Genomic DNA, 55,602 nt, shown 5'->3' on the forward strand with positions numbered 1-55,602 from the left:
CTGCCGGCCCTGATGTCGCCGGTGTACGGGTTCAGCCCCAATGCCCTGCGGTATCTGGAGCACTGTCTGACGTGCCTGGACTCCTTCGAGGGCACGTACGGCACGAAGTTCGAGCTGATCGCGATGCTCAACGGGGTGGTGACCACGTACGTGGGGAACGAGCTGGCCACGGTTGAGCGGGTGCGGGCGTTGCCGTGGTCGGAGGAGCGGGAGCACGCTGTGCGTGGGGCTTATTTGGGTGCGCAGGTTGCCACCGGGGCTTATCCGCGGATGGCGGCGGCGTTCATGGAGGATGCGGGGCCGATTGATCTGGGGGCAGTGTTTCAGCGGGCGTTGGAGCGGGTGCTTGACGGGTTTGACCCGTCTCGCTGAGTGGGGCTGGGCGGGGTCTGACTGGGGTTGTGTTGGAGCTGCGGGCCGGTGGGGGCTGGTCGCGCAGTTCCCCGCGCCCCTGAAAGCCAAAAGATTGCGCCGTTCCCCGCGCCCCCAGACACAAGGACCGCTCCGTCCCCCGCGCCCCTGGAAGCTGCGCCGCTCTCCGTGCCCCCAGAAAAAGGGCCGCTCCGTTCCGCCGTGTTCTCAGATCAGTGCGACCTGGCCCTCTGGGCCCTCCTCGTGGTGGTCCAGGACTGATGCCGGTTTGCGGGACGGGGGTGGGGCCGGGAGTACGCCGGCCTCGTGGAGGGCGGTTGCCGTGATGGGGGTGTGCACCGTCAACTCGGCCTGCTGGGGGCGTAGTTCCGCCAGGAGGGACAGGATCGTGATGACTTCCAGGAGGTCGGAGGTCCAGGGCTGGGGCCAGGTGGTGGGGCGGATGGACTCCAGGGTGCCGGGGGCCGGCTGGGTGGTCCGGGTGGTGAACCACTGGTCCAGGACGCGGACGCCGCCGACCTCGAAGTCCCAGGCGGCCGGCGGCACGGGGGAGATACGGCCCTCGTCGAGGTGGAGGGTCTCCTCGTCGCGGTCGTAGCGGAGTTCGAGCGGACGGGACGGCAGTGGGGCCCGTACGTACGGGCGGCGGCCGCCGGGGAGCTTGGGGCGTTCGCCGTCGCGGCGCATCAGCCAGAGCATGCGATGGCCCAACTCGGTTCCTCGCGCCCAGAGTTCGGGGTCGGAGGTGAGTGGGACCGTGCATCCGCCGGGGCCCGGGCGGGCTACCGCGATCGTCCAGGCGAGGACGTCCAGGGGTGTGGGGGAGTGGCCCAGGCGCTCGGTCAGAAGGTCCAACAGGCCCGGCGCCAGGTTGGGTTCGTTGCCTCCGGGGCGCCGGTACAGGGGGCGGATCCGGCCCGGCCGTGCGGTGGGCACGGTCTTCGACTGCGGGAGGACCACTGGAAGCGTCGACGTGACCAGGAGGGGCGGCCCGTCGGGTGCCGGGGTCTGCTCGACGGCGAAGATCTGTCGCTCGTCGGTCACGCGCCACAACTCCGGCCGCGCCGCGTCGATCAGCCGGTGGTCGGGGATCAGCCACTGTTCGTCGAACGGCCCGTGGAGGACCCGTACCGGCTCCGCGCAGGGGCCCGACGCGCGGGCCAGTCGGACCGTTCCGGAGGACTGGCCCGGCAGTTGACCCACCGCCGAGTGAAGGGTCCGTGCGCGTGTGACGCCGAACAACGCCTCGCGGTCGGGCCCTTCGGCCTTCACGAAGGCGTCCCACCGTGCTTTGAGGGACGCCGCGTCGGGCGCCGTCGGCCACCCGCGGCCCAGCCGGGGCGGTGCGACGGCCCACGGCATGAGGTCCGCGAGCAGCGGAGCGTCGTCGTGCGTCACGCTCGGCATCGTACGACGTGGGCCGTCGAAGGCGACTTGGTCCCGCATGCTCAGTGGGCGTCGAGGGTGACGGTGAAGGAGAAGCGGTCGCCGCGGTACTGGATGCGGGCCACGTCGAGCGCCCGGCCGTCCTCGCCGTGCACGACGCCCGTGTAGTGCAGGATCGGGCTCAGCAGCGGGACCTGCAGCAGCCGCGCGGTCTCCGGGTCCGCGAGCCGCGCCTCCACGGTGTCGGTGATCTGGCTGATCCTCGCCCCCGCGACATCCCGCAGCACCTTGGTCATGGGCCAGCGGACCAGGTCCTCGGGGTCGATCAGGGCCGCCAGTTCGGGCCGTACGTAGTTGCGGGCGTGGTTGGTCGGCTCCCCGGTCTTCTCGTCGCTGCGCAGCCGGTGGTAGGTCGCGATCTCCGTCAGGTCCGGGAAGTACTCGGAGAGCTCCGCGGACACGGGCTCGGTGCCGTGGTCAAGGAGCCGGGTCGTCATGCCCGACTGCTGGGCCACGATCGCGTCCACCGAGCCGAGCAGCCGGACCGGGGCGCCCCGTGCGGCGCTCGGCTCGATGAACGTGCCGCGCCTGCGATGGCGGGTGATCAGCCCCTCGTCCTCCAACTCCTTGAGCGCCTGCCGCATGGTCAGCACGCTCACCCCGTAGTGCTCCGCCAGCTGTTCCTCGGTGGGCAGCCGCAGCGGATCCTGCGCGGACCGCCCGAGTATCGAGGCGCGCAGGGACTGCGACACCTGATACCAGAGCGGCAGCTTGCGGTTCAGGACGATCGAGTCCGGGGCGAAGGAGGTCACGAGGGTATCCGTACCGGTCGCGGGCGCTGGGTGCAACGGGCGGTCACGATCGGTCCCGGCCGGTCATGGGCGCCGCTCCGGCCGGAAGTGCCGCTGGAGGCCCCGCCACACGTCGTCGTACGCGCGTTGCAGATGGTCGGCCTCGGCGGCCTGCGCGGTGGCGGTGACCGGCCAGCGCGTCTCGAACATGAAGGCCAGACCGTCGTCGATCTTCTGTGGCCGCAGCTCGGCGGCGCTCGCCCGGTCGAACGTCTCCCGGTCGGGACCGTGCGCCGACATCATGTTGTGCAGCGAGCCGCCCCCCGGCACGAACCCCTCCGCCTTGGCGTCGTACGCGCCCTCGATGAGCCCCATGTACTCGCTCATCACGTTCCGGTGGAAGTACGGCGGCCGGAACGTGTCCTCGCCCACCAGCCAGCGCGGCGCGAAGACGACGAAGTCGACGCCCGCAAGGCCCGGGGTGTCGCTCGGGGAGGTGAGCACCGTGAAGATCGACGGGTCCGGGTGGTCGTAGCTGATGGTGCCGATCACATTGAACGCGCGCAGATCATAGGCGTACGGCACATGGTTGCCGTGCCAGGCGACGACATCCAGCGGGGAGTGGTCGTAGACGGCCGTCCAGAGGTTGCCGCAGAACTTGTTCACCACCTCCACCGGGCCCTCGACGTCCTCGTACGCGGCCACGGGCGCCCGGAAGTCGCGGGCGTTCGCCAGACCGTTGGCGCCGATCGGGCCGAGGTCGGGGAGCTGGAAGGGCGCCCCGTAGTTCTCGCACACATAGCCCCGGGCGGTTGGGTTCGTGCCGTCGTCGGACGCGGTGTCGAGCAGCTCCACACGGAAGCGCACCCCACGAGGAATCAGCGCCACATGTCCCGGCTCCACATGCAGCAGCCCGAACTCGGTGCGCAGCAGCAGCCCGCCGCGCTCCGGCACGATCAGCAGCTCCCCGTCGGCGTCGCTGAACACCCGCTCCATCGAGGCATTGGCGTGGTAGAGGTGCACGGCCATGCCGGTGCGCTGTGTCGCGTCGCCGTTGCCGCCGAGCGTCCACAGGCCCGCCAGGAAGTCGGTGCCCGGGGAGGGCTTGGGCAGCGGGTTCCAGCGCAGCCGGTTCGGGTCGGGCACCGTCTCCGTGAAGGGCGCCGTGCGGATGGCGCCGTTTCCGGTGCGGGTGAAGGCCGGGTGCGCGGCCGACGGGTGGATCCGGTACAGCCACGACCTGCGGTTCTGCGCTCTCGGCTCGGTGAACGCCGTACCGCTCAGCTGCTCCGCGTAGAGCCCGAGCGGGGCCCGCTGCGGAGAGTTGCGGCCGTGCGGCAGGGCACCCGGCACCGCCTCCGAACTGTGCTCGTTGCCGAACCCGGTGAGATACGTCAGCGCCTCGACGGTCTTCCGCAGTGTCTCGGCGGTGATCCGCCCGTCCCCGCTCATGATCGCTCCCTCGTTCCTGATTCCTATGCATCACCGTAGGATTCGCGAAATCCGTGCGCAAGAGGGAGATGCCCGTGCCTGCGGGGGCGACCGCGCGATCGCGCCAAGACCGCTGGAGTACCCGAGAACCAGACTTCAGAGGGATCCGCTTGTCAGAGCGGTGCTCTAATCTCCCCGGCATGTCGTGGACGCGCGTATTCCTCACCGCGCTCGCGGCCTGTGCCCTGTTCGGCGCTCTGCTCGTCGGAGCGACGGGCTGCGGGTCCGACGAAGCGCGCGAGGGCGATGGCGTGAAGCCGTCGCCGGTGGGCAAGGTGCTGGAGGACACGGACGAGGAAGGGCGGCACTACCGTGAGATCGACAAGAAGGACGCACCGAAGGTCGCGATCGAGATACAGCCCGACGGCGACAGCGACGGCTGGGACGTGCGCCTGACCGTCCACGACTTCCGCTTCTCGCCGGCCGGTGCCGGGAAGACGGCCGAACCCGGCCGCGGGCACGCCCTCCTCCGCCTCGACGGCCGCCCCCTGTCCTTCCTGCGCGGCCCCACCCACCACATCGCCGGCAGTCTCGTTCCGCGCGGCACCCACCAGGTCTCCGTGCGCCTGCACGCCGACGACGACACGGTGTGGGCCGTGGACGGCGAGCCCGTCGGCAGCACGGCGGACATCACCGTGTCCGATCCCGGGCCGACGGACACGGACACGGAGTCCGCGTCGGCGCCGGCGACGAGTGACCGGGGCGCGCACAAATGAGTGGCATGAGCACCGACATTCGTACCGAAGGGCAAGGTTCACCGGACCCCGGCGGAAAGGCATCATGAAGCCCGTGCCCCCTGCGACCTCGCTGCGCCGCGCGCCCGTTCAAAGGCGTAGCGCCGAAAGACTCACCCGAATCCTCGACGCCTGCGCCGATCTCCTCGACGAGGTCGGCTACGACGCCCTCAGCACCCGCGCGGTCGCCCTGCGCGCCGGCGTGCCCATAGGGTCCGTCTACCGCTTCTTCGGCAACAAGCGCGCCATGGCCGACGCGCTCGCCCAGCGCAACCTCGACGTCTTCACCGAGCGCGTGGCCCTCCGCCTCCAGGAGACCGCGGGCGTGGGCGGCTGGCGCGCGGCCATGGACGCGGTCCTCGACGAGTACCTCGCGATGAAACGCACCGCGCCCGGCTTCTCCCTCGTGGACTTCGGCAACCAGATACCCGTCGGCACCCGTGACGCCGAACCCAACACGCGCGTCGCCGACCGCCTCACCGACATGCTCTCCTCCGTCCTGAACCGCGAACCCGACCAGGACCTGCGCCGCACCTTCCTCATCGCCGTCGAGGCCGCCGACACCCTCGTCCAGCTCGCCTTCCGCCTCGACCCGGCCGGCGACGAACGGGTCATAGAGGAGACCCGGGAACTGCTGAGGGCGTATCTGGCACGGTCGCTCGACTGACGGAGAGGCCGGGCGACAACGTTGCCCGGCCCCACCCGGCCGGACTCCACCCCACTCGGCCCGTCCCCGCCCGGCGCGGACACCCGAACGGCGCGCGAATTTCCGACGTGACCCCCGCGACCCCTCCCCAGCGTCCATACCGGTCGGTATGCTCGGCCGGGTAAGCGCGTCACCGTTGCCGCCACCCCTCCGGGAGGACCCGTGTCCACCACCGCCGACTCCCGAACAGCTCTGCGTATCTGTCCCCTCTGCGAGGCGACCTGCGGGCTCACCCTCACCATCGAGGGGACCCGGGTGACGAGCGCGCGCGGGGACCGCGACGACGTGTTCAGTCAGGGGTTCATCTGCCCGAAGGGCGCCTCGTTCGGGGCGGCCGACGGCGACCCCGACCGGCTGCGGACCCCGCTGGTGCGCAAGGACGGCGAACTGCGCGAAGCCACCTGGGAAGAGGCCTTCGACGCCGTCGCGGCCGGACTGCGCCCGGTCGTCGAGCGGTACGGGCCGCACGCCGTGGGAGCCGTCCTCGGCAACCCGAACGTGCACACCATGGCCGGTGCCCTCTACCCGACCGTGCTGCTCGGGGGCCTCGGCACCCACAGTCTCTTCACCGCGTCCACGCTCGACCAGATGCCCAAGCACGTCTCCAGCGGACTGCTCTACGGCGACGCCAACGCGATCCCCGTGCCCGACCTCGACCGTACCGACCACCTGCTGCTCATCGGCGCCAACCCCCTCGAATCCAACGGCAGCCTGTGCACCGCCCCCGACTTCCCCGGCAAGCTCAAGGCCCTCAAGGCGCGCGGCGGCACCCTCACCGTCATCGACCCGCGCCGCACCCGCACCGCCAAGCTCGCCGACCGGCACGTGGCCATCCGCCCCGGCACCGACGCGCTGCTGCTCGCGGCCATGGCGTACGTCCTCTTCGAGGAGCGGCTCACCGACCTCGGCGAGCTCACCGAGCTGGTGCGGGGGACCGACGAACTCCGCGAGGCCATGAGGGACTTCACCCCGGAAGCCGCCGCCGAGGCCTGTGACGTCGACGCCGACACGATCCGCGCGCTCGCCCGTGAACTGGCCGCCGCGCCCACCGCCGCCGTATACGGCCGCATCGGCAGCTGCACCGTCCCGCACGGCACCCTGGCCAGCTGGCTGGTCGACATCCTGAACATCCTCACCGGCAACCTCGACCGACCCGGCGGCGCCCTCTTCCCGCAGGCCGCCACCGACCGGACACCCCGCCCCGCCGGGCCCGGCCACGGCTTCGCGCTCGGCCGCTGGCACAGCCGCGTGAGCCGTCACCCCGAGGCCAAGGGCGAACTGCCGATGGCCGCGCTCGCCGAGGAGATCGACACCGCGACCGCCGAGGGCGAGCCGATCCGTGCCCTCGTCGTCATCGCCGCCAACCCCGTCCTGTCCGCGCCCGACGGCGACCGCCTCGACAAGGCCCTCGGCTCGCTCGACTTCATGGTCAGCGTCGACCCCTACCTCAACGAGACCTCACGGCACGCCCACGTCGTACTGCCGCCGCCCCCGCCCTCCCAGAGCCCGCACCACGACTTCGCCTTCAACACCCTCGCCGTACGCAACCAGGTCCGCTACACCCGCGCCGCCGTCCCCCTGGAGCCCGGCCGAATGGCCGAGACGGAGATCCTCGCCCGGCTCGTCCTCGCCGCCACCGGCATGCACGGCGCCGACCCCTCAGCCGTCGACGACCTGGTCATCAGCCAGACCCTCGGCAAGGCCGTCAAGGAAACCCACTCCCCGGCGCACGGCCGCGACCCGCGTGAACTCGCCGCACGGCTCACCGGCGAGACCGGCCCAGAGCGACGCCTCGACATGATGCTGCGCCTCGGCCCGTACGGCGACGGATTCGGCGTACGCCCCGAAGGGCTGACCCTGGAGAAGCTGCTCGACCAGCCCCACGGCATCGACCTCGGACCGCTCCAGTCGCGCCTCCCGCAGCCCCTCAAGACCCGCAGCGGACTCGTGGAACTCCTCCCGGGGCCGCTCGCCGACGACCTCCCGCGTCTGCGGGACGCACTGCGCCGGCGCCCCGAGGGCCTCGTCCTCGTCGGCCGCCGTCACCTGCGCTCAAACAACAGCTGGATGCACAACATCCCCGCCCTCACCGGCGGCACCAACCGCTGCACCCTGCACATCCACCCCGACGACGCCGAACGCCTCGGCGTCACCGACGGGGCGCCGGTACGGGTGAAGGGCGCCGGGGGAGAGGTCGTCGCCCCCGCCGAGATCACCGACGCCGTACGACGCGGAGTCGTGAGCCTGCCGCACGGCTGGGGACACGACCGCCCCGGCACCCGGACGAACCACGCCGCCGAGGACCCCGGCGTCAACGTCAACCAGCTCCTCGACGGCAGCCTCCTCGACCCGCTGTCCGGCACAGCGGTGCTCAATGGCGTACCCATCGATATCGCGCCAACAGGCACAACGCCCTGACCTGGAGTTTTGCGCTTATTGCTCGCGTGTCAACATCTTGTTAAGCCTTGTGTGGCCGCCCTAACGTCACTCGAACCGCCGGCCCTGGTGGGAGTTCAAGGGCGAACGTTAGGTATCCACTCATGCTGACCATCCTCGGCTTCACCATGATCGCGACCTTCCTGGTCCTGATCATGATGAAGAAGATGTCGCCGATCGCGGCGCTCGTACTGATCCCGGCACTCTTCTGCGTGTTCGTCGGAAAGGGCGCGCATCTCGGCGACTACGTCATCGAAGGGGTGGGCACCCTCGCGCCCACCGCCGCGATGCTGATGTTCGCCATCGTGTACTTCGGCGTCATGATCGACGTCGGCCTCTTCGACCCGATCGTCCGAGGCATCCTCAAGTTCTGCAAGGCCGACCCGCTGCGCATCGTCGTCGGCACGGCCCTGCTCGCCGCGATCGTCTCCCTCGACGGCGACGGCTCGACGACCTTCATGATCACGGTCTCGGCGATGTACCCGCTCTACAAACGCCTCAAGATGAGCCTCGTCGTGATGACCGGCGTCGCCGCCACCGCCAACGGCGTCATGAACACGCTGCCCTGGGGCGGCCCCACCGCCCGCGCCGCCACCGCGCTCAAGCTCGACGCCGGCGACATCTTCGTCCCGATGATCCCGGCGCTCGCCGTCGGCCTGGTCGCCGTGATCGCCCTCTCGTACGTCCTCGGCCTCCGCGAGCGCAAGCGCCTCGGCGTGCTGAGCCTGGCCGACGTGCTGACGGACGAGAAGCAGCTGGTCGAGGAGCCCGAGACCGAGACCGTGCTCGTCGGCGCCGGTGCCACCGCCGCCGGCGGCCCGGGCGACGGCAAGGTGCGCATGACCAAGACCACCGGCGGCGCGGGCTCCGGCACCGACGCCACCGACGACGACAGCGACGGCGAGGAGGACGACGTCCGCCTCCAGGGCCTCGACCCGAACCGCCCGACGCTGCGTCCCAAGCTGTACTGGTTCAACGCACTGCTCACGGCGACGCTCCTGACCGCCATGATCATGGAACTGCTGCCGATCCCGGTCCTGTTCGTGCTCGCCGCCGCGCTCGCCCTCACGGTCAACTTCCCGCACATCCCCGACCAGAAGGCCCGCCTCGCCGCCCACGCCGACAACGTCCTCAACGTCTCCGGCATGGTCTTCGCCGCCGCCGTCTTCACCGGCGTCCTCCAGGGCACCGGCATGGTCGACTCCATGGCCAACTGGCTCGTCGACGGCATCCCCGACGGCATGGGCCCGCACATGGCCCTCGTCACCGGCGTCCTCAGCCTCCCGCTCACCTACTTCATGTCGAACGACGGCTTCTACTTCGGCGTCCTGCCGGTCCTCGCCGAGGCGGGCGCGGCCCACGGGGTCTCCCCGCTGGAGATCGCCCGCGCCTCGCTCGTCGGCCAGCCGCTCCACATGTCGAGCCCGCTCGTCCCGGCCGTGTACGTCCTGGTCGGCATGGCCAAGGTCGAGTTCGGCGACCACACCAAGTTCGTCGTCAAGTGGGCCGCCCTCACCTCCCTCGTGGTCCTCGGCGCCGGAATCCTGTTCGGCATCATCTGAGCCCCGGCTCCCGGGAGTCCGGCCCCGGCCGGACCCACCCCGTTCGTCCGATCCCGTTCGTCCGATCCGTCCAACGGAGGGTGTCACTGTGAGGCCCGGTGGGAACCGCGGCTGGCTGCTCCGCCTCGTCATCGCCTTCAGCTTCGCGCAGGGGGCGGTGTCGATGGCACGGCCCGCCGTCTCCTACCGGGCCCTCGCACTGGGCGCCGACGAGCGGGCGATCGGCGTGATCGCGGGCGTCTACGCACTGCTGCCCCTGTTCGCCGCCGTACCGCTCGGACGCAGGACCGACCACGGCCGGTGCGCCCCGCTGCTCCCGGTCGGCGTCGTCCTCATAGCCGGGGGCTGCGCCCTCAGCGGTACGGCGAACTCCCTTGCCGCGATGGCGGCCTGGAGCGGGGTGATGGGCCTCGGACACCTCTCCTTCGTGATCGGCGCCCAGTCGATCGTGGCCCGCCAGTCCGCACCGCGGGACCAGGACCGCAACTTCGGCCACTTCACCATCGGCGCCTCGCTCGGCCAGCTGGTCGGACCGATCGCCGCGGGCGCCCTGATCGGCGGCCCCGACATGGCGGGCACCAGCGCCCTCGCCCTGCTGGTCGCGGGCGCCGTCGCCGCGGTCTCGTTCGTCTCGCTGTGGCGCATAGAGCACCGCGACCGGCCCAAGTCCCGTACCGGACGCGGCGATCGGGTCCCCGTGCACCGCATACTGCGCACCCGGGGCGTACCCGCGGGCATCTTCATCAGCCTCGCCGTGCTGTCCGCGACGGACATCCTCACCGCGTATCTGCCGGTGGTCGGCGAACACCGGGGTATCGCGCCCTCCGTGATCGGCCTGCTGCTCAGCCTGCGCGCGGCGGCGACCATAGCCTGCCGCCTGGTCATGACGCCCATGCTGCGGCTCCTCGGCAGGGCCGCGCTGCTCAGCACGACCTGTCTGCTGGGGGCCCTCCTGTGCGCCGGGATCGCGCTGCCCGTGCCGGTCTGGGGCCTCGCCGTGATCCTCGCCCTGCTCGGCTTCTGCCTGGGCGTCGGCCAGCCCCTGTCCATGACCACGGTCGTCCAGGCCGCCCCGGACGACGCCCGCTCCACCGCCCTCGCCCTGCGCCTGACCGGCAACCGGCTCGGCCAGGTCGCCGCGCCCGCCACCGCGGGCCTGGTCGCCGGAGTCGCCGGTGTGGCAGCGCCGTTCGTGATGCTCGGAGCGCTGCTGCTGATCGCCTCGGGGCTCGGGCTGCGACAGGGACGTACGGGAGCCGCCGGTCCCGAGCCCGCGGAACGTAGGGGACGTACGCCATCCGCACCGGAGCCCGAGAGACACTGAACAGACCTCATTCGCACCGGAGTTGGCCCCGACGCCCCTGTTTCACGAGAGGGCCCTCCACAAGGCCCGCCCGATTCCGCCGCAAGTCTTCCCCGGGATGTGTGCGGTCCGTTAGCTTCCGTGACTCATAGGTCTCGTACGACCCGCGAGACCTCCGATCGCGGAGCAACAGCGCCCTGTGAGCCCCCGGGGGTCACGTCCCATGTCACGCGCCATCTCCCTTCGACAGGTCAGCAAGTCCTACACCCGTGGTGTCTCTGTGGTGGAGAGGTTGTCGCTCGACGTCGCACCCGGAGAGTTCCTGGTGCTCCTCGGGCCGTCCGGCTGCGGCAAGTCGACCGTGCTGAGGATGATCGCCGGACTCACGGACCCCACCGAGGGACAGATACGGCTCGACGGCGTGTACGCCAACCATCTGGAGCCCGCCGACCGGGACATGGCGATGATCTTCCAGAACTTCGCGCTCTACCCGACCATGAACGGCCGCGAGAACATCGGCTTCCCACTGCGCATCGAGAGCCCCGGCCAGGACCCGCGCTCGCGCGTCGACGCCACGGCCAAGATGCTCGGCATCGAGGACCTCCTCGACCGCTTCCCCCACCAGCTCTCCGGCGGCGAACGCCAGCGCGTCGCGATGGGCCGGGCGATCGCACGACACCCCTCCGCCTTCCTGATGGACGAACCCCTCGCCAACCTGGACGCCAAGCTCCGCAACCGGCTGCGCGCCGAAATCGCCCGCCTCACCAGGGGGTTGGGCGTCACCACGGTGTACGTCACCCACGACCAGGCGGAGGCGATGTCCCTCGGCGACCGGGTCGCCGTCCTGCGCGGCGGAGTCCTCCAGCAGGTCGGCACCCCGCGCACGGTCTACGCGCTGCCCGAGAACGTCTTCGTCGCCGCCTTCATCGGCACCCCGCGCATCAGCCTCCTGCGAGGCATCGTCCTCGCCCCCCTCGACGGCGCCATGTCGATCGGCCTCGGCCGCCAGGCCCTCGTCCTGCCCGAACCCCTGTGCCTGGACCACCGGTTGCTCCGGGTCCACCAGGGCCACGAGGTCATCGTGGGCCTGCGCTCCGAGGCCGTACGCATCGCCAAGCCGGCGGAGGCCAGGCCCGGCGAGGTGGCGATCAGCGGGCTCGTCGAGCACGTGGAGTTCCAGGGGCACGAGGTCCTCGTCCACTTCAACACCGGCTCCCAGCCGGCCTTCGTACCCGACCTGGAGGCACCACGCCCCGTGCCCCGGCCGCCGCGCCGCCGCCGTCCCGTGGGAGGCGTCCTCGGCCGCCTGAGGGACCGGGCGGGCGCGCTGCGGGCCGGACCCGTCGTCGTCCTGGAGGACCCCGGGGACGCCGGGCAGGACGGGACCGAACTGCCGCCTCCCGACGGCCGGTTGCCCGGAGACCTCATCGTCCGTACGACACCCGACCACGAACTCCACCACGGCATGCAGGTCCCCCTCCTCGTGGACCTCGCCCATCTGTTCGTCTTCGACCACGAAGGCGTACGGATCTCCCCGGCCCCGGCGCGCCTGCCCGACCTGGAGGACTGAGGCCCGCTAGGTATGCGTTCATGATCATGAATGCCACGCGTACCCGCCTCGCCGTCGCGACGGCCTCCGCCCTCCTCTTCGCCGGCGCCCCGGCCGCGTACGCCACACTCGCCGACGCCGAGACCCGGCCGACGACTCCGACGGCTCCGACGATCAGAGGCGCCGCGTACGTCGAGACCCGTCTCTTCTTCGGCACCGAGCGGCCCGACGGAGGCCCGGCCGTCACCGACGGGCAGTTCATGGACTTCGTCGACCGGCAGGTCACCCCCGCCTTCCCGGACGGGCTCACCGTGCAGGACGGCCGCGGGCAGTGGCGCGACAGGAACGGCGTCATCGAGCGTGAGCGGTCCTACGAGCTGATCCTGCTGTATCCCGTGGGGCGGGCGAAGGCGGCCGACCCCGGGATCGAGCGGATCCGGGACGTGTACGAGAGGGAGTTCGGCCAGGAGTCCGTGGCCCGGCTGGACGAACCGACACGCGCGGACTTCTGAGGCTCCAGGGCCCGAGCTCCCGTGGGGCCCTCGAAGTGCTCCCCCGCGAGCCTTGTGATCGTCCTGGGACCCTCTGGTACGTCCTGGGACCCCTGGTGCCCAAAAACTAACACCGCTAGTTTGGGGTCTCGGACGACGGCTAGGTTGGGCGGCGGAGACGACGCCCCTCCCGGGAGGAACGCATGAAGGCACACGACGGCATGTACATCGACGGCGAGTGGCGCCCGGCCGCCGGGACGGACACGATCGCCGTCGTGAACCCGGCCGACGAGCAGGTCATCGCCCATGTCCCGGCGGGCACCGCCGACGACGTGGACGCCGCCGTACGAGCCGCGCGCGGAGCTCTGCCGGCCTGGGCCGCCACGCCGCCCGCCGAGCGAGCCGCGCGGATCGGAGCCCTCCGGGACGTCCTCGTCGCCCGCAAGGAGGAGATCGCCGGGACGGTGACCGCCGAACTCGGCTCCCCGCTGAAGCTCTCGCAGGCCGTGCACGTCGGAGCGCCCATCGCGGTCGCCGGTTCGTACGCCGAACTGGCCGCCTCGTACGCCTTCGAGGAGAAGGTCGGCAACTCGACCGTCCACCTGGAACCCGTCGGCGTGGTCGGCGCGATCACCCCCTGGAACTACCCGCTGCACCAGATCGTCGCCAAGGTCGCCCCGGCCCTCGCGGCCGGCTGCACGGTCGTGCTGAAGCCCGCCGAGGACACCCCGCTGACCGCGCAGCTCTTCGCGGAGGCCGTCCACGAAGCGGGCCTCCCGGCCGGGGTCTTCAACCTCGTCACCGGGCTCGGCCCGGTCGCGGGCCAGGCCCTCGCCGGGCACGAGGGCGTGGACCTGGTCTCCTTCACCGGCTCGACGGCCGTCGGCAGGCAGATCGGTGCGACCGCGGGCGCGGCCGTCAAGCGGGTCGCCCTGGAACTCGGCGGCAAGTCCGCCAACGTCATCCTGCCGAGCGCCGACCTCGCCAAGGCGGTCAACGTCGGCGTGGCCAACGTGATGTCCAACTCCGGCCAGACGTGCAGCGCCTGGACCCGCATGCTGGTCCACGACTCCCAGTACGAGGAGGCGGTCGAGCTGGCGGCGGAGGCGGCCGCGAAGTACGGAGAGCGCATGGGCCCCGTGGTCAACGCCAAGCAGCAGCAGCGCGTGCTGGGTTACATCGAGAAGGGCGTCGCCGAGGGTGCGCGACTGGTGGCAGGCGGACCCGAAGCCCCGCGCGATCAGGGCTACTTCGTCAGCCCGACCGTCTTCGCGGACGTGACCCCGGAGATGGCGATCGCCCAGGAGGAGATCTTCGGCCCGGTCCTCTCGATCCTCCGGTACGAGGACGAGGCCGACGCGCTGCGGATCGCGAACGGCACGGTGTACGGGCTGGCGGGGGCCGTGTGGGCCGGCGAGGTGACGGAGGCCGTGGCCTTCGCTCGACAACTCGACACCGGACAGGTGGACATCAACGGCGGACGCTTCAACCCCCTTGCCCCCTTCGGCGGTTACAAGCAGTCGGGGGTCGGCCGGGAGCTGGGCTCGCACGGTCTGTCCGAGTACCTCCAGACCAAGTCCCTGCAGTTCTAGCTCCAGGAGAGGTGTACGACATGGCTAGTGCGACGCACACGGTTCGCGCCGCGGTCCTGCCCGCCGTCGGTTCTCCCTTGGAGATCACCGAGATCGACCTGCCGGAGCTGCCGGGGCCCGGGCAGGTCAGGGTCCGGCTGGCCGCGGCCGGGGTCTGCCACTCCGACCTCTCCCTGTCCGACGGCACCATGCGGGTGCCGGTGCCCGCCGTGCTCGGCCATGAGGGGGCGGGGACCGTCGTCTCCGTCGGACCCGGGGTCACGCACGTCGCGCCCGGAGACGGAGTGGTCCTCAACTGGGCTCCCTCCTGCGGAAGTTGCCACGCCTGCTCGCTGGGCGAGGTGTGGCTGTGCGCCAACGCTCTGGCGGGGGCCGGGGAGGTGTACGCGCGGCGTTCCTCCGACGGGGCCGAGCTGTATCCCGGGCTGAACGTCGCCGCGTTCGCCGAGGAGACGGTGGTGGCGGGCGCCTGCGTGCTCCCGGCGCCGGCCGGGATTCCCCTGACGGACGCGGCGCTGCTCGGCTGCGCCGTGCTCACCGGGTACGGGGCCGTCCACTACTCGGCGCGGGTCCGGTCCGGGGAGACCGTCGCGGTGTTCGGGGTCGGCGGGGTCGGTCTCGCGGCGATCCAGGCCGCGCGGATCGCGGGCGCGTCGGTGATCGTGGCGGTGGATGTGTCGCCCGAGAAGGAGTCCCTGGCGCGGGCCGCCGGGGCGACGGAGTACGTCGTCGCGTCCGACACCACCGCGCGGGAGATCCGTGGGCTCACGGGCAAGCAGGGGGTTGATGTGGCGGTGGAGTGCGTTGGGCGTGCCGTCACGATTCGGGCGGCGTGGGAGTCCACTCGGCGTGGCGGCCGTACGACTGTCGTCGGCATCGGGGGCAAGGACCAGCAGGTGTCCTTCAACGCCCTTGAACTCTTCCACTGGGGTCGTACGCTGTCCGGCTGCGTCTACGGCAACTCGGATCCGGCCCGTGACCTGCCGCTCCTGGCCGAGCATGTCCGTGCGGGGCGCTTGGACCTGGGCTCCCTGGTGACCGAACGGATCGCCCTGGAGGGCATCCCGTCGGCCTTCGAGAACATGCTGGCGGGGAAGGGGGGTCGGGCGGTGGTGGTGTTCTAGGGGCCGCAACCTTTCCTCGCCCCCGCCGCCCCTGCCCATTCCCGTCCCTTTCGGGGGCCAGCCCCCGAACCCCCGCTCCTCAAACGCCGGAGAGGCTGAAATGCCCAGGGGCGCGGGGAACTGCGCGACCAGCCACAGCCGGGCCCGCACCCGAAATCGCACCTGCCGGGGTCTGGGGCGGAGCCCCAGGGGACGGGAATGGGCAGGGGCGGCGGGGGCGAGAGAAAACCAATCCCGGCGCACCCGTTGACCTACATACCGTCCGGTCAGTACGTTGCCGCGAACGTCCCCGCACCCACCGGAGTGTGCACCGCATGGACACCGCTCCTCCCACCCTCCCCACCACAACCACCCCCGCACAAGACACCAGAAACCGCCGCAAGGTGGCAACGGCCGCAGCCCTCGCCTCAGCAGTCGAGTGGTACGACTACTTCGTCTTCGGCATAGCGGCAGCCCTCGTCCTCGGAGACCTGTACTTCCCCGCAGGCAGCTCCTCCGCAGGAGTCCTCGCCTCGTTCGCGACGTTCGCGGTCGGCTTCCTCGCCCGCCCCTTCGGCGGAGTGATCGCGGGCCAACTCGGCGACAAACGAGGCCGCAAGCCCATGCTGGTCCTGGCCCTGACCCTGATGGGCGTGGCCACGACGGGCATCGGCCTCCTCCCCACGTACGAGACGATCGGCATAGCCGCCCCGGTCCTCCTTGTCACGCTCCGCGTCATGCAGGGCATCGCCGTCGGCGCACAGTGGGGCGGCGCGATGCTCCTCGCCACCGAGTACGCCCCGGAGGGCAAGCGGGGCATCTACGGCAGCTTCGTCCAACTCGGCGTCCCCATCGGCGTGGTGACCGCCAACTCGGTCTTCCTCCTCGCCGGTGCGTTCACCAGCGAGTCGGCGTTCGCCGCGTGGGGATGGCGGCTCCCGTTCCTGGTCGGCCTGCTGGTCCTCGTACTCGCCTGGTACATCCACAAGCACGTCGAGGAGACCCCGGAGTTCCGGGCGGCCGAACGGGCCCTGGCGGAGAAGGAGAAGGAAGAGAAGGGGCAGACAGCGGACAAGGGAGCGGGAACAGGCGACGGAAAGCGAGGCGACGGCGCGCGGAACTCCCCACTGCGTACCATCCTCCGCGGCCACCTCGGCACGGTCTTCCTCGCGGGCGGCTCCTTCGCCGTGAACACCGCGACCTTCTACATCCTGATCACCGGCGTCCTCGACTACACGACCCGCGAACTCGACATGGACCGCGGTGCCGTCCTCACGGTCTCCCTCTGTGTGAGCCTCACCCAGCTCGTCCTGATCCCCGCGTCCGCAGCGCTCTCCGACCGCATCGGCCGCATTCGGATCTACGGCCTCGGCGCGGCCGGCATCGCCCTGTGGGCCGTACCGATGTTCCTGCTGATCGACACGGGCTCGCTGCTGTGGCTGGCGGTCGGCACATTCGTCGGCAGCTGTTTCCTCAGCATCATGTACGGACCCCAAGCCGCCCTGTTCGCCGAGCTGTTCACCCCCGAGATGCGGTACACGGGCGCCTCGCTCGGCTATCAGATCGCGGCAGTTCTCGGCGGCGGACTCGCGCCCTTCGTGATGGTGCTCCTGCTGGAGACGACGGGTACGTCGATGTCGGTGGCCGCGTACATCATCGGGCTCGCCGTGATCGCGCTCGGATCGATCAAGGTCCTTGCGGACAGGGCCGGTTCACGGTGAGAGGCCGGGCCGCCTAGGCCTGCTCGCGCTGCGGCTCCGGACTCGTCTCCGGGGCCGCGGCGACCGGCCCGCCGACAGCGGCGGCATCCCCAACCTCCGCTGCGGCGACGGCCGTTCGCGGGCGCGACCGCGACACCGCCACCCCCGCCAGACACACCAGTCCGCCGACGAGCGTGATCCAGCCCGGCACCTCGTCGAGCGCCACCCAGGACATCAGCACCACCAGCGCGGGCACCGCGTAGGTCGTGGCGCCCATCTTCCCGGCCGTAGTACGGGCCAGCGCGAACGCCCAGGTGGTGAACGCGAGGGCGGTCGGGAAGACGCCCAGATACAGCATGTTGAGAGTCGCGGACAGCGGGGCGTCGGCGGCATCGGACACCAGCTGCCCCGCGAACGGCAGACAGGCGACCGCCCCGATCGCACAGCCGAACGTCGTCACCTGGAGCGCGGAACCGTGCCGCAGGGCCGGCTTCTGGGCGACCACACCGCCCGCGTACGCCACCGCGGCGAGCAGACAGAGCAGCACGCCGAGCACGGAGGCGCTGCCCTCGCCCGACATCGACAGACCGACGACCGCCGCTCCCGCGAACGACACGGCCATCCCGGCGAGCAGCCGCGGCGGCAGCCCTTCCTTGAGCAGCCACCCCGCGAGCAGCGCCATGATCAGCGGGCCGACGTTCACCACGAGGGCGGCGGTGCCCGCGTCGACCTTCTGCTCACCCCAGTTGAGCACCACCATGTAGAGCCCGAACCAGAGCAGCCCGGACACCACGATCCCCGGCCAGGCGGCGCGCGGCGGGAACCCCTCCCGGCGTATCAGACAGATCACGCCGAGGACGAGCACCCCGGCGAGCAGCCGGCCGAGCGCCAGCGCACCGGGTGCGTACGCCTCGCCCGCACTCCGGATGGACACGAACGCGGAGGCCCACAACAGCACGGTGATCGTCGCGGCTCCGGCCGCGAGCAGTTCTGTGCGGCGGGCGGACAGGAGAGGCTTCATCACTTTCCAGAGGCTAGGTGGGGTTGGAGGAAAGGGCTCGCGGTTTTTGGACGGGGCGTTGTGCTCCGCTGGTGGCGTTGTCCGTCTGCGGGGCGGTGGGGGCTGGGCGCGCAGTTCCCCGCGCCCCTTGTGGGGCGCCTTGAGGGGCGGGTCAGCGGAGAGTCTCGGGTTGGATTCCCAGTAGTTCCGCCAGGGCCCGTTCGCCCTCGGTCGTGACCTTTACCGCTCGCTCCGAGCCGATGCGTACGCACCAGCCCGTGTCCAGGGCGTGTCGGCAGAGGGCGGCTCCCGCGACGCCGGCGAGGTGGGGGCGTCGTTCCGTCCAGTCCAGGCAGGCCCGAGCGAGGGGACGCCGCCCGGTGTGTACGAGGGGGACGCCGAGACCGTCGAACCAGCGCACCCCTTCGTCGGTGAGCGCGAACCCCGTGTCCTGCCGGAGCAGTCCGAGCCGGGTCAGCCCGTCGGTGACGGCGATGCCGAGACGGCCGGCCAGGTGGTCGTAGCAGGTGCGCCCCCGGGCCATCGCGCTGCCCGCGCCGGCCTCACGCAGGGTGCGCGGTCGTACGGCGGCCGTCGGCGAGACCTGGGCGGCGAGGTCCTCGACGAGCTGGGCTACCCGGGCGTCCGCCAGCCGTACGTACCGGTGCCGCCCCTGCCGCTCCTCGGCGAGCAGCCCGCCCGCGACGAGCTTGCCCAGATGCTCGCTGGCCGTCGAAGCGGCGACCCCCGCATGCCGGGCCAGCTCCCCGGCGGTCCACGCCCGCCCGTCGAGCAGCGCCAGCAGAAATCCGGCCCGCGTCTCGTCGGCCACCAGAGAGGCGAGGGCGGCGAGCCCGGCGGCCCCGGCGCGCGCACTGCTCGTACGGCCGGTACGTGAGGAGGTCATGCACTCAGGATGCGCGACGCATGGTTCGGCGACCGCCGAAGGGTGGGGAGCTGGGGCGCAGCCCCGCTCTAGGGGCGCGGGGAACTGCGCGACCAGCCCCCACCGGCCCGCAGAAACACAAAGGCCTACCCACGCAGCCCCTCGAACTGCAGCGCCAACCCGTCCAGCAACGCCCTGAGCCCCGTCTCGAAGGCCCGCTCGTCGATCTTCTCCTGCTGTTCGGCGAGGAGATGCGCCTGCCCGAGATGCGGATAGTCGGCGGGATCGTACGCGGTCTCGTCGTCCACGAAACCCCCGGCGAACGACCCCAGCGCGGAGCCCATCACGAAGTACCGCATCAGCGCGCCGATGGACGTGGCCTGCGCCGGCGGCCACCCCGCCTCGACCATCGCGCCGAAGACGGCGTCGGCGAGCCGCAGTCCGGCCGGGCGGCGGCCGGGGCCGCGGGCCAGGACCGGGACGATGTTCGGGTGGTCGCGCAGGGCGGCCCGGTAGGAGACGGCCCAGTCGTGCAGCGCGGTGCGCCAGTCGCGCCCGTCCTCGAACATCGACAGGTCGACCTGCGCGCTCACGGAGTCCGCGACCGCCTCCAGGATCTGGTCCTTGGTCCGGAAGTGGTTGTAGAGGGACGGGCCGCTGACACCCAGTTCGGCGGCGAGCCGGCGCGTCGAGACGGCGGCCAGGCCCTCGGCGTCCACCAGCGTCCGGGCCGCCCCGACGATCCGGTCGGTGCTGAGGAGGGGCTTGCGCGGTCTGGCCATGGCGCACATAGTAGGGCTGCGAACCAGAAACTAGCAGTGCTAATTTAATGCTGCAGCAGTCACGCCGCGGCCGTCACGTGGCCTTCGACCGGGAGGACTCGTCATGAACCTGGGGCTCAGCGAGGAGCAGACCGCCGTCCGACGGCTCGCCAGGGACTTCGTCGACCGGGAGATCGCCCCGCACGTCGTCGCCTGGGACCGGGCGGAGGAGGTCGACCGCTCGATCGTGAAGAAGCTCGGCGACGTCGGGTTCCTGGGCCTCACCGTCGACGAGGAGTACGGCGGATCCGGCGGTGACCACCTCGCGTACTGCCTGGTGACGGAGGAACTGGGCCGGGGCGACTCCTCGGTCCGCGGCATCGTCTCGGTCTCCCTCGGCCTCGTCGCCAAGACCATCGCGTCCTGGGGGAGCGAGGAGCAGAAGCGGCAGTGGCTGCCGGGGCTCACCTCGGGCGCGTACGTCGGCTGCTTCGGCCTCACCGAACCGGGCACCGGCTCCGACGCGGGCAACCTCTCGACAAGGGCGGTGCGCGACGGCGACGACTACGTGATCAGCGGCAGCAAGATGTTCATCACCAACGGCACCTGGGCGGACGTCGTGCTGCTCTTCGCCCGCTCGACCGACGCCCCCGGCCACAAGGGCGTCTCCGCCTTCCTCGTACCCACCGACACCCCCGGGCTGACCCGCCGTACCGTCCACGGAAAGCTCGGGCTGCGCGGCCAGGCCACCGCCGAGCTGACACTTGAGGACGTCCGCGTGCCCGCCTCGACGATGCTCGGACCCGAGGGCAAGGGCTTCTCCATCGCCATGTCCGCGCTGGCCAAGGGCCGGATGTCCGTCGCGGCCGGCTGCGTCGGCATCGCCCAGGCCGCGCTGGACGCCGCCGTGACGTACGCGACCGAGCGCGAGCAGTTCGGGAAGACCATCGCTCACCACCAGCTCGTCCAGGAACTGCTCAGCGACATCGCCGTGGACGTCGACGCGGCCCGGCTGCTCACCTGGCGGGTCGCCGATCTCGTCGACCGGGGTGAGCCGTTCGCCACCGAGTCCTCCAAGGCCAAGCTCTTCGCCTCGGAGGCCGCCGTGCGCGCCGCGAACAACGCCCTCCAGGTCTTCGGCGGCTATGGCTACATCGACGAGTACCCGGTCGGCAAGCTGCTGCGCGACGCCCGCGTGATGACCCTCTACGAGGGCACCAGTCAGATCCAGAAACTGGTCATCGGCCGTGCGCTGACAGGGATTTCGGCCTTCTGAGTATGCGTCTGAGTACGCGAGCGGATGTGGTTCCGGCCGCGTCGGCCGACCCTGGTGCGCATGAGTGAGACACCGGTCAAGCAGCAGAACACCGCCGCCTTCTACGGCCAGGCGGTCCTATCGTTCGGCGTCGCCGTCGTCGCCACCACCATCGGCATCTTCAAACTGGAGGCCGACACCTGGGTGCGCGCCTTCCTGGGGATCGCCGTCCTCTACCTCGTCACGTCCGCCTTCACCCTCGCCAAGGTGATCCGCGACCGTCAGGAGGCCGGGCAGATCGTCAGCCGGGTCGACCAGGCCCGTCTGGAGAAGCTCCTCGCCGCACACGACCCCTTCGAGAAGCTGTGAAGCGCTGAGCGGGATTTCCACGCCTCTGATCGGGCACTCTAAGCGCCCGCTCAGTATCGGAGGTATGGTGTTCGTTCTGCCAGTGGAAGGGGCGAACCAGCGATGAGTACGGCGGAGGAGACGGCCGGTGCGGAGATGCCGCCGTGGGCCGAGGTCACCCCGGACGCGGCCCGGCGGCTGCTCGTCGCCGCCGTGGAGGCCTTCGCCGAGCGCGGGTACCACGCGACGACGACCCGTGACATCGCGGGCCGGGCGGGGATGAGCCCGGCCGCGCTCTACATCCACTACAAGACCAAGGAAGAACTGCTCCACCGGATCAGCAGGATCGGCCACGAGAAGGCCCTGGAGATCCTGCGGACGGCGGCGCAGGGCGAGGGCAGCGCCGCCGAGCGCCTGGCGGACGCTGTGAGCTCCTTCGTCCGCTGGCACGCCGGGGGGCGCACCACCGCCCGGGTCGTGCAGTACGAACTGGACTCGCTCGGCCCGGACGCCCGGGCCGAGATCATCGCCCTGCGCCGCCAGGTCGACGCCGAGGTCCGCGGCATCATCCAGGACGGCGTGGCGGCGGGCGACTTCGACGTCCCCGACATCCCGGGCACCACCCTCGCGGTCCTCTCCCTCTGCATCGACGTGGCCCGCTGGTTCAACGTCAACGGCACGAGGACCCCGGAAGAGGTGGGCACCCTTTACGCGGACCTGGTCCTGAGGATGGTCGGGGCCGAGCCCCGTTAGGGGCGCGGGGAGCTGCGCGACCAGCTACAACGGACCCGCAGCCAACACGCGACCGGTCAGAAGTAGTACCGAGACACCGACTCAGCCGCACAAACCGGCTTGTCGCCCCCCTCGCGCTCCACGGTGAAGCCCACGGACACCTGCACCCCGCCCGGCACCTCATCCACACCGGTGATCTTCGCCGTCGCGCGCAGCCGCGACCCCACCGGCACGGGAGCGGGAAAACGAACCTTGTTCGTCCCGTAGTTGACGCCCATCTTCACCCCCTCGACCTTGATCAGCTGAGGCCCGAACAGCGGCAGCAGCGACAACGTCAGATACCCGTGGGCAATGGTCGTCCCAAAGGGACCCGCCGCCGCCTTCTCGGGGTCCACGTGAATCCACTGGTGATCCCCAGTCGCGTCGGCGAACAGATCGATCCGCTTCTGGTCGACCTCCAGCCAGTCGCTGTACCCCAACTGCTCACCCACCGCCGCCTTGAGTTCGTCGGCGGACGTGAAGATCCTCGGCTCTGCCATGTCCCTGGCCTCCCGCGTAGCAATGTCTAAGCAACTGCTTAGCATGGTAGGGCGAGGGTCCCCTGTCAACGGACCGGAAGCGTGACGCATGAACGACGAGGAGGGCGGGCGAGCCGGGTCGACGGCATGGGTAGGCTTCGAGGGGTGCCCCAGATTCCCGAGAAGATCCACGAACTCACGGTCGGCCAGCTGTCGGCCCGCAGCGGCGCCGCCGTCTCGGCCCTGCACTTCTACGAGTCCAAGGGCCTGATCAGCAGCCGCCGCACCACAGGCAATCAGCGCCGCTACCATCGCGACGCGCTGCGCCGGGTCGCGTTCGTGCGGGCCGCGCAGCGCGTCGGCATCCCGCTGGCCACCATCCGCGACGCGCTCGCCGAGCTGCCCGAGGAGCGCACCCCGACGCGCGAGGACTGGGCCCGCCTCTCGGAGGCGTGGCGGTCCGAACTCGACGAGCGCATCAAGCAGTTGGGCCGCCTGCGCGACCATCTCACGGACTGCATCGGCTGTGGCTGTCTCTCGCTGGAGACCTGCGTCCTGTCCAACCCCGACGACGTCTTCGGCGAACGGCAGAGCGGCTCGCGCCTGATGGTGGAACGCCAGGGCGCGAGGAAGCAGCGCGAACAGCCGCAGAAGGAGCCCGGGGACTGCGGCTGAGGCAGCCCCCGGGCTCCTGGAACCCGGGCTCCTGGCCCCCTGGCCCCCTGGCACCCTGGCCCCCAGGCCCTCGGGTTCCTGGGCTCCCGGGGTCTGAGGCCCGGGCTCGTCAGACCCCGGGCCCCTCCTCACTCGTACTCCGTGCCGCCCTTGCGCGTCAGGTACGCCGGGCTGACCGCCTTCGCGACGGCCCTGCCGCCCGTCACCGGGCTGTACCGCTCGGTGGCGGGCCTGATCACGACACCCTCACGCAAGTGCAGCCCCCGCCCGGACACCGTCTCTCGCCCGGAGGCGAACTCCAGGACGCGGTCGATGTCGTACGGACCCTCGTAGAGCCGTGGCACGAGCGGCAGTTCACCCGTGAGCAGCTCCGTCGCGTCCAGCCAGCGGACCTCGCCGTCGATCTCGGCCGATACGTCGAACACCGCGTACCCGAGCGTCTCGCGGCGGCCGTCGGCGCCGTAGGTGAGGTCCTGTACGCCCGCTCCGTACACCTCGCCGAAGACGCCGACCCGGCGTGCCCCGAGCCGTTCGGCGAGCCGGGCCGCGGCCGCGGTGATGCCGTGGCCGTGAACCGCGCGCCAGTACAGGTTGCGCGGGTCCTCCGTCAGGGCCAGGTACTTGGCGCCGAAGCCCTTCGAGGAGACCTGGGCGCGGCCGTCCTCCGCGAAGTACGTGAGCAGGCAGGCCGAGCCGTGCAGCTTCTCGGTCAGGACCACGTCCTCGCCCGGGGCGAAGATGTCCGGGTAACGCTGGATGTTCTCGATGTCGACCCAGGGCAGCAGATCGGGGGCCGACTCGACCTCGCCGTCCATCGTGGGCGGTATCGGCGGCACCCACTTGGTGATGCCGAGCCGCTCCGCGAAGTCCGTGCCGTCCGCCGCGGCCCTGGCGAGGTCGACGCCGGCCAGCGCGCTCGGCCGGCAGACGATCCCCTGCGACAACTCGCCGCGCAGCCGCACCGCCTTCACGCGGTCCGACCTGCTTCCCGCGAGGCGTCCGGTCAGCCCCAGCTCCTCGATCAGCTCCTCAGGCAGCACGGACTGCTCGGGGATGTAGACGGCGGTCTCGCCGGTGCGGTACACGCCCTTGGCGACGACTGCTCGGTACAGGCCGACCTGGGCCAGTTCGAGGGCGTCGGCGTTCGGATGTTCGTGGACGGTCAGCACTTCGGCGGTGACGCGCAGCGTCGACATAGTGGGGCTCCTCGGGATTCTCAGACCGGTTTCATCGCCTCCAACTGTCCGTACGGGAAAGGGGTGGAGCGAGGGGTTTTGGGGCTGGTATGCGTTCTGCCCGGCCGGGTGGTGACCTGCGGGCCCGGGTGGGGGCTGGTCGCGCAGTTCCCCGCGCCCCTTATGGGGCTCGGCGCCGCGCTCTCTCGTACTGGGCCAGACCCTCCGTCACCAACTCCGCGTTGGACAGCGCCCGTTGACCGTTCGGCAGGAACAGCGTGTCCTCCAGGCCTATTCGCGTCGCCAGTCCGAGGCGTCCGGCGAGCCGGAGGACCGGCCAGGTGCCGCCCTCCTCGCCGTGGAGCAGGACGGGACGGCCGTGAGGGGTGGCCCGCGGGCCCGGTGGGGGCTGGTCGCGCAGTTCCCCGCGCCCCTCGCGGGGCGGGGTGACGGGGCCCATTCCCAGTGCGGCCAAGAGCTCCCGGGCCGAGTCCTCCGCCGTGTCCGGGTTCGGGTCCGTTACCTCCGCCAGGACTCGCAGGACCCGTGGGGCGAGGGGTGATGCCGCGAACCGTGTGGCCCCGTCCGTGCCGGACCAGATGCCTGCCTCCACGGCCACTCCCCGTTCCAGGAGTGCGGCGGCCACCTGTTCGGCGCCCGGCTCGTGCCAGTTGACCGAGGCGTGGTCGGGCAGGGCGGTCCACTCGTGGACGCGGGCGACCCGGGCCGCGGGGTCGGGCTCGGCCCAGGCGCCGGTGGTCACGCCGACGGGGACGCCGACCCGTGAACGTATTTCCTCCAGCGTCGCCGCAACCGCTTTCGGCGACAGTGTGTCCTCTCCACAGGGGGACTTGGGATGTACATGGATGTCCGACGCCCCGGCCGCGACGGCCTCCGCCGCGGAGTCGGCCATCGCGCCCGGCGACAACGGCACGACAGCGCCGTCACCGGACCCGCGTCCCCCGTTCACACACACCTGCACCATGCCCCCGATGGTGCCAGGCGCCACTGACAACCGGAGAACGAAGGAGGAACGGGCGATGAGCCTGGCCATCTGTTCGCTCAAGTGGGAAGCCGCGCACACGGGGGCGCAGACCATCACGTACGACAGCGACGGGTACCACCTCGTGCGCTTCCCGTACGTCACGGGGGAGGAGCAGTACGACCCCTGGAACATGCACGACCCGGCGAAGGGCGGCGACAGCGCGTCGACGTTCCCCGACGCCCGCTCGGGCCTGATCTGGCCCAGCCACGACGGCTGGGGCGTACTGTGCGCGATGGTCTTCTGGGAGGCGGACGCCAAAGGACTGGAGTACCGGGCGCGCTACGTCCGGGACCCGCTGAACCTCTCGACGGGCTACAACTCCACGGCCACGACCGACATCGCACCCACCCGGGGCGGCCAGTACCGCACCTACATGTGGCAGATGTTCGTCCACCCTCAGACGCCGCTCGGCCTGAAGATCTCCGTGCGCGGCGCGGGGGACGTGAAGGTCTCCACACCGCTGATGCTCGCCGAGTTCAAACTCGCCATCCACACCGACGTCAAGACTCCGTAGCCAATCGCCCGGGGGTGCGGTTCCGCCGACGCACCCCCGGCACGCCTAGCTCGCCACCGACACCAATAGACGCCCTCTTCTGGCTTCTGCCAGGGCCTCGGGCGTGAGAACCGGCCGCGGGACGACGATCCCGCAGGCCGTGCAGACCGGGCCCGTGGACGGCTCGTGGGCCAGGTCGTACTTCCAGGTGAGGCGCTCGCCCGAGCAGACCGGGCAGACGGTGCCCGGCTCGCGCTCCAGGGCGGCGATCAGCCGGCGCAGCACCTCGGCCATCGGCTCATGGGGGTGGACCCGCGGGTCGTCGCACCAGGCGACCCCGAAGCCGCCCCAGGTGAGCCGGTGCCAGTCGTCCACGCTGCCGGGGCTGCGCAGACCGTCGTGCTTCTCCTTCTTGCGGCGCTGTGCGAACTCGACCTCGTAGGCGAGCCATACGGAGCGCGCCTCCTCCAGTTCGTCCAGTGCGGCCACGAGCCGCGCTGGATCGGGGGACCGGTCCTCGGGGCCGAACCCGGCCCGGGAGCACAGATGGTCCCAGGTCGCCCGGTGACCGTAAGGAGCGAACCTCTCAAGGCACTTGCGCAGTGAATAGCGCCGCAGTGCCAGATCGCTCCTCGGGTCGCGCACCTGTCTCGCCAGACTCCGAAAGCCGGCCATCGCCCTGCACCTCCGTCACACCTGCACCTGTACTTCGGTCACTTCGGCGTCGTCGAAAGGACGTCGCCGAATAGACGTATCGACACGCGATTCGGCTCCATCTGTTTTTCGGCGACCGGTAAAAAGCCGCCAATCGGGCGATTTCGGACCGCCCATCAGACGGTTCTCGGCCGTCCACCGTCTGCTTCTCGCCGTCGGCCGCTGCGGCCGACGGTGCGTCGGGGGATCCGTCGACCCCTCCGGCGCCAAAAGTGACGCATGTTCATCTTCAAACGCGGGGATACCGGCGGTAACGTCCGGCTCACCCCCGTCGCGAGGAGCCAGCCATGCCCCGGCGTACCCCACGCACCATCCTCGACAGACAGAGAACTCCCCGCAGATTCACCAAGTTCCTCAAGGGCGCATCCATATGCGCACTCGTTGCCGGTCTTTTGTCACCGCTTTCCCAGACGGCCGCCGCGCAGCCCGTCTCGGCGCCGGCCGCGGCAGCCGCGAACGACTACTGCGGCGGCCGGTGTTCGGACATCCTCCCGGCGGGCCAGAACGGCAACGCGACCCTGGCCCAGATCCTTCTGAACCAGGCCTTCGGCACCCAGCCCGCGCACGCGGACGACCAGCTCGCGCCCTACGGCAACCTCGCGTCGGGCTACACCGGACTCACCGACGCCAAGATCAACGACTTCTTCAGGGACGCCTCCTTCGGGGTCCCCGCCGACCAGGTCGAGTCGACCCTGAAGCCCGCCGGGCGCACCGACGTCACGATCGTCCGCGACAAGAAGACCGGTGTGCCACACATCACAGGCACCACGCGTTACGGCACGGAGTTCGGCGCCGGGTACGCGGCCGCCCAGGACCGGCTGTGGCTGATGGACGTCTTCCGGCACGTCGGACGCGGCAAGCTGACCCCCTTCGCGGGCGGCGCGCCCTCCAACCAGGGCCTTGAGCAGGAATTCTGGCGCCACGCCCCCTACACCGAGGCCGATCTCCAGGCGCAGATCGACAACGCCGTCGCCACGAACGGCGCCCGCGGCCAGCAGGCCCTCGCCGACGTCAAGGCCTACATCGCCGGCATCAACGCCTACATCGACGCCTCCGACAGCGGCCGCTACTTCCCCGGCGAGTACGTCCTCACCGGCCACAAGGACTCGATCACCAACGCCGGGACCATCGAGCACTTCAAGGAGACCGACCTGGTCGCCCTGGCCTCCGTCATCGGCGCGCTCTTCGGCTCCGGAGGCGGCGGCGAGGTCAACAACGCCATCTCGCTCCTCGCCGCCCAGTCCAAGTACGGCGTGGAGGAGGGCACTAAGGTCTGGGAGTCCTTCCGCGAGCGCAACGACCCCGAGGCCGTGCTCACCGTCCACAACGGCGAGAGCTTCCCGTACGCCACCAAGCCGGCCGACCCCCAGGGCGAGGCCCTGCCCGCCGCGGGCTCGGTGGCCCAGGAGCCGCTGGTCTACGACCGTACGGGCAGCGCGGCCACCGCCACGGCGACCGGGACGTCCACCGCGGCGACGGCGAGCGCCCTCGGCTCGGCCAGGCGCGGCATGTCCAACGCTCTCGTGGTGAGCGGCAAGCACACCGCGAGCGGCAACCCGATCGCCGTCTTCGGACCGCAGACCGGCTATTTCGCGCCACAGCTGCTGATGCTCCAGGAGATCCAGGGCCCCGGCCTCAGCGCGCGCGGCGCCTCCTTCGCGGGCCTGAGCATGTACGTCGAACTGGGCCGCGGCCAGGACTACGCGTGGAGCGCCACGACCTCCGGCCAGGACATCATCGACACCTACGCGGTCGAGCTGTGCCAGGACGACACCCACTACCTCTACCGCGGCACCTGCACGGCCATGGACAAGGTCGAGCAGACCAACGCCTGGAAGCCCACCACCGCCGACGGCACCGCGGCCGGCTCGTACCGCATGCAGGTCTGGCGCACCAAGTACGGCCCGGTGACACACCGCGCCACGGTCGACGGCAAACGGGTCGCGTACACCACCCTGCGCTCCTCCTACATGCACGAGGCCGACTCGATCATCGGCTTCCAGATGCTCAACGACCCCGACTACGTGAAGAGTCCCCAGACCTTCCAGTCGGCGGTGCAGCACATCAACTACACGTTCAACTGGTTCTACGCCGACTCGCAGCACACCGCGTACTACAACAGCGGTGACAACCCGGTCCGCGCAGGCGGTGTCGACGCAGAGTTCCCGGTCTGGGCGCAGCCCGCGTACGAGTGGAAGAACTGGACGCCGACGACGAACACCGCCGACTACACCCCGGCGTCCGCCCACCCCAACTCCATCGACCAGGACTACTACATCTCCTGGAACAACAAACAGGCCAAGGACTACACCACGGCTCCCTGGGGCAACGGCTCCGTCCATCGCGGCAACCTCCTGGAGGACCGGGTGAAGAAACTGGTCACCGCGGGCGGGGTGACCAGGGCCTCGCTCACCAAGGCGATGGCCGACGCGGCGCTGGCCGACCTGCGCGCCGAGGACGTACTGCCGAAGCTGCTGAAGGTGGTCAACAGTTCGCCGGTCACCGACTCGGCGGCCGCGGCGGCCGTGACGAAGCTGTCCGACTGGGTGACGGCCGGCGCCAAGCGCAAGGAGACCTCGGCCGGTTCGAAGGCGTACGCCAACGCCGAGGCGATCCGCATCCTGGACGCCTGGTGGCCGCTCCTGGTGAAGGCCGAGTTCGAGCCCGGCCTCGGCAGCGACCTCTACACCGCCATGACGAACAACCTCCCCGTGGACGAACCCCCGTCGGCCGGACACGGGCCCACCGGCTCGCACGCCGGAAGCTCCTTCCAGTACGGCTGGTGGAGCTACGTCCACAAGGACATCCGGGCGGTGCTCGGCGAGACCGTGGAAGGCGGCCTGGCCAAGCCGTACTGCGGCGGCGGCAGCCTCGGCGCCTGCCGGACCATCCTGATCAACACCCTCAAGGAGGCCGCGGCGAAGACCGCCGCCCAGGTCTACCCGGGCGACGACCTCTGCTCGGCCGGCGACCAGTGGTGCGCCGACTCGGTCAACCAGCGCACGCTGGGCGGCATCAAGCACAACAAGATCAGCTGGCAGAACCGGCCCACCTACCAGCAGGTCGTGGAGTTCGCCTCACACCGGTGACGACAGGCACCAGCCGGCGGCGGGTCACTTGACACGGCCCGCCGCCAGCACCACCTGCGCCAACTCCCGGTGACAGATGTCGCTGTGGGCCCCCGCCGGGGCTCCGCCGCGCTTCACCACCGCGGACGCGTCGATGTTCACACACCCCGACACGGGCAGCTTCGCCCGCAGCGCGTCGGCGAGCTTGAACGCCTTCGTGCCCGCCACCGCCTGCACCCCGTCGAACCCCAACGCCCCCCACTTGCTGCCGAGAAGACGCGGAAGCCGCAGGTCGACGGCGGAGTTGCTGTCGCCCGCCATCCGGGAGGCCATCGGGTAGATCGTCCCGAGCGCCGAGTCGAAGCGCGAGAAACAGCAGACCAACGGGCCGTCCACACGGTCCTGTTGACCGTGCAGGACGCCCTTGCCCCGCGCGTCGTGCGGCAGCCGGGCCGCGAACGCGTAGTGGGAGAAGGCCGCTTGGAGCAGCGTCACCGACTTCACGTTCCGCACGCCCCTGGGCAGCCCGCGCAGCGCGAACGACACCAGGCGCCCGCCGAAGCTGTGCCCCACGAGATGCACCCGCAGCCCGGGCGCCACCTGCGCGAGCCGCCCGACCAGCGGACCGAGCCCGCGCTCACCGACCGTGCCCGCGCGCCGCTTCATGGCGAAGTACGTCGCCTGCCGCAGCAGTTCATGCGCGCCGTCCCAGACCCGGGGGAGTCCGAACGACGCCTGGACTCCCTCGGCCCCGGCACCGGCCCCGGTTCCGGCCCCGACTCCGACCGCGAGTTCGCCGTCGGCGCCCGCCCGTTCCTCCGCCAGCGTCCGTGCGAACTCCCGGCACATCTCCGCCGTGTCCCCGAGGAACATCTCCGGGTCGCACTGCGGCCCGGCCTCCGCCACGGTGTCCGCGGCGAACGCGGTCCCGGGCGCCTCGGGATGCAGCTCGACCAGCAGCCGTACGAGCCGCCCGTACTCCTCCAACGCCGCTTCCTCGTCCGGCTGTTGGTCGAGCATCCGGGCGATCTGGTCGACCAGGGTGGCCCGGCCCGGGAAGACCTCCAGCAGACCGCCGCGGGTGCCCTTGTCCAGAGCGGGCCCCACGGTCGCCGCCGTCACCGCCCGCTCGAAGTCGGGGATCGGCTCGTCCGAGAACCGCATCGACGGCCACACCACGCCCACGAACCCGAGCCGGGCGTTCGGCACCAGCCCGGGGAACGGTTCGAAGAACCGGCTGTAGAGCCGTGTGGCCCCCGACCGGTCGCTGTTCCAGCCGTGCGCGAACACGATCAGATCCTTGACGCCCCGCTCCGACGCCTCCTTCAGCAGCCGGTCGCGCTGCCCCGCGTTCACATCCCCGTCCGCGTCGAACGTCAGCTCCCAGTAGGGAGTCACACCCACTTCCGGCTCCGCCATGACGAGCCTCCTTCGGCCCCCGTAACCCGCTCATATGCGGGCATCGTCCCGCCGCGGAGGGGAGTTGGCCATACGTCACGTGCGGTCCGACCGGCCCGAACTCATGTCTCAGCGATAGAGGAGGTACTTTCCGCGCATCCGTCGGAAGGCCGCCAGCTCGCCCTGCCAGGCCGCCACGACCTCGTCGGCACCCGCACCCGCGTCGATCATCGTGCGGACCTGCGTGGACCCCGTCAGCTTGTCGATCCAGTTGTCCGGGCGCCAGGCGAACCCGCTCCACACCTTCTTGGCGGTCACCAGCAGCGCGATCCCGGTGCGTACGGGGTCGTACGCGGCCCGGTCGTGGACATGGATCTGTACGCCCCCGACGGTCTTCCCCTGGAACTTGGAGAAGGTCGGCGCGAAGTACGCCTCCCTGAAGTGCACACCGGGCAGCCCGAGTCGACCCACCTCGGCGGCCCACCGCCGGTCGATGCCCTCCGCACCGAGCAGCTCGAACGGACGGGTCGTGCCGCGCCCCTCCGACAGATTCGTCCCTTCGAAGAGACACGTTCCCGAGTACACGAGCGCGGTGTCCGGCGTCGGCATGTTGGGGCTCGGCGGCACCCAGGGGAGGCCGGAGGCGTCGTAGAAGTCGGACCGCTTCCAGCCCGACATCAGCACGGTGTCCAGCGGAACCGGTGCCGCGAGGAACTCCTTGTTGAACAGCCGCGCCAGCTCCGCCACCGTCATCCCGTGCGCCTGCGCGATCGGCTCCCGGCCCACGAAGGTCGCGAACTCCTTGTGCAGCACGGGCCCCTGTGCGCTCCGGCCGGTCACCGGGTTCGGCCGGTCGAGCACCACGAAACGCTTCCCGGCGAGCCGGGCCGCCTCCATGCAGTCGTACAGCGTCCAGATGTACGTGTAGAAGCGGGCGCCCGCGTCCTGGATGTCGAAGACGACGGTGTCCACGCCGGAGGCCGTGAAGATGTCGGCCAGCGGCTGCCCGCTCTTCAGATACGTGTCGTAGACCGGGAGGCCGGTCGCCGGGTCGTCGTAGCGGCCCTCGGAGCCGCCGGCCTGGGCGGTGCCGCGGAAGCCGTGCTCGGGGCCGAAGACGGCCACCAGGTTCACCCGGTCGTCCGCGTGCATGACGTCGACGATGTGGCGGACGTCCCTGGTGATACCGGTCGGGTTGGTGACGATCCCTACGCGCTCGCCTTCGAGGAGTGCGTAGCCGTCCGCGGCGAGACGCTCGAAGCCGGTTCGTAGGCGGCGGGCACCCCTTTGTTCCCGTGGTTCCTGGGCGGCCGCGGCGGGCGGGTTCGCCGAGAACGCCGCCGCGGCGGTTGTCGCGGCGAGGAGACTTCGTCTGGACAGGCGGCGCATGTGGTGACCTCCGTTGTTCGCGGAAGGCTGGCAGGAGCACGCTAAGCGCTTCCGCCTGTTGTTCGTAAGCTGCGGGTCGAGTGTGGCTTGTCGCGCAGTTCCCAGCGCCCCTCACGGGGCGCGCCCGACCTTCCCTCTTTACATACCGACTGGTTAGTCTGGCGTTGGAGTGAGCCGAATTTCGTCGTGTCGAAGGAGACCGATGGTGGAAGCCGTGCAGGGTGCCGGAGTGGTTGTCACCGGAGCTGGAGGGGGCATCGGGGCCGCGTTGGCGCGGCGGTTCGCTGCCGAAGGGGCCCGGGTCGTCGTCAATGATCTGGATGCCGGGAAGGCGAAGGCCGTCGCCGAGGAGATCGGGGCTGTTGCCGTTCCGGGGGACGCCTCCGCGATCGTGGCCGAGGCGCGGGACGCCCTCGGGGGCACGGTCGACGTCTACTGCGCCAATGCCGGGCTCGGCTCCGGAGGGTCGGAGGCGGCTCCGGAACGGGTGTGGGAGCTCGCCTGGGACGTGAACGTGATGGCCCACGTCCGGGCGGCCAACGAACTGCTCCCCGCCTGGCTGGAGCGCGGCAGCGGCCGTTTCGTCTCCACCGTCTCGGCGGCCGGACTGCTCACCATGGTCGGCGCGGCCCCGTACAGCGTCACCAAGCACGGCGCGTACGCCTTCGCCGAGTGGCTCTCCCTCACGTACCGCCACCGCGGCCTCAAGGTCCACGCGATATGTCCGCAGGGCGTCCGCACCGACATGCTCGCGAGCACCGGCAGCGCGGGCGACCTCGTGCTCAAGCCCACCGCCATCGAGCCCGAGGACGTCGCGGACGCCCTCTTCGCCGGGATCGAGGAGGACCGCTTCCTGATCCTGCCGCACCCCGAGGTCGCCGACTACTACCGGGCGCGGGCCGACGACCCCGACCGCTGGCTGACGAGCATGAACCACATCCAGCAGAAGTGGGAGGCGGACGGCCGGTGACCACCTCCCTGTACGCGGCCCAGCCGTGGCTCGCGCTCCTGAACGACGCCCAGCGCGGGCCCATAAGCCCCGCCGACTCGCCGGTGCACGCCCTGCGACGGGCCGTCGCCGAGGCCCCCGACACCACCTTCCTCGCCTACTTCGACGGACGGCTCACCTACCGCGAGGTCGACGAGCTGAGCGACTCAGTCGCCGGACACCTCGCCGCCCGCGGCCTGGAGCGCGGTGACCGGGTCGCCGTCCTGCTGCAGAACTCCCCGCTCTTCGTTCTCGCCGTCCTCGGCGCCTGGAAGGCCGGCGCGACCGTCCTGCCCGTCAACCCCATGTACAAGTCGGGGGAGGTCACCCACGTCCTGCGGGACGGCGAGGTCGCCGCGCTGATCTGCTCCGACCGCGCCTGGGAGACGTACCTGCGCGAGACGGCCGCCGACTCGCCCGTACGCGTCGTACTGACCGGCTGCGAACTGGATCTCCAGACGCGGGGCGACGCACGCGTGCTGAACTTCGAGCGGCTGCCCCAGGCGCCGGACGCCGACGATCTGGTGACTGTCGCGAAGGCCGGTCACCGGGCCCCCGAGGGCCGCGACCCCCGCCCCTCGGACGTGGCGCTGATCAGCTACACCTCGGGCACCAGTGGCGCCCCCAAGGGAGCCACCAACACCCACGCCAACGTCATGTACAACGCCGAGCGGCAGCGGACCGGCCTCGCGCTGCCCGAGGCGCCCGTGTACTTCGCGATGGCACCGCTGTTCCACATCACCGGGATGGTCTGCCAGTTCGCCGCCTGCCTCAACAGCGCGGGCACGCTCGTCCTCGCGTACCGCTTCGAGGCGGGAGTCGTCCTCGACGCGTTCGCCGAGCACCGGCCCCACTACACGGTCGGCCCCTCGACCGCCTTCATGGCACTGGCCGCGCACCCGTCCGTCACGCCGGACCACTTCTCCTCCTTCGTGAACATCTCCTCCGGCGGAGCGCCCGTGCCGCCCGCGCTCGTCGAGAAGTTCCGGGCGGGCTTCGGGCCGTACATCCGCAACGGCTACGGACTCACCGAGTGCACCGCGCCCTGCGCCTCCGTGCCGCCAGGCCGCGAGGCCCCCGTCGACCCGGTCTCCGGGACGCTGGCCGTCGGTCTGCCGGGGCCCGAGACGGTCGTCCGGATCGTCGACGACCAGGGCGCGGAGGTCCCCTTCGGCGAGCAGGGCGAGATCCTCGTACGAGGTCCGCAGGTCGTGCCCGGCTACTGGCGCCGGCCCGAGGCCACCGCGGAGACCTTCCCGGACGGCGAGCTGCGCACCGGCGACATCGGCTTCATGGACGCGGACGGCTGGCTCTACGTGGTCGACCGCAAGAAGGACATGATCAACGCGTCCGGGTTCAAGGTGTGGCCGCGCGAGGTCGAGGACGTCCTCTACACCCACCCGGCGGTCCGTGAGGCGGCTGTCGTCGGGGTGCCCGACGGATACCGCGGCGAGACCGTCAAGGCCTACATCAGCCTCCGGCCGGGCGCCGAGGAGGACCCCGCCGCACTCGCCGCATACTGCAAGGAGAGACTGGCCGCCTACAAATACCCGCGTCAGGTCGAGATCCTGCCCGACTTGCCGAAGACGGCAAGTGGGAAGATCCTCCGTCGGGAGCTGCGTTCCCGGTCGCAGGACGGTCAGTAGACCGCCGTCGGGCGGCCGGGAGGCGACCGGCGGACCACGCACACAGAACTGCACATAGAACACTGGAAGGCAGGTGGCGGCAGTGCCCAGGACGACGGACGGGGACGGCACGCCCGTCCCGCGGCGGCTCTTGGCGGCCGCCACCCGGCTCTTCGCCGAGCGCGGTTACGACCGCACCTCGGTCCAGGAGATCGTCGAGGCGGCCGGTGTCACCAAGGGGGCGCTGTACCACTACTTCGGCTCCAAGGACGACCTGCTCCACGAGGTGTACGCGCGTGTCCTGCGGGTTCAGCAGGAGCGGCTGGACGCCTTCGCCGACGCGGACGCGCCGGTGGAGGAGCGGTTGCGGGGTGCCGCCGCCGATGTCGTCGTCACGACGATCGACAACCTCGACGACGCGGCGATCTTCTTCCGCTCGATGCACCACCTGAGTCCCGAGAAGAACAAGCAGGTGCGGGCCGAGCGGCGGCGGTACCACGAGCGGTTTCGTGCGCTGATCGAGGAGGGGCAGGAGGCCGGGGTCTTCTCGAAGGCGACTCCGGCCGATCTTGTTGTCGACTATCACTTCGGGTCCGTGCACCACCTGTCCACGTGGTACCGGCCCGACGGTCCGCTCCCTCCGCAGGAGGTCGCCGACCATCTGGCGGACCTGCTGCTGCGGGCGCTCAGACCGTAGCCCGGGGCGGCACCGGCCGACGGGGTGCCTGCGGGTTCGTTGTGGCTGGTCGCGCAGTTCCCCGCGCCCCTTAGGCATTTCAGCCTCTCCGGCGTTTGAGGAGCGGGGGTTCAGGGGCCGGCCCCCCGAGTAGTGACGGGAATGGGTAGGGGCGGCGGGGGCGAGGAAAACCCTCCCCGCCCCCGGCGGGTCAGACGTACCGCTTCAGTTCGCGGCGGGCCAGTGATCGCTGGTGGACCTCGTCCGGGCCGTCGGCCAGCTTCAGGGTGCGGGCGCCGGCCCAGAGCTCGGCCAGCGGGAAGTCCTGGCTGACCCCGCCCGCGCCGTGCAGCTGGACCGCCTTGTCGATGATGTCGACGACCGTCCGAGGCGTGGCGATCTTGATCGCCTGGATCTCGGCGTGGGCGCCCTTGTTGCCGACGGTGTCCATCATCCAGGCCGTCTTGAGGACCAGCAGACGCAGCTGCTCGACCGCCACCCGCGCGTCCGCGATCCAGTTGTGGACGACCCCCTGCTGGGCCAGCGACTTGCCGAACGCGGTACGCGACACCGCCCGTCGGCACATCAGCTCGATCGCCCGCTCGGCCATGCCGATCAGCCGCATGCAGTGGTGGATGCGGCCGGGGCCGAGCCGCGCCTGCGCGATGGCGAAGCCGCCGCCCTCCTCGCCGATGAGGTTCGAGGCCGGGACCCGGGCCCCGTGGAAGACCACCTCGGCGTGACCGCCGTGGGAGTGGTCCTCGTAGCCGTAGACCTGCATCGCACGACGCACCTCCACACCGGGCGTGTCCCGCGGCACCAGCACCATCGACTGCTGGCGGCGGATGTCCGACCCGTCGGGATCCGTCTTGCCCATCACGATGAAGATCTTGCAGTCGGGGTTCATCGCCCCCGAGATGTACCACTTGCGGCCGGAGACGACGTACTCGTCGCCGTCCCGCTCGATCAGCGTCGTGATGTTCGTGGCGTCGGACGACGCCACCTCGGGCTCGGTCATCGCGAACGCCGAACGGATCTCACCGGCGAGCAGCGGCTCCAGCCACTGCTTCTTGTGCTGGTCGTCCCCGAACTGGGCCAGCACCTCCATGTTGCCGGTGTCCGGCGCCGCGCAGTTCAGCGCGGTCGGCGCCAACTGCGGGGAACGGCCCGTGATTTCGGCGAGCGGCGCGTACTGGAGGTTCGTCAGCCCTGCCCCGTACTCGGAGTCCGGGAGGAAGAGGTTCCACAGGCCCTGGCGGCGGGCCTCCGCCTTCAACTCCTCGACCACGGCCGGGGTGTCCCACGGCGAGGCGAGCTGCTCACGCTGCTCGTGCGCGACGGCCTCCGCCGGATAGACGTACTCGTCCATGAAGGCGAGGAGCTTGGTGCGCAGCTCCTCGGTGCGTGCGTCGAATGCGAAGTCCATGGTCGGTCAGCCTTCCTGAAGAGTGGTCAGGCCGTGCTCGATGAAGACGGGGACCAGGTCACCGATGCGGTCGAAGCCCGCGCCGACGGTCTGGCCGAGTGTGTAGCGGTAGTGGATGCCCTCCAGGATCACGGCGAGCTTGAACCACGCGAACGCCGTGTACCAGGCGACGGCGGACACGTCGCGCCCCGAGCGCGCGGCGTACCGCTCGATCAGCTCCGCCGGCTCCGGGTGCCCGGCGGCCCTGGCCGTCGTGGAGACCGGCGAGTCGGGCATTCCGAGCGGGATGCTGTACATCACCAGCAGCCCCAGGTCGGTGAGCGGATCGCCCAGCGTGGACATCTCCCAGTCGAGGATCGCCTTGATCTCGTCGTCCTCGCCGATCAGCACGTTGTCGAGGCGGTAGTCGCCGTGCACGACCGTGGGCGTGGGGGAGTTGGGCAGCTCGCGGCCCAGGGCGGCGTGCAGTTCGTCGATGCCGGTCAGGTCGCGGTTGCGGGACGCGTCCAACTGCTTGCCCCAGCGCCGCAGTTGCCGGTCGAGGAAGCCCTCGGGGCGGCCGAAGTCGGCGAGGCCCACCTCGGCGGGGTCCACCGCGTGCAGCTCGACCAGCGTGTCCACCAGGCCGAGCACCGCGCCGCGCGTGCGCTCCGGGCCGAGCGGGGCGAGCTGCTCGGCGGTCCGGTAGGGCGTGCCCTCCACGAAGTCCATGACGTAGAACGGCGCGCCCAGCACCTCCACGTCCTCGCACAGCAGGCGCGTGCGCGGCACGGGTACGGCTGTCGGGTGCAGTGCGCTGATCACCCGGTGCTCGCGCTTCATGTCGTGCGCGGTCGCCAGGACATGGCCCAGCGGGGGGCGGCGTACGACCCACTTCGAGGTGCCGTCCGTCACCGCGTACGTGAGGTTCGACCGTCCGCCCTCGATCAGCCGGCCGGTCAACGGGCCGTCGACCAGTCCCGGCCGCTCGCTGTCGAGCAGGCCGCGCAGCCGGTCGAGATCGAGACCTGGCGGGTGGTCTGAACTCATCGTGTTTCCTCCGTACGCCGGGAATCAGGACTCCCCCCACATGATGCCGACCGGTCGGTATGCAGTCCAGTGCGGGGACAAAACGTGATCGGCGTCTCGGTCGCGAAGAACCCCCCGAGTCGTCGTCGACGACTCGGGGGGTTCCCTGTTCGTTCGCGCCCGGCGGTCGCCTAGTGGTCGTCCCAGTGCCCGTCGTGGCGGGCGTGGCGATGACCGTCATGAACGTAGTCCACGTGGTCGCCGTGCGTCACGGCCGGGTGTCCGCAGTCCGCGCCGTGCTCGTGGCCGTGCCCCTCGTGGGCGACGTGCCCGCCCGGCTCGCACTCGTCCCAGTGTCCCGAGTGCTGCCGGTGCAGATGCCCGTCGTGCGCGTAGTCGACGTGGTCGCCGTGCGGCACCTCGGCGTGCCCGCAGTCCGGGCCGTGGGCGTGCTCGTGGGCGGTGTGTTCCTGGTGGAGGGTGGTCATGGTGCTCACCTTCGGAGGAGGTGCGGAGTGTGACGCCGGTCAGGGTAGCCACATGAAAGCCAACATATCGCCCTAAAGCGGCGCGTGTGTTGTCCGGTCCCTCGGAGGGTCGAGCAGGTGGCCGTCTCAGAGGATCAGGGCCACCGCGCAGGCCGCCAGTGCGACGGTGCAGAGAGTGGCGGCGCCTGCGTGCCTCGGGGTGAGCGGCGTGGGCTTTCCGCCCTCGGCCAGTACGCGGATCCTTCGGTGTGCCACGGTGAGGAATCCCAGCCACAGTACGCAGCAGAGCGCGGCCACCGTGATGCCCGGTGCGTCCGTCCCGTTGTTCAGCGCTGCCTTCACGGCCAGCACGGTCGCTACTGTTCCCGCCAGGGTCGTACGTCGCCATGCCAGCCGTGTGCGTTCCGGCTGGAGGCCGGGATCCCGGTCGTCTTCCGCGCTCCGGTGGGGCTCCATCACCCCTCCCACCCGAACAGCACGACGACGACCATGGCGAGGGCGACGACGGCCACGCCGATGCTCAGCAGTGCGGGAAACCGCGACACCGGGAGGTCCTCGCCCCGGCGCATCGCCTGTTCGCACCGGACCCAGTGGTTCACGGCCCGCAGTGCGCACAGCACGCCGGCGCCGAGCAGCCCGAGCGCCAGGCCGGCCCGCCAGGCCCATCGCAGATCCGGCAGAAACTGGTCCACGGCGAAGCCGCCGCCGATCAGCGCGAGCGCGGTCCGCAGCCAGGCCAGAAACGTCCGCTCGTTGGCCAGCGAGAAGCGGTAGTCCGGCGTGCGGCCGTCTTCCTTGATCCGCTCAGGTGCGAACCACAACTGGATGTTCCGCCTGAATTCGATCACCTGCAGGACCTTACCCATGGCCGGGGTGTCGCCTGCCGCCGGTGGGTGGGGCGGGGCCGTGCCGGTATGTCACGTTCGCGACGGCGGGGCATACGGCCCTGAGTTTCATTGGTCACCGTCTCCAGCGGGAGCCGTATGTCGCGAACGCTGACACACCGGCACGACCCCGCCCCACGCGCGTCGGCGTCTGCGGCCCGCCCCTCAGGGGCGAACACAAAACCGGCCCAAGCCCCCTCCCCCCAGGGGCGCGAGGAACTGCGCGATCAGCCACAACGAACCCGCAGACACAAAACCGGCCCAGGCCCCCTCGCCCCAGGGGCGCGGGGAACTGCGCGATCGGCCACGACGGACCCGCAGGTGAAACTCAGCCTCGTCCCCGCAAAGCCCGCAGCCGCGAATACGCTGACATGCCGTCCGGGACCCAATCCCACTCCGTCAACCGCCGCCGCACCTCCGCCTCCGGCAGGAACCCGTGCCAGGCGACCTCCTCGACCTGGGGCTCGACCGGCAGCTCGCAGAGCACCTCGTACACGGCCGACCACCAGGACTTCCCGGCGCCGTCGTCGTACAGGAACTTGAAGAGGAAGGTGGGGTGGGGGAGGCCGGAGACGCCCAGCTCTTCCTCGGCCTCCCGGAGCGCCGCTTCGTCGTACGTTTCGCCCGCGCCGACCACTCCGCCCACGAACATGTCGTACAGGGAGGGGAACACCAGCTTGGTCGGTGTGCGGCGGTGGACGAACAGGCGGCCTTGCGCGTCTCTGACCTGGATGAAGGTGCAGCGGTGTCGCATGCCTCGGGTGTATACGTCGCCGCGCCTGGCCTGCCCCACTACCTCGTCGTGTTCGTCGACCACGTCGAGGATCTCGTCGGCGGAGCTCATACCTGGACCCGGACTCGTTCCTTGGGTGTCGCGCCGCTCGGCATCGCGGGGTGCATGCCCAGCAGCACGACTCCGATCACGATCCCGGCGAGACCCAGGACCTCCCAGGTCAGGGCGCCCGCGTCGGTGCGTAGACGGTCCCCGAGGAAGCCCACCCCGCAGGCGATACCGGCGAGCGGCTGCGCGGCGGTGAGTGCCGGCAGTGACATGCGGAGGGGTGCCGTCTCGAACGCGCTCTGGACCAGTACGAGTCCTGTGATTCCGAGTGCCACGACCCCGTAGACCTGCCATCCCGTGGCGAGCGCGATCCATCCGCCGTCGGAGAAGCGTTGGCCGCTCACTCGGGTGAGGGCGTCCTGGACGCCGTAGAGGAGTCCGGCTGCCGCTCCGAGCAGTACGGGGCCCGCGCTCAGGAGGGAGCGTTTTGCGTATGTGGTGAGCAGGAGGGCGAGACCCAGCACCGTGCCGATGATCAGCCACTGGCGGAACGGGTCCGTGCGGGCGTCGCCGCCCTGTGGTTGGCCGGCCACGATGAAGGCCGTCACGCCGCCCGCGAGCAGGAGGAGTCCCGCCCAGCCCTGCCGTCCGAGCGGCTGCCGGGTCTGGCGCCGGGAGAGTACGAGTGCAAATACCAGGTTCGTCGCGAGCAGTGGTTCGACCAGGGAGATCTCGCCGTTCGAGAGGGCGATCGCGCCGAGCACCATGCCGACGACCATCAGCCCGATGCCGCCCAGCCAGCGAGGCACCCGCACCAGGTCGAGGAGCAGGCGGGGGGAGAGGAAGTCGCCGAGTGGTGCGTGCGAGGCGGCGTTCTGCTGGAGGACGAAGCCGAAGCCGAGACAGCAGGCCGCGCCGACGGAGAGGAGGAGAACCAGGACCGACACGCTGCGTACCTCGGGGATTTCGGACGGTGGCGGGGCGGGGTGCGGGTATCGACCGACTGTAGCCCGAGTCCGCGGAACCCGGCAGTTGACTGGGTCACTCCGTTGCCCAAGGATCTGACCGACCAGTAACAAGGCCGAGGAGGCACTGCTCATGGCGTACGACGCAGATGTGATCGTGATCGGGGCGGGCCTCGCCGGGCTCGCGGCGACCGCGGAGCTCGTCGACGCGGGGCGCAAGGTGATCCTTCTCGACCAGGAGCCGGAGCAGTCGATCGGCGGCCAGGCGCACTGGTCGTTCGGCGGGCTCTTCTTCGTGGACTCTCCCGAGCAGCGCCGGATGCGTATCAAGGACAGCCACGCGCTGGCCCTCCAGGACTGGATGGGCACCGCGGGCTTCGACCGCCCGGAGGACCACTGGCCCCGGAAGTGGGCCGAGGCGTACGTCGACTTCGCGGCCGGCGAGAAGCGGTCCTGGCTGCACAAGCAGGGCGTTCGATGGTTTCCTGTGGTCGGGTGGGCCGAGCGCGGTGGTTATGACGCCAATGGGCATGGGAACTCCGTGCCTCGTTTTCATATCACTTGGGGTACGGGGCCCGGGCTTGTCGCGCCCTTCGAGCGGCGGGTGCGGGCGGGGGTCGCCCGTGGGCTCGTACAGCTCAAGTTCCGGCATCGGGTCACCGGGCTGTCGCGGAGCGCGGGTGACGTCGACACCGTGAGCGGTGAGGTGCTCGAGCCGTCGGACATCCTGCGGGGGCAGGCCAGTGGGCGCGCTGTCGCCGGTGCCTTCGAGTTCAGGGCTCAGGCCGTGATCGTCACGTCCGGCGGCATCGGCGGGAACCATGATCTTGTACGAGCCAACTGGCCCGAGCGGCTCGGTACTCCGCCCGAGCGGATGATCTCCGGTGTGCCCGCGCATGTGGACGGTGAGATGCTCGGCATCGCGGAGGGCGCGGGCGCGCGGCTCATCAACCGCGACCGCATGTGGCACTACACCGAGGGCATCCAGAACTGGAACCCCATCTGGGATAAGCACGGCATCCGCATCCTGCCCGGGCCCTCGTCGTTGTGGCTGGACGCGCGGGGCAAGCGGCTGCCGGTCCCGCTCTTCCCCGGCTTCGACACCCTCGGCACGCTCGAGCACATCATGAAGACCGGGTACGACTACACGTGGTTCGTGCTCGACCAGAAGATCATCGGCAAGGAGTTCGCGCTCTCGGGTTCCGAGCAGAACCCCGATCTGACGGGCAAGTCCGTCAAGGGTGTCTTCCAGCGGGCGCGGGCCGATGTGCCGGGGCCGGTGCAGGCGTTCATGGACAAGGGCGTCGATTTCGTGGTGGAGAAGGATCTCGGTGCGCTGGTGCGGGGTATGAACGCCCTCACCAAGGAGTCGCTCATCGACGAGGCGGCGCTGCGGCAGGAGATCACCGCGCGGGACCGGGAGATCGCCAACCCGTTCACCAAGGACCTGCAGGTCACCGCGATCCGCGGGGCCCGTGCCTATCTCGGCGACAAGCTGATCCGGACGGCCACTCCGCACCGCATCCTCGACCCCAAGGCCGGGCCGCTCATCGCCGTACGGCTCAACATCCTGACCCGCAAGACGCTCGGCGGTCTGGAGACCGACCTCTCGTCCCAGGTGCTCACCGAAGGCGGTGACCCGCTGTCCGGGGTGTACGCGGCGGGGGAGGCGGCCGGGTTCGGCGGTGGCGGAGTGCACGGATACCGGTCCTTGGAAGGGACGTTCCTCGGCGGATGCCTGTTCTCGGGGCGTGCGGCGGGGCGTGCGGCGGCGAAGGCCGTCGGCTGACGGTGGGGTGACGGCGGCCTCAACTCGGGGCCGCCGACAGGTCGTTGACGCGTGTAAAGCACTGTCCGGGCTTGACGCGAACCGTTGGCTGGGGGTTGGCTGTCCGTAATTGGCCCCTGACAGAATCCAACCTCCGGTAAATGTCAACCGGTTGCACAAAATGCCCACTGAATTACCGCGTCGTGTGAGGAAGTTCCGCGGTGTCTCCACCCCCGCCACCCCTGGGACGCGGCCGCAAGCGCGCGGCCCAGGCCTTCGACGCCGCGCTCGACGACGCCGAACTCGTCGCCGCCCGCGCCGCGTTGGCGCAGGGCCGGTGGACAGCCGTACGCGGTCTGCTCGTCGAGACCGGCGACGACTGGGACCGTCGCGGTCATCGCGTCACCACCCTCGCGCAGGAGTCCAGCACCCAGGCCTGGGCCCGCGACTGGCTCGTCGCCGAGCCCGAGTCGGGCGACGCCTCCGTGCTGCTCGCCCTCGCCACCGTCCAGCGCGCCCTGAACGGCAAGGACAAGCCCGCCCGGGCGCGCGAGGCCTGTCGCGTCGCTGCCGAGCTGCTGCCCGCGGACCCCACGCCCTGGCTCGGGCTGCTGATGCTGGAGCGCGTGCTCGGCGGCGAGCAGGAGGTGGTCCAGCTCTTCGACGAGGTGCGGCACCGGTACGCCGACCACCACCACGCCCACCATCTGATGGTCGCCCGGCTCGCCGAGCGAAGACCTGAAGCCGGGCAGGACCCGCTGCACGAGGTCTATGACTTCGCGACCTGGTCGGCCGAACAGGCGCCCGCCGACTCGCCGTTGGCCATCCTTCCCGTCGTCGCGCACGCCGAGCGCTATCGCGTCCTGGCCGCCGCCGGGATCGAGCCCGCCGATCCCGTGGCCTCCGGGCACTGGGTCGGGCGCCGGGCCCGTCAGGTGATGAAGGCGGCCTTCGACTGGTGGCTGGAGTGGGAGCGCGACGACCATCCGCGCAGCCAGATCGACCTCAACTTCCTTGCCCACGCCAAGTTCTGCGAGGGCCGGGGCGCCGAGGCGGCCGCCCTCTTCCACCGCATCGGACCGTACGCGACCCCGGTGCCGTGGTCGTACCCCGACCGCGACCCGCACAAAGCCTTCCGCGCCGCACGCGACAGCGTGCTCGGCACGGTCTGAACAAACGCTCCTGTACACCGCAGCCACCGGAACATCCGAAAGGACGACCCCGCCATGACGACGGGCAGTTCGCACACCTCAAGTGCGTCGAGCACGAGCAGACAGACCGCCGCCGACGGCGGCGGCATCAGCACCTTCAAGGGTCAGGACCGCGCCCTGCGTTCCGACCGGCTCGGTACGGGGGGCCTGCTGCTCTCCGTTCTCGCCGCGACCGCCCCGCTCATGGTGGTCGCAGGTGTCATGCCCACCACATTCGCGGTGATGGGCATCGTCGGCCAGCCGCTGCTCTTCGTCCTTCTCGGCATCGTGCTCGTCCTCTTCAGCGTCGGGTACGCCGAGATGAGCCGCCACGTCCACAACGCGGGCGCCTTCTACGCGTACATCTCCCGAGGGCTCGGCGGCACCGCCGGCTCGGGTGCCGCCGCGGTCGCGCTCGTCGCGTACAACGCGCTGCAGATCGGCATCTACGGCATCTTCGGCTTCGAGGTGTCCGGCCTCTTCGCCACCTACCTCGAAGTCGAAGTCGCCTGGTGGATACCGGCGTTGATCGCGGCCCTCGTCGTCGGAGCGCTCGGCTGGCTGAAGATCGACGTGAACGCGCGTGTGCTCGGCGTGCTCCTGGTCATCGAGGTCGCCCTCGTCGTCATCTTCGACATCGCGGCCGTCGCCGACCCCGCCAAGGAGGGCCTGTCGCTGCACGCCTTCAACCCCGACACCCTCTCCGGGGCCGGCCTCGGCACCGCCCTGTGCTTCTGCATCGCCGCGTTCCTCGGCTTCGAGCAGGCCCCCGTGTACGCGGAGGAGACCAGCCGCCCGCACATCCTGGTCCCGCGCGTGATGTTCCTGGCCATCGGCTTCGTCGCCGTCTTCTTCGCCATCAGCTCCTGGGCGCTGACCGTCGCCGCGGGGCCCTCCGCGATCGTGGGCACCTCCCAGAAGCAGAGCGCCGGACTGCTGTTCTTCCTCACCGAGGAACGGCTCGGCGGGACGTTCACCGATGTGCTCCATGTGCTGTTCGTGACGGGCATGTTCGCGGCGATGCTCAGCTTCCACAACGTCGTCGCCCGGTACGCCTTCGCCATGGGCCGCGAGGGCCTGCTGCCCTCCGTCTTCGGCCGGACCACGGGAGCCAGCGGCGCGCCCGGCACCGGATCGCTGCTGCAGACCGTCATCGCCGTGGTCGTCGTCGGGGCGTTCGCCGTCGCCGACGACAAGCCGACCGGTGACCCGACCGCGCCCGTGCTGCACCTCTTCACCTGGATGGGCAACGTCGGCGCCCTCGGCGTGATCGTGCTGATGGCCGCCGCCTCGCTCTCCGTCGTCGTGTTCTTCGCCCGCCGGGGCGCCGCGGGAGCCCAGGCCTGGCGCCTCGTGGCCTCCGTGATCGCCGGTGTCTCGCTGCTCGTCATCGCCGTCTACACCGTCAAGGACTTCGACGTCCTCGTGGGCGCGGGCCCCGACTCCTCGCTGAGCTGGGTGCTGCCCGGCATCATCGTGCTCGCCGCCGTGGCGGGCATCCTCCAGGGCCTCTTCCTGCGGGCCCGCAAGCCCGAGGCGCACGCCAGGATCGGGCTCGGCAACGAGGCGTTCCAGCTGGAGAAGGCGGCCGAGGAGGACGCCTGAGCGGCTCCCGTCGCCCGGGCGTCCCACTGACGCCTCCCGCGGGCGGTGTGCCGCGCTTCTGAGAAAGCCGTAAGAAGTGATTACGGAACTCTGACGGACACCCTTGGCCCCTGGCTTCCGGGGGCCAAGGGTGTTCGAATCAGAAGGTGAACACGGAACAACCGACCGCTTCGGATCCGGAGGAGAGCGGCACCCCGGTGGGGCGGCGGCTCATGCTCGGGATGCTCGGGCTCGGCGCACTCGGCGTGGCCACCGCGCCCACGCTCCAGCGCGGCCTGGAGTCCTTCCTCGGCGGCGCCGCGGACAAGGACCCGACCGGGCTGACCGGCCTGCTCCCCAACGGCGGCGGCTTCCGCTACTACTCGGTCGCCTCGTCCGTACCGCACAAGAACGAGGACAACTACCGCCTCAAGATCGACGGCCTGGTCGACCACCCGGCCACGTACACGCTGGCCGATCTGCGTGCCCTGCCGCAGACCCGGATGGTGCGTGACGTCCAGTGCGTCACGGGGTGGAGAGTGCCCGACACGCCCTTCGAAGGGGTCCGTCTGTCCCAGCTGCTGGATGCCGCGGGGGTGCGGTCCTCGGCCGGGGCCGTGCGGTTCACATGCTTCGACGGTGCGTACTCCGAGAGCCTGACCCTGGCCCAGGCCCGCCGCGCCGATGTCCTCGTGGCTCTGCGCATGCAGGACAAGGATCTGAACCACTCCCACGGTGGTCCGGTGCGTCTCTATGTCGCGCCCATGTACTTCTACAAGTCCGCGAAGTGGCTCTCCGGCATCACCCTCACCTCGGACGTCCGCCCCGGCTACTGGGAGGACCGGGGGTACGACGTCGACGCGTGGGTCGGCCGATCGAACGGACGGGACGATGACGCGACCTGAGGCCGAGGCCCCGGAGACGCCCGACCGGGCGGCGAACACCGGGGAGCGGTTCGCGAGTTCGGTGCGGGTGCCGCGGTTCTCGCCCGCCGAGCGGTGGGTGCACCGGGTGACGGCGGTGTTGATGGGCGTGTGCGTGGCGACCGCGGCCTGTCTCTATCTGCCGCAGCTCGCCGAACTCGTCGGGCGGCGCGAGCTGGTCGTGCGGCTGCACGAGTGGTCGGGGCTGTTGCTGCCGGTGCCCGTCCTGGCCGGGCTCGTCTCACGGGCCTTCCGGAAGGACCTGCGGCTGCTCAATCGGTTCGGGGCGCACGATGGGGTGTGGCTGCGGGCGGCGCTTCGGCGTGACGCCCGGCCCCAGTCGCGGCCGGCCGGGAAGTTCAACGCCGGGCAGAAGGTGTACGCGGCGTGGATCGCGGGGGCCGTTCTCGTCATGCTCGGGACCGGGCTGTTGATGTGGTTCACACATCTCGCGCCGCTCGTGTGGCGCACGAGTGCGACCTTTGTGCATGACTGGCTTGCCCTGACCATCGGCATTGTTCTCGCGGGGCATATCGGGATGGCCATGGCCCGTCCGGAGGCCCGGCGGGGGCTCCGGACGGGGTCGGTGAGCAAGGAGTGGGCGGAGGAGGAGCATCCGCTCTGGCGTCCCTAGCGGGGGCCTCCGGCGGTTTGGCGGGGGACGGCGGTGGGTGGTTGGGTGGGTGCGGGTCCGATGTGGCTTGTCGCGCAGTTCCCCGCGCCCCTGAAGGTCGCCCCAGCTGAAGGGGCGCCCTCGTTGAAGGGGCGCCGCCTCCGGCGAGTTGTCAGGCCTCACCGATTCCGAAGTCCAGGAGTACCTTGCACGACTCCGCTCGGTTTGCTGCCAGGGTGAAGGCCGATTTCGCCTCGCTGAGCGGGATCACCGCGCTGACCAGGTGGTCGAAGCGGGGCTCTCGGGCGAGGAGCGTGAGTGCGTCGTCGAACTCCGTGTCGAAGCGGAAGGCTCCTCGGAGTTCGATCTCGCGGCTGACGACGAGGTTGCCCGCGAAGGGGGACTGGCCCGGAGGCAGCATGCCGAGTTGGACCACGACCCCGCCACGGCGTACGAGGCGGAGGCAGGTGTCGAGGCCGGCGGCGACGCCCGAGGCCTCGATGGCGGTGTCCACCTCGGAGGGCCAGGCGGGAGCGGACGGGTCGTCCGCGCGCAGGGCGTCGTCCGCCCCTGCCGCCACCGCGTACTCCAGGGCGCGCGGGAGCAGGTCCGTGACCGTGACCCGTGCGGCACCCGCCGCCTTCGCCGCCGCGACGACCAGGCAGCCGATGGGTCCGGCACCGGTGACGAGTACATGCTTGCCGCTCACGTCGCCGGCCCGTCGTACCGCGTGCAGTGCGACGGAGAGCGGCTCCGCCAACGCTGCCCGGCGGAGGGGGAGTCCGGCGGGAATCGGGCGCAACTGCTCGGCGGGTACGACGACTTGGGCTGCGAAACCGCCCTGGACGTGGGGCGTGCGGGCCGCGCTGCCCAGGTAGCGGGTGTCACGGCACACGTTCCGGCGGCCGTCGGAACACTCCGGGCACACCCCGCAGGGCGTCGCGGGGTGCACGGCAACAGGCGTACCAGGGGCAGGGCCTGACGTGTCGTCACCGTAGAGAAGTACCGTCCCGACCACCTCGTGGCCGAGGACCATCGGCTCGCGGAGGCGGAAGTCGCCCACGCCGCCGTGCCGCCAGTAGTGGAGGTCGGATCCGCACACTCCGCCGTACCGCACGGCCACGAGGGCCTCGCCGGGGCCGGGGGAGGGGACCGGGAGTTCGTCCACGCGCAGGTCGTCCTGGCCGTGGATCACGCAACCGAGCATCAGCACACCCTTCGGAGAACTCAGACTTTCGGAGGAGCTGGAGGACTTTCGGAGGAGCTAGAGAACGCTGGTCATGCCGCCGTCGACGTACAGGATCTGTCCGCTGACGAAGTTCGCCGCGGGGGAGGCGAGGAACAGGACTCCGCCGACCAGGTCCTCCGTGCGGCCCCAGCGGCCTGCCGGGGTCCGTCGGCGGACCCAGGCGCTGAACTCCGGGTCGTCGACGAGGGGTTGGGTCAGTTCGGTCTCGATGTAGCCGGGGCCCAGGCCGTTGACCTGGACGCCGTGCGGTCCCCAGTCGGCGCACATGCCCTTGGTGAGCATCTTCAGCGCGCCCTTGGTGGCGGCGTACGGCGCGATCCCGGGCCGTACCACCTCGCTCTGCAGCGAGCAGATGTTGACGATCTTGCCGTGTCCGCGAGCGGTCATGCCGCGGGCCGCCTCGCGGCCCACGAGGAACGCGCTGGTGAGGTTGGTGTCGAGGATGCGGTGCCAGTCGGCGTCGGCGAACTCCAGGAGCGGGGCCCGCAGTTGCATCCCGGCGTTGTTGACGAGGATGTCCAGCGGACCCACCCGCTCCTCGACGTCCGCTATCCCGGCGGCCACCGACGGGCCGTCGGTGACGTCGAAGGCGGCCGTGTGGATCTCGCCGGGCAGTTCCGCGGCGGCCTTGGTGAGCCGGTCGGTGTCGCGGCCGTTCAGGACCACCGTGCAGCCGGCCTCGGCCAGTCCCCGGGCCAGCGCGAGGCCGATGCCCCGGCTGGACCCGGTGACCAGTGCCGTACGGCCGCTGATGTCGAAGAGAGGGTGAGTCATCGCCGTACTACTCCCGGGTTGCGAGCTAGATCACTAGGGACAGCAGGAGGACGAGGCCGCCGGCGACCACCGAGATGATGGTCTCCATGACCGACCAGGTCTTGATGGTCTGGCCGACGCTGAGGCCGAAGTACTCCTTGACCAGCCAGAACCCGGCGTCGTTCACATGGGAGAAGAACAGTGAACCGGCGCCGATGGCCAGCACGAGCAGTGAGGCGTGCGTGGTCGACATGTCGGCCGCGAGCGGGGCCACGAGACCGGCCGCCGAGATGGTGGCGACGGTCGCGGAACCGGTCGCGAGCCGGATCGCCACCGCGATCAGCCAGGCGAGCAGCAGCGCGGGTATCGACCAGTCCTTGGAGATGTCCAGGATCATCTGGCCCACACCGGAGTCGATCAGCGTCTGCTTGAAGCCGCCGCCCGCGCCGACGATCAGCAGGATGCCCGCGATCGGGCCGAGGGACTTCTCGACGGTCGAGGAGATCCGGTCCTTGGTGAACCCGGCCGCCCGGCCGAGGGTGAATATGGCGACCAGCACGGCCGCGAGCAGGGCGATCAGCGGCGAGCCGATCACGTCGAAGACGCGCTGCACCATGTTCTCGGGGTCGTCGATGACGATGTCCACCAGCGCCTTGGCCAGCATCAGCACGACCGGCAGCATCACGGTGGCGATGGTGACGCCGAAGCCGGGGCGCTTCTCCAGGTCCTCGGAGGCACGCTGCGGGATCATCTTCTCCGGCGCCGGGACGTCGACCCAGCGGGCCGCGTACTTGGAGAACACCGGGCCCGCGATGATCACGGTCGGGATGGCGACCAGGATGCCGAGGGCGAGGGTGACACCGAGGTTCGCCTTGACCGCGTCGATCGCGACCAGCGGGCCGGGGTGCGGCGGGATCAGCCCGTGCATCACGGACAGGCCCGCGAGCGCCGGGATGCCGATGCGCATCAGCGAGTAGTTGCCGCGCTTGGCGACCATCAGGACGACCGGGATGAGCAGCACGATGCCGACCTCGAAGAAGAGCGGCAGTCCGATCACCGAGGCGATCAGCACCATCGCCCACGGCATCGAGCGTCCACCCGCCTTGGCGAGGATCGTGTCGACGATCTGGTCGGCGCCGCCGGAGTCCGCGAGCAGCTTGCCGAGGATCGCGCCGAGCGCGATCAGGACGCCCACGCCGGCGACGGTCGAACCGAGACCGGCCGAGAAACTGGTGATCGCCTTGTCGAGAGGCGCTCCGGCGAAGGCGCCGAGCGCCAGCGACCCGATGGTCAGGGCGAGGAAGGCGTGGAGCTTGAACTTGGTGATGAGCAGGACGATGACGGCTATGCCCGCCAGTACGGCGATGCCCAGCTGAGCGTGGCCCGCCGAGGTGATCGGCTCGACGGGGTCCGCTGCCAGCATCTCGACGCTGAGTCTGGTCACGGTGGTTTTCCTTGGGGGAGGGGAGGTCTGTGGGAGGTGAGAGAGACGGGGTCTGTGGGGGTTGTTCGTCGGGCTGCGGGAGCTACCGGTCCTACCGGTCGAGTCCGTGCAGCGCGGTCACGGCCCGGTCGGTGATCTCCTCGGGGCTGCCGGAGACATCCACGGCGACACCCGTCTCGTCCGCCTGGAGCGGCTGGAGGGTGGCGAACTGGGAGTCGAGGAGCGCCGTAGGCATGAAGTGGCCCTGGCGGTGCGCCATCCGGTCCTCGATGAGTTTCCGGTCGCCCGTGAGGTGGACGAAGACGACCCCGGGAGCGGCCGACCTGAGCCGGTCCCGGTAGCTGCGCTTCAGTGCGGAACTGCTGACCACCCCGCCGAGGCCGGCCCGACCGTGCGCCCAGGCGCCGATGGCGTCGAGCCAGGGCCAGCGGTCCTCGTCGGTCAGCGGTGTCCCGGCCGTCATCTTGGCGATGTTGGCCTCGGGGTGGAAGTCGTCGCCCTCGGCGTAGGGAACGCCGAGCCGCTGGGCGAGCAGGGGACCGATGGTGGTCTTGCCCGTGCCCGCCACTCCCATGACCACGACGACGTGGGGGGTGTTCATCACTGCCTCGCTGTCTTCTTCGACACTCGGATTCGGCTTCCCGGTGTCGACATCTCGATGCCGGATGTACGTCAGGTGCCGCATCCGTCACGACACTGAAACCCATAGGTCAGATGAATTCAAGAGTCTGTGACGTATAAGTCTGACTTTTTGTTCCCGCCGTCCGACTCGTAGGCTGAACCTCATGAGCACACCGGGCCGGGGGCTGCACGGCCATGTACTGGAGAGCCTCGGTCCCGCCATCACCGCGGGTGAGTATCCGCCGGGCAGCGTGCTGCGCACCGACGAGCTGGCGCAGCGTTTCGAGGTGTCACGCTCCGTGATGCGCGAGGCGGTCCGGGTCCTGGAGTCGATGCACCTCGTGGAGTCCCGTCGCCGGGTCGGCGTCACCGTACGTCCCGCGAACGAGTGGAATGTCTACGATCCCCAGGTCATCCGGTGGCGGCTGGCGGGCGCCGACCGGCCGCGGCAGCTGCGCTCGCTGACCGTGCTGCGCTGTGCCGTCGAGCCGGTCGCAGCGGGGCTCGCCGCCAAGCACGCCACCGCCGAGCAGTGTGCCGAGCTCACCGAGTGCGCCCTCGGCATGGTGGCCAACTCGCGCGGCCACCGGCTGGAGGGGTATCTCGTCCATGACGTGGCCTTCCACCGGATCGTGCTGAACGCGTCCGGCAACGAGATGTTCGCGCGGCTCGGTGACGTTGTCGCCGAGGTTCTCGCGGGTCGTACGCATCACCGGGTCATGTTCGAGGATCCCGACCCTGCGGCTGTCACGTTGCATGTGCAGGTTGCGGAGGCCGTTCGTGCGGGGGACGCGGTTCGCGCGGAGGAACTCACGCGGGAGATTGTCGTGGGGGCGCTTCAGGAGTTGGACGTTCTGAGTCCTGAGCCCTGAGGCTTGAACTTCTGGGGGTCGGACGGGAGTTGTTCGGCTGCGGGGGCGTTGGGGCTGGTCGCGCAGTTCCCCGCGCCCCTATCGGGGCACGGCCCCGCCGGCCTGTCGGGGGCCGAGCCCCTGAAAAGGGCTACTCGCTGATGTCTCCGTCCACGTACACCCAGGCCCCGTCGACCCGCTCGAAGCGGCTGCGTTCGTGGAGTGAGCCTCCTGTGTAGGAAGCGCGGAAGGTCACCGTTCCGGTGGTGTGGAAGGGCGTTCCCTCACCGGTGGCGAGGATCTCCAGGGCGGTCCAGCGCATGGCCGGATCGAAATCGACGCGGGTCGGGCGGGTGCGGGGATGCCAGGTGCGTAGCAGGTATGCCTCGTCGCGCTTCACGAATGCGCAGTAGCGGGAGCGCATCAGGGCCTCGGCGGTGGGGGCCGTGCCCTGACCCCGATGAAATCGGCCACAGCACTTCTCGTACGTCTCCGCAAGACCGCAAGGGCAGGAGGGGTTGCGTGCGGGGGCGGAACGGCGCTGGTTGCGGGATTGCGGGGTGCGTCGGGACATGCGCTCCATTCTGCTGCACCACGGGCTGTGGGGAATCCGTGAATCAGCTGCCGCGACACGAGTACATCGTGTGCGAGCTGTGCGCAGTGCCCTTCATCGAACCTCCCCCGGCGTGGCGTGAACCTGCCTTGCATACGCAACTGCCGACACAGCACGGTGGATTGAGCACTTGAGCATCAGGAGTCACAAGCGTGCTGCTTGACCCCGGACGGCCGTCCGACCGGGGCACTGACGGGGGAAAGCTGATGCGGTGCCGTGGTCCGGTGCGCTCACGCGTGTCCGGAGACCTCCGCGTGCGCCGTGAACGAGACGTCTCCCTCTGCCGCCTCTTGGTGCCTTTCACCCGGTGCCCGAGAACGGATTAGGAGGGGGAATGCCGATGAGCGCGGTGAACACTGCCAGGCCGACGTATCCCGGCGTCTACGTCGAAGAGCTTCCCAGCAGCGCCCGGACCATCTCGACCGTCACCACCTCGGTGACCGCCTTCGTGGGGCACACCCGGCGCGGCCCGCTGAACGAGCCGGTGCGCGTCACGAGCTTCACCGAGTTCGAGCGCCGCTTCGGGGGGCTGAGCTCGCAGAGCGCCGTCGGCTACGCCGTGCACCAGTTCTTCGGCAACGGCGGCACGGTCGCCGTGATCGTCCGCGTCGCCAAGGCGGGCAGCGGCAAGGCCGCCTGCGTCACCCTGGAGTCCACCGAGGGCCACAGCGAGTCCGCGGTCCTCGAAGTGCACGCCAAGGAACCGGGCGTGTGGGGCAACGGACTGCGCGTCGCCGTCGACTACGACACGCCCTGCCCGGACGAGACGTTCAACCTGCGGGTGTACGACGCCAAGGGCGAGGCCCGCGAGAGCTTCACCGGTCTGTCCATGGACGCCTCGCACGGCCGGCACGCACCGACCGTGATCAACGCGGGCTCGCGGCTCATCCGCGTCGAGGCCGTGGGCGAGGGCCGCCCCGACCCGTCCGGCACCGTCTCCAAGCCGTTCGGGCACGAACTGCCCGACCTCGCCGTCGACTTGACGGTCAAGATCGGTGAGGTCGAGCGCGAGTTCACGCTGTACGACCCCGACTGCGACGGCGAAGCCCCGTCCAACGTGGCCGAGTTGGCGCTGCTGCTCGAACGCAAGCTGCGGGCCCTGCCCGACGCGCCGGGCAAGCACGCCTTCGCGGGCGCCGAGGTCACCGCCTTCGGCAAGCGCCTCCAGGTCGTCGCGGGCTCCACCGACCCCGAGGACGTCGTCCGTTTCGTCGGCGAGTGCGCCAACGACCTGGGCCTTGAGGCCTCCGTCAACCCGCCAGTCTTCCCACTGGAGGGCGGCGAGGACGGCGAGGCACCCGGACCGCGCGACCTCATCGGCAGCGAGGCCGACAAGACCGGCATCCAGGCGCTGCGCGGCGTCGCGGACGTCAACCTGCTGGTTTTGCCCGAACTCGCCGCGTACGAGTCCACCGAGGACGCGATCACCGTCGTATCGGCGGCCCAGCGGCTCTGCCAGGAGCGGCGGATCTTCCTCCTCGTCGACGCGCCCGGCACCTGGGTCAGCGTGGACACCGCCCGCGCCGGACTCGCGGCCTTCGACGCCGTACGCGGCAACCACGCGGGCCTGTACTTCCCGCACCTCCAGCTCACCGACCCGCTCACCGGCCGGCTGCGCTCCTTCCCGCCGTCCGGCGCGGTCGCCGGGGTCTACGCGCGCACGGACTCCGAGCGCGGGGTGTGGAAGGCGCCGGCCGGCACCGAGGCGCGGCTCGCGGGCGTGCACTCGCTCACGGTCAACCTCACCGACCGCGAGACCGGGCTGCTCAACCCGCTGGGCGTCAACTGCCTGCGCACCATGCCGATGGTGGGCCCGCTCGTGTGGGGCGCGCGCACCCTTGAGGGTTCCGACGCGCTCGACAGCGAGTGGAAGTACGTGCCCGTGCGGCGGCTCGCGCTGCACGTGGAGGAGAGCCTCCAACGCGGCCTGCAGTGGGTCGTGTTCGAGCCCAACGACGAGAACCTGTGGCAGCAGATCCGCCTCGGCGCCTCCTCGTACCTGCACACGCTGTTCCGTCAGGGCGCCTTCAAGGGCGGTACGCCGCGCGAGGCGTACTTCGTGAAGTGCGACCACGACACCACGACGGACGAGGACATCGCGAACGGCGTCGTGAACGTCCTGGTCGGTATCGCGCCGGTCAGGCCCGCCGAGTTCGTGATCGTCAGGATCCAGCAGACGTCCGGGCAGTTCGAGCTCTGAGTTCCGGATCTGAGTTCGAGCTCTGAGATCGACGACGGAGAACGTGAAGGAAACCGATGGCTGAGTTCACTGTCAACGCCCAGCGCTTCGACCCGTACAAGAACTTCAAGTTCCTTGTGCTGTGGGACGGTCGTACGGTCGCGGGCATCAGCAAGATCAGTCCGCTGAAGCGGACCACCGAGGTCGTCAAGCACCGGCACGGCGGCGACCCGAGTTCCCCGCGCAAGTCGCCGGGGCGCTCGGAGTTCGAGGGCATCACCCTGGAGCGCGGGGTCACGC

General features: G+C 70.5%; 52 protein-coding genes (2 of these 52 only partly in view). 28 read left to right on the top strand and 24 right to left on the bottom strand.

The features are described from left to right. On the top strand, nt 1–372 hold the 3' portion of the coding sequence (locus JEQ17_RS36590; protein ID WP_200401906.1) for a TetR/AcrR family transcriptional regulator. Its footprint begins 342 nt before the window's first position; only the last 372 of its 714 coding nucleotides appear in the window; the start codon falls outside the window, past its left edge; the stop codon is at nt 370–372. Nucleotides 373–579: 207 nt separating this feature from the next. On the opposite strand, the gene JEQ17_RS36595 is transcribed toward JEQ17_RS36590, so the two are convergent. The 3 genes from JEQ17_RS36595 to hmgA all read right to left on the bottom strand — a co-directional run bounded on the left by JEQ17_RS36595 (nt 580) and on the right by hmgA (nt 4,001). Then, nucleotides 580–1,779, bottom strand: a complete 1,200-nt coding sequence (locus tag JEQ17_RS36595) for a type ISP restriction/modification enzyme (protein ID WP_200401907.1) — start codon at nt 1,777–1,779, stop codon at nt 580–582. Between the two features lie 41 nt (nt 1,780–1,820). Beyond that, nucleotides 1,821–2,570 carry a GntR family transcriptional regulator gene (locus tag JEQ17_RS36600; RefSeq protein WP_200399251.1) on the bottom strand — a complete coding sequence of 250 codons (750 nt, stop codon included), beginning with the start codon at nt 2,568–2,570 and terminating at the stop codon, nt 1,821–1,823. Nucleotides 2,571–2,633: 63 nt separating this feature from the next. Beyond that, nucleotides 2,634–4,001, bottom strand: coding sequence for a homogentisate 1,2-dioxygenase (gene hmgA / locus JEQ17_RS36605; RefSeq protein ID WP_200399252.1), 1,368 nt, complete (start codon nt 3,999–4,001; stop codon nt 2,634–2,636). A gap of 179 nt (nt 4,002–4,180) precedes the next feature. Between hmgA and JEQ17_RS36610 the strand changes: the two genes are divergently transcribed. From JEQ17_RS36610 to JEQ17_RS36655, 10 genes are all read left to right on the top strand, one after another. Next, nucleotides 4,181–4,756 (top strand): hypothetical protein, encoded by a 576-nt coding sequence (locus JEQ17_RS36610; RefSeq protein ID WP_200399253.1) that lies wholly within the window; start codon nt 4,181–4,183, stop codon nt 4,754–4,756. Between the two features lie 64 nt (nt 4,757–4,820). After that, nucleotides 4,821–5,441, top strand: coding sequence for a TetR/AcrR family transcriptional regulator (locus JEQ17_RS36615; protein ID WP_200399254.1), 621 nt, complete (start codon nt 4,821–4,823; stop codon nt 5,439–5,441). Nucleotides 5,442–5,642: 201 nt separating this feature from the next. Next, nucleotides 5,643–7,898 (top strand): molybdopterin oxidoreductase family protein, encoded by a 2,256-nt coding sequence (locus JEQ17_RS36620; protein WP_200399255.1) that lies wholly within the window; start codon nt 5,643–5,645, stop codon nt 7,896–7,898. Nucleotides 7,899–8,020: 122 nt separating this feature from the next. Continuing rightward, nucleotides 8,021–9,478 (top strand): CitMHS family transporter, encoded by a 1,458-nt coding sequence (locus JEQ17_RS36625; protein ID WP_200399256.1) that lies wholly within the window; start codon nt 8,021–8,023, stop codon nt 9,476–9,478. Between the two features lie 88 nt (nt 9,479–9,566). After that, on the top strand, nt 9,567–10,802 hold the full coding sequence (locus JEQ17_RS36630) for an MFS transporter (RefSeq protein WP_200399257.1): 1,236 nt from the start codon (nt 9,567–9,569) through the stop codon (nt 10,800–10,802). A 202-nt stretch (nt 10,803–11,004) separates the two neighbouring features. After that, nucleotides 11,005–12,351 carry an ABC transporter ATP-binding protein gene (locus JEQ17_RS36635; RefSeq protein WP_200399258.1) on the top strand — a complete coding sequence of 449 codons (1,347 nt, stop codon included), beginning with the start codon at nt 11,005–11,007 and terminating at the stop codon, nt 12,349–12,351. 20 nt (nt 12,352–12,371) lie between these two features. Next, nucleotides 12,372–12,842, top strand: a complete 471-nt coding sequence (locus tag JEQ17_RS36640; RefSeq protein ID WP_200399259.1) for a DUF3574 domain-containing protein — start codon at nt 12,372–12,374, stop codon at nt 12,840–12,842. Between the two features lie 182 nt (nt 12,843–13,024). Further along, a complete protein-coding gene (locus JEQ17_RS36645) occupies nt 13,025–14,413 on the top strand; it encodes an aldehyde dehydrogenase family protein (RefSeq protein ID WP_200399260.1) in 1,389 nt (462 codons plus the stop codon). Nucleotides 14,414–14,433: 20 nt separating this feature from the next. Beyond that, a complete protein-coding gene (locus JEQ17_RS36650) occupies nt 14,434–15,537 on the top strand; it encodes a Zn-dependent alcohol dehydrogenase (protein ID WP_200399261.1) in 1,104 nt (367 codons plus the stop codon). A 314-nt stretch (nt 15,538–15,851) separates the two neighbouring features. After that, nucleotides 15,852–17,237 carry an MFS transporter gene (locus tag JEQ17_RS36655; protein ID WP_200399262.1) on the top strand — a complete coding sequence of 462 codons (1,386 nt, stop codon included), beginning with the start codon at nt 15,852–15,854 and terminating at the stop codon, nt 17,235–17,237. A gap of 13 nt (nt 17,238–17,250) precedes the next feature. On the opposite strand, the gene JEQ17_RS36660 is transcribed toward JEQ17_RS36655, so the two are convergent. From JEQ17_RS36660 to JEQ17_RS36670, 3 genes are all read right to left on the bottom strand, one after another. Beyond that, complete coding sequence (locus JEQ17_RS36660) at nt 17,251–18,237, bottom strand: DMT family transporter (protein WP_200401908.1); 987 nt, start codon at nt 18,235–18,237, stop codon at nt 17,251–17,253. A gap of 151 nt (nt 18,238–18,388) precedes the next feature. Beyond that, complete coding sequence (locus JEQ17_RS36665) at nt 18,389–19,123, bottom strand: ArsR/SmtB family transcription factor (protein ID WP_200399263.1); 735 nt, start codon at nt 19,121–19,123, stop codon at nt 18,389–18,391. Between the two features lie 125 nt (nt 19,124–19,248). Continuing rightward, nucleotides 19,249–19,884: a TetR/AcrR family transcriptional regulator gene (locus JEQ17_RS36670; RefSeq protein ID WP_189840112.1), complete on the bottom strand. Its 636-nt coding sequence runs from the start codon at nt 19,882–19,884 to the stop codon at nt 19,249–19,251. Between the two features lie 103 nt (nt 19,885–19,987). Here JEQ17_RS36670 and JEQ17_RS36675 point away from each other — a divergent pair, with 103 nt between their 5' ends. The 3 genes from JEQ17_RS36675 (at nt 19,988) to JEQ17_RS36685 (ending at nt 22,219) form a co-directional block, all read left to right on the top strand. Beyond that, nucleotides 19,988–21,139, top strand: coding sequence for an acyl-CoA dehydrogenase family protein (locus JEQ17_RS36675; RefSeq protein WP_200399264.1), 1,152 nt, complete (start codon nt 19,988–19,990; stop codon nt 21,137–21,139). A 60-nt stretch (nt 21,140–21,199) separates the two neighbouring features. After that, nucleotides 21,200–21,487 (top strand): YiaA/YiaB family inner membrane protein, encoded by a 288-nt coding sequence (locus tag JEQ17_RS36680; protein WP_055612233.1) that lies wholly within the window; start codon nt 21,200–21,202, stop codon nt 21,485–21,487. 102 nt (nt 21,488–21,589) lie between these two features. Further along, complete coding sequence (locus JEQ17_RS36685; protein ID WP_200399265.1) at nt 21,590–22,219, top strand: TetR/AcrR family transcriptional regulator; 630 nt, start codon at nt 21,590–21,592, stop codon at nt 22,217–22,219. A 56-nt stretch (nt 22,220–22,275) separates the two neighbouring features. Here JEQ17_RS36685 and JEQ17_RS36690 read toward each other — a convergent pair whose 3' ends face one another. After that, nucleotides 22,276–22,737, bottom strand: a complete 462-nt coding sequence (locus tag JEQ17_RS36690) for a MaoC family dehydratase (RefSeq protein ID WP_200399266.1) — start codon at nt 22,735–22,737, stop codon at nt 22,276–22,278. A 144-nt stretch (nt 22,738–22,881) separates the two neighbouring features. On the opposite strand from JEQ17_RS36690, the gene soxR reads away from it, so the two are divergent. Then, nucleotides 22,882–23,391, top strand: coding sequence for a redox-sensitive transcriptional activator SoxR (gene soxR / locus JEQ17_RS36695; RefSeq protein WP_325176304.1), 510 nt, complete (start codon nt 22,882–22,884; stop codon nt 23,389–23,391). A gap of 128 nt (nt 23,392–23,519) precedes the next feature. Here soxR and JEQ17_RS36700 read toward each other — a convergent pair whose 3' ends face one another. Continuing rightward, nucleotides 23,520–24,587, bottom strand: a complete 1,068-nt coding sequence (locus JEQ17_RS36700) for an RNA ligase (ATP) (protein WP_200399268.1) — start codon at nt 24,585–24,587, stop codon at nt 23,520–23,522. A 160-nt stretch (nt 24,588–24,747) separates the two neighbouring features. Next, complete coding sequence (locus tag JEQ17_RS36705) at nt 24,748–25,551, bottom strand: 3-keto-5-aminohexanoate cleavage protein (RefSeq protein ID WP_200399269.1); 804 nt, start codon at nt 25,549–25,551, stop codon at nt 24,748–24,750. 55 nt (nt 25,552–25,606) lie between these two features. Here JEQ17_RS36705 and JEQ17_RS36710 point away from each other — a divergent pair, with 55 nt between their 5' ends. Then, nucleotides 25,607–26,125 (top strand): hypothetical protein, encoded by a 519-nt coding sequence (locus tag JEQ17_RS36710; RefSeq protein WP_200399270.1) that lies wholly within the window; start codon nt 25,607–25,609, stop codon nt 26,123–26,125. Between the two features lie 45 nt (nt 26,126–26,170). Here the strand turns inward: JEQ17_RS36710 and JEQ17_RS36715 are convergent, their stop codons facing one another. Continuing rightward, nucleotides 26,171–26,779, bottom strand: coding sequence for a hypothetical protein (locus tag JEQ17_RS36715; RefSeq protein WP_189840104.1), 609 nt, complete (start codon nt 26,777–26,779; stop codon nt 26,171–26,173). A gap of 326 nt (nt 26,780–27,105) precedes the next feature. Between JEQ17_RS36715 and JEQ17_RS36720 the strand changes: the two genes are divergently transcribed. Beyond that, complete coding sequence (locus JEQ17_RS36720; protein WP_200399271.1) at nt 27,106–29,907, top strand: penicillin acylase family protein; 2,802 nt, start codon at nt 27,106–27,108, stop codon at nt 29,905–29,907. 24 nt (nt 29,908–29,931) lie between these two features. Here JEQ17_RS36720 and JEQ17_RS36725 read toward each other — a convergent pair whose 3' ends face one another. Next, entirely contained in the window at nt 29,932–31,305 is a 1,374-nt protein-coding gene (locus tag JEQ17_RS36725) for a serine-threonine protein kinase (RefSeq protein ID WP_200399272.1), read from the bottom strand. A gap of 108 nt (nt 31,306–31,413) precedes the next feature. Continuing rightward, entirely contained in the window at nt 31,414–32,673 is a 1,260-nt protein-coding gene (locus JEQ17_RS36730) for an exo-beta-N-acetylmuramidase NamZ family protein (protein WP_200399273.1), read from the bottom strand. A gap of 202 nt (nt 32,674–32,875) precedes the next feature. On the opposite strand from JEQ17_RS36730, the gene JEQ17_RS36735 reads away from it, so the two are divergent. From JEQ17_RS36735 to JEQ17_RS36745, 3 genes are all read left to right on the top strand, one after another. Beyond that, nucleotides 32,876–33,643 carry an SDR family oxidoreductase gene (locus tag JEQ17_RS36735; RefSeq protein WP_200399274.1) on the top strand — a complete coding sequence of 256 codons (768 nt, stop codon included), beginning with the start codon at nt 32,876–32,878 and terminating at the stop codon, nt 33,641–33,643. After that, nucleotides 33,640–35,307, top strand: a complete 1,668-nt coding sequence (locus JEQ17_RS36740; protein ID WP_200399275.1) for a class I adenylate-forming enzyme family protein — start codon at nt 33,640–33,642, stop codon at nt 35,305–35,307. Before JEQ17_RS36735 ends, JEQ17_RS36740 begins: the two co-directional genes overlap by 4 nt. An 82-nt stretch (nt 35,308–35,389) precedes the next feature. After that, entirely contained in the window at nt 35,390–35,983 is a 594-nt protein-coding gene (locus tag JEQ17_RS36745; protein WP_200399276.1) for a TetR/AcrR family transcriptional regulator, read from the top strand. 190 nt (nt 35,984–36,173) lie between these two features. On the opposite strand, the gene JEQ17_RS36750 is transcribed toward JEQ17_RS36745, so the two are convergent. From JEQ17_RS36750 to JEQ17_RS36780, 7 genes are all read right to left on the bottom strand, one after another. After that, nucleotides 36,174–37,388 carry an acyl-CoA dehydrogenase family protein gene (locus tag JEQ17_RS36750; RefSeq protein WP_200399277.1) on the bottom strand — a complete coding sequence of 405 codons (1,215 nt, stop codon included), beginning with the start codon at nt 37,386–37,388 and terminating at the stop codon, nt 36,174–36,176. Between the two features lie 6 nt (nt 37,389–37,394). Next, nucleotides 37,395–38,417, bottom strand: a complete 1,023-nt coding sequence (locus JEQ17_RS36755) for a phosphotransferase family protein (RefSeq protein WP_200399278.1) — start codon at nt 38,415–38,417, stop codon at nt 37,395–37,397. A 170-nt stretch (nt 38,418–38,587) separates the two neighbouring features. Then, the gene (locus tag JEQ17_RS36760) at nt 38,588–38,884 is read right to left on the bottom strand and encodes a hypothetical protein (RefSeq protein ID WP_200399279.1); all 297 of its coding nucleotides are present in this window, start codon (nt 38,882–38,884) and stop codon (nt 38,588–38,590) included. Between the two features lie 126 nt (nt 38,885–39,010). Then, nucleotides 39,011–39,340, bottom strand: coding sequence for a DUF202 domain-containing protein (locus JEQ17_RS36765; protein WP_200399280.1), 330 nt, complete (start codon nt 39,338–39,340; stop codon nt 39,011–39,013). Then, on the bottom strand, nt 39,340–39,732 hold the full coding sequence (locus JEQ17_RS36770; protein ID WP_200399281.1) for a YidH family protein: 393 nt from the start codon (nt 39,730–39,732) through the stop codon (nt 39,340–39,342). The genes JEQ17_RS36765 and JEQ17_RS36770 overlap by 1 nt, the downstream gene beginning before the upstream one ends. A 364-nt stretch (nt 39,733–40,096) precedes the next feature. Next, nucleotides 40,097–40,612, bottom strand: a complete 516-nt coding sequence (locus JEQ17_RS36775; RefSeq protein ID WP_200399282.1) for an NUDIX domain-containing protein — start codon at nt 40,610–40,612, stop codon at nt 40,097–40,099. Further along, complete coding sequence (locus JEQ17_RS36780; protein ID WP_200399283.1) at nt 40,609–41,496, bottom strand: DMT family transporter; 888 nt, start codon at nt 41,494–41,496, stop codon at nt 40,609–40,611. Before JEQ17_RS36780 ends, JEQ17_RS36775 begins: the two co-directional genes overlap by 4 nt. Nucleotides 41,497–41,647: 151 nt before the next feature. Here JEQ17_RS36780 and JEQ17_RS36785 point away from each other — a divergent pair, with 151 nt between their 5' ends. From JEQ17_RS36785 to JEQ17_RS36805, 5 genes are all read left to right on the top strand, one after another. After that, nucleotides 41,648–43,303 (top strand): FAD-binding dehydrogenase, encoded by a 1,656-nt coding sequence (locus JEQ17_RS36785; protein WP_200399284.1) that lies wholly within the window; start codon nt 41,648–41,650, stop codon nt 43,301–43,303. A 200-nt stretch (nt 43,304–43,503) separates the two neighbouring features. Beyond that, nucleotides 43,504–44,454, top strand: a complete 951-nt coding sequence (locus JEQ17_RS36790) for a tetratricopeptide repeat protein (RefSeq protein ID WP_200399285.1) — start codon at nt 43,504–43,506, stop codon at nt 44,452–44,454. A 54-nt stretch (nt 44,455–44,508) separates the two neighbouring features. Further along, nucleotides 44,509–46,077 (top strand): APC family permease, encoded by a 1,569-nt coding sequence (locus JEQ17_RS36795; RefSeq protein ID WP_200399286.1) that lies wholly within the window; start codon nt 44,509–44,511, stop codon nt 46,075–46,077. A 146-nt stretch (nt 46,078–46,223) separates the two neighbouring features. Next, nucleotides 46,224–46,961: a molybdopterin-dependent oxidoreductase gene (locus JEQ17_RS36800; RefSeq protein ID WP_234048499.1), complete on the top strand. Its 738-nt coding sequence runs from the start codon at nt 46,224–46,226 to the stop codon at nt 46,959–46,961. Further along, complete coding sequence (locus JEQ17_RS36805) at nt 46,948–47,613, top strand: cytochrome b/b6 domain-containing protein (RefSeq protein ID WP_200399287.1); 666 nt, start codon at nt 46,948–46,950, stop codon at nt 47,611–47,613. Before JEQ17_RS36800 ends, JEQ17_RS36805 begins: the two co-directional genes overlap by 14 nt. Nucleotides 47,614–47,764: 151 nt before the next feature. On the opposite strand, the gene JEQ17_RS36810 is transcribed toward JEQ17_RS36805, so the two are convergent. The 4 genes from JEQ17_RS36810 to JEQ17_RS36825 form a co-directional block, all read right to left on the bottom strand. After that, the gene (locus JEQ17_RS36810; protein WP_200399288.1) at nt 47,765–48,799 is read right to left on the bottom strand and encodes an L-idonate 5-dehydrogenase; all 1,035 of its coding nucleotides are present in this window, start codon (nt 48,797–48,799) and stop codon (nt 47,765–47,767) included. A 57-nt stretch (nt 48,800–48,856) separates the two neighbouring features. After that, nucleotides 48,857–49,615: an SDR family oxidoreductase gene (locus JEQ17_RS36815; protein ID WP_200399289.1), complete on the bottom strand. Its 759-nt coding sequence runs from the start codon at nt 49,613–49,615 to the stop codon at nt 48,857–48,859. A 25-nt stretch (nt 49,616–49,640) separates the two neighbouring features. Beyond that, nucleotides 49,641–51,038 carry a GntT/GntP/DsdX family permease gene (locus JEQ17_RS36820; protein ID WP_200399290.1) on the bottom strand — a complete coding sequence of 466 codons (1,398 nt, stop codon included), beginning with the start codon at nt 51,036–51,038 and terminating at the stop codon, nt 49,641–49,643. A 91-nt stretch (nt 51,039–51,129) separates the two neighbouring features. Continuing rightward, a complete protein-coding gene (locus JEQ17_RS36825) occupies nt 51,130–51,639 on the bottom strand; it encodes a gluconokinase (RefSeq protein WP_200399291.1) in 510 nt (169 codons plus the stop codon). A gap of 184 nt (nt 51,640–51,823) precedes the next feature. Here JEQ17_RS36825 and JEQ17_RS36830 point away from each other — a divergent pair, with 184 nt between their 5' ends. Beyond that, the gene (locus JEQ17_RS36830; protein ID WP_200399292.1) at nt 51,824–52,531 is read left to right on the top strand and encodes a FadR/GntR family transcriptional regulator; all 708 of its coding nucleotides are present in this window, start codon (nt 51,824–51,826) and stop codon (nt 52,529–52,531) included. Nucleotides 52,532–52,661: 130 nt separating this feature from the next. On the opposite strand, the gene JEQ17_RS36835 is transcribed toward JEQ17_RS36830, so the two are convergent. Further along, on the bottom strand, nt 52,662–53,084 hold the full coding sequence (locus JEQ17_RS36835; RefSeq protein WP_234048500.1) for a YchJ family protein: 423 nt from the start codon (nt 53,082–53,084) through the stop codon (nt 52,662–52,664). Between the two features lie 373 nt (nt 53,085–53,457). Between JEQ17_RS36835 and JEQ17_RS36840 the strand changes: the two genes are divergently transcribed. Next, nucleotides 53,458–55,323 carry a phage tail sheath family protein gene (locus JEQ17_RS36840; RefSeq protein WP_200399294.1) on the top strand — a complete coding sequence of 622 codons (1,866 nt, stop codon included), beginning with the start codon at nt 53,458–53,460 and terminating at the stop codon, nt 55,321–55,323. A gap of 56 nt (nt 55,324–55,379) precedes the next feature. Next, nucleotides 55,380–55,602: the beginning of a phage tail protein gene (locus JEQ17_RS36845; RefSeq protein ID WP_055614510.1), read on the top strand. 302 nt of this gene lie beyond the right edge of the window; the window shows 223 of its 525 coding nt (coding positions 1–223); the start codon lies at nt 55,380–55,382; the stop codon falls past the right edge of the window.

Source organism: Streptomyces liliifuscus, assembly GCF_016598615.1.
Taxonomy (GTDB): domain Bacteria; phylum Actinomycetota; class Actinomycetes; order Streptomycetales; family Streptomycetaceae; genus Streptomyces; species Streptomyces liliifuscus.

Bases quoted from the DNA above. Each gene is read 5' to 3' on its own strand.
- JEQ17_RS36595 (WP_200401907.1), bottom strand. From the start codon at position 1,779: ATGCCGAGCGTGACGCACGACGACGCTCCGCTGCTCGCGGACCTCATG.
- hmgA (WP_200399252.1), bottom strand. From the start codon at position 4,001: ATGAGCGGGGACGGGCGGATCACCGCCGAGACACTGCGGAAGACCGTC.
- JEQ17_RS36610 (WP_200399253.1), top strand. From the start codon at position 4,181: ATGTCGTGGACGCGCGTATTCCTCACCGCGCTCGCGGCCTGTGCCCTG.
- JEQ17_RS36615 (WP_200399254.1), top strand. From the start codon at position 4,821: ATGAAGCCCGTGCCCCCTGCGACCTCGCTGCGCCGCGCGCCCGTTCAA.
- JEQ17_RS36625 (WP_200399256.1), top strand. From the start codon at position 8,021: ATGCTGACCATCCTCGGCTTCACCATGATCGCGACCTTCCTGGTCCTG.
- JEQ17_RS36635 (WP_200399258.1), top strand. From the start codon at position 11,005: ATGTCACGCGCCATCTCCCTTCGACAGGTCAGCAAGTCCTACACCCGT.
- JEQ17_RS36640 (WP_200399259.1), top strand. From the start codon at position 12,372: ATGATCATGAATGCCACGCGTACCCGCCTCGCCGTCGCGACGGCCTCC.
- JEQ17_RS36645 (WP_200399260.1), top strand. From the start codon at position 13,025: ATGAAGGCACACGACGGCATGTACATCGACGGCGAGTGGCGCCCGGCC.
- JEQ17_RS36650 (WP_200399261.1), top strand. From the start codon at position 14,434: ATGGCTAGTGCGACGCACACGGTTCGCGCCGCGGTCCTGCCCGCCGTC.
- JEQ17_RS36655 (WP_200399262.1), top strand. From the start codon at position 15,852: ATGGACACCGCTCCTCCCACCCTCCCCACCACAACCACCCCCGCACAA.
- JEQ17_RS36660 (WP_200401908.1), bottom strand. From the start codon at position 18,237: ATGAAGCCTCTCCTGTCCGCCCGCCGCACAGAACTGCTCGCGGCCGGA.
- JEQ17_RS36665 (WP_200399263.1), bottom strand. From the start codon at position 19,123: ATGACCTCCTCACGTACCGGCCGTACGAGCAGTGCGCGCGCCGGGGCC.
- JEQ17_RS36670 (WP_189840112.1), bottom strand. From the start codon at position 19,884: ATGGCCAGACCGCGCAAGCCCCTCCTCAGCACCGACCGGATCGTCGGG.
- JEQ17_RS36675 (WP_200399264.1), top strand. From the start codon at position 19,988: ATGAACCTGGGGCTCAGCGAGGAGCAGACCGCCGTCCGACGGCTCGCC.
- JEQ17_RS36680 (WP_055612233.1), top strand. From the start codon at position 21,200: ATGAGTGAGACACCGGTCAAGCAGCAGAACACCGCCGCCTTCTACGGC.
- JEQ17_RS36685 (WP_200399265.1), top strand. From the start codon at position 21,590: ATGAGTACGGCGGAGGAGACGGCCGGTGCGGAGATGCCGCCGTGGGCC.
- JEQ17_RS36690 (WP_200399266.1), bottom strand. From the start codon at position 22,737: ATGGCAGAGCCGAGGATCTTCACGTCCGCCGACGAACTCAAGGCGGCG.
- JEQ17_RS36700 (WP_200399268.1), bottom strand. From the start codon at position 24,587: ATGTCGACGCTGCGCGTCACCGCCGAAGTGCTGACCGTCCACGAACAT.
- JEQ17_RS36705 (WP_200399269.1), bottom strand. From the start codon at position 25,551: ATGGTGCAGGTGTGTGTGAACGGGGGACGCGGGTCCGGTGACGGCGCT.
- JEQ17_RS36710 (WP_200399270.1), top strand. From the start codon at position 25,607: ATGAGCCTGGCCATCTGTTCGCTCAAGTGGGAAGCCGCGCACACGGGG.
- JEQ17_RS36715 (WP_189840104.1), bottom strand. From the start codon at position 26,779: ATGGCCGGCTTTCGGAGTCTGGCGAGACAGGTGCGCGACCCGAGGAGC.
- JEQ17_RS36720 (WP_200399271.1), top strand. From the start codon at position 27,106: ATGCCCCGGCGTACCCCACGCACCATCCTCGACAGACAGAGAACTCCC.
- JEQ17_RS36725 (WP_200399272.1), bottom strand. From the start codon at position 31,305: ATGGCGGAGCCGGAAGTGGGTGTGACTCCCTACTGGGAGCTGACGTTC.
- JEQ17_RS36730 (WP_200399273.1), bottom strand. From the start codon at position 32,673: ATGCGCCGCCTGTCCAGACGAAGTCTCCTCGCCGCGACAACCGCCGCG.
- JEQ17_RS36735 (WP_200399274.1), top strand. From the start codon at position 32,876: ATGGTGGAAGCCGTGCAGGGTGCCGGAGTGGTTGTCACCGGAGCTGGA.
- JEQ17_RS36750 (WP_200399277.1), bottom strand. From the start codon at position 37,388: ATGGACTTCGCATTCGACGCACGCACCGAGGAGCTGCGCACCAAGCTC.
- JEQ17_RS36755 (WP_200399278.1), bottom strand. From the start codon at position 38,417: ATGAGTTCAGACCACCCGCCAGGTCTCGATCTCGACCGGCTGCGCGGC.
- JEQ17_RS36760 (WP_200399279.1), bottom strand. From the start codon at position 38,884: ATGACCACCCTCCACCAGGAACACACCGCCCACGAGCACGCCCACGGC.
- JEQ17_RS36765 (WP_200399280.1), bottom strand. From the start codon at position 39,340: ATGGAGCCCCACCGGAGCGCGGAAGACGACCGGGATCCCGGCCTCCAG.
- JEQ17_RS36775 (WP_200399282.1), bottom strand. From the start codon at position 40,612: ATGAGCTCCGCCGACGAGATCCTCGACGTGGTCGACGAACACGACGAG.
- JEQ17_RS36785 (WP_200399284.1), top strand. From the start codon at position 41,648: ATGGCGTACGACGCAGATGTGATCGTGATCGGGGCGGGCCTCGCCGGG.
- JEQ17_RS36795 (WP_200399286.1), top strand. From the start codon at position 44,509: ATGACGACGGGCAGTTCGCACACCTCAAGTGCGTCGAGCACGAGCAGA.
- JEQ17_RS36805 (WP_200399287.1), top strand. From the start codon at position 46,948: ATGACGCGACCTGAGGCCGAGGCCCCGGAGACGCCCGACCGGGCGGCG.
- JEQ17_RS36810 (WP_200399288.1), bottom strand. From the start codon at position 48,799: ATGCTCGGTTGCGTGATCCACGGCCAGGACGACCTGCGCGTGGACGAA.
- JEQ17_RS36815 (WP_200399289.1), bottom strand. From the start codon at position 49,615: ATGACTCACCCTCTCTTCGACATCAGCGGCCGTACGGCACTGGTCACC.
- JEQ17_RS36825 (WP_200399291.1), bottom strand. From the start codon at position 51,639: ATGAACACCCCCCACGTCGTCGTGGTCATGGGAGTGGCGGGCACGGGC.
- JEQ17_RS36830 (WP_200399292.1), top strand. From the start codon at position 51,824: ATGAGCACACCGGGCCGGGGGCTGCACGGCCATGTACTGGAGAGCCTC.
- JEQ17_RS36835 (WP_234048500.1), bottom strand. From the start codon at position 53,084: ATGTCCCGACGCACCCCGCAATCCCGCAACCAGCGCCGTTCCGCCCCC.
- JEQ17_RS36840 (WP_200399294.1), top strand. From the start codon at position 53,458: ATGCCGATGAGCGCGGTGAACACTGCCAGGCCGACGTATCCCGGCGTC.